The following is a 44,624-nucleotide window of genomic DNA, read 5'->3' as shown; positions in this document are numbered from 1 at the left end:
CCGGTGGCGACGATCTTGAACCCGGCCCGGTCGAGCGCCTTCGACACCGCAGCCAGCTGGGTGACGACGTCTTTGCAGTCACGGCCACTTTCGATCATGGCGATCACGCCTGACAGCTGGCCCTGTGCACGCCGTAGGCGGTTCAATACCAATGCGATGCTTTCGGTATCACCGGTCATGTCCATCAATCCTTCGTTCGAGTAACCCCAGGTTACCCCCTGGGGTAACGGACGGTGAAGGCTCGAGCACACCACGCTCGCCCACCACCGTCCGAGTCTCAGCCGTCCGAGTGTCAGCTGTCCGAGTCTCAGCCGTCCGAGTCTCAGCTGTCCGAGTGTCAGCCGTGCGAGAAGCCGATCTTCGGCAACACCGCACGCAACCACGCGGGGGACCACCACGCGGCGTGACCGGTCAGGCGCAGGAGTACCGGCAGCAGGACCAATCTGATCAAAATCGCGTCCAACAGTACGGCCACACCCAGAATGATTCCCATCTCCTTGGGAGGCAGCGGCTGGGCGAGCGCGAACGAGAAGAACACCGCGACCATCACCGCTGCCGCAGCAAAGATCACCCGCCCCGAATGCGCCATCCCGTCGACCTGCGACCCGTGCGGATCATCGGTGTTCTCGTAGTGCTCCTTGACGCTCGACAACAGAAACACCGTGTAGTCCATCGCAATCGCGAAAATCATCGCGAAGAAGAACACCGGGCCCCAGCCGTTCAGGAAGCCCTGCGGGGTGAAACCGAGCAACGACGCGCCATGCCCGTCCTGGAAGATCAGCTTCGCGACACCGAACGCCGCACCGGTCGACAGCAAACTCACCACAGTGCCCAGCAACGCGATCAGCGGTGCCTGCAGCGCGATCAGCAGCAACAGGAATCCGAGCACCAGAATGACCGACACCACGATGGGCAGATAGTCGTTCAACGCCGTCTGCAGGTCCAGGTTCTCCGCGGGTGCACCGCCGACGATCGCGCCCTCGGGCAGCTCGGCACGCAGTGTGTCGAGAGTGGCCGCGAGTGCCGGATCAGACGGGTCGACGTCCGGAATGGCTTGCAACATGACGTAATCGGAGCCGTCCATCGCGGGCATCGGCGGCGTCACCATCGACACGCCGTCCACGCTCGCGGCGATCTGCGCGGTCTGCTCCGCTTCCGAAGCCGGAGCGATGATCTGCAGCATGCCCGGGGCACCCTCACCCATCTGCGCCTGCACCAGTTCGTAGCCCTGCCGCACCGGAGCGTCCTCGGGCACCACCGAAATCGACGGCATGGCGACCTTGAGGCCGAACACCGGAAGCGTCAGTGCCACCAGAATCAGCAGCGAGCCGATGGCGAACGGCCACGGATACTTGTGCAGCACCTGACCCCAGGAGGCGAATCGAGGCGAGCGGTGCTCCTGCCGCTTCGCGAAAGGCAGGGAAGCAGCATTGACCTTGGGGCCGAGCTTGCCCAGCACCGCGGGCAGCAACGTGAGGGTGGCAGCAAGCACGAAGATCACCGCGAGCATGATGCCCACGGCCATGGTGCGAACCGCGGGGGCCGGTACCAGCAGGACGGCGGACAGGCTGATGAGCACCGTGAGACCGGACAAGGCAACGGCTTTGCCTGCGGTGTCCATGGTTTCGGCCACCGCCCGCCGAGCATCCATCTGGCCGGCGTCGATGGTCTTGCGGAGCGCGTCGCGGAACCGCACGACGAGGAACAGTGCGTAGTCGATACCCAGAGCCAGCGCGAACATCAGCGCAAAGTTCATCGCCCACACCGAGATCGGTGTGATCTCGTTCAGCAGAACCAGGGCACCCGCCGATGCGACCAGGCCCGCCAGGGTCAGCAGCAGCGGTAGTCCGGCGGCGACGAGTGAACCGAAAGCGAGCACCATGATCGCCAATGTGACCGGCCAGGAAATGATTTCGGCCTTGATCATCGCATCATGATTGGCCTTGTTGAAATCACTCCACAGCGCCGACGCTCCGGTCGGGTAGACCTCGATCGAGTCCGTGGAGGCGCCGGTCAGCTCGCCCTTGAGATCGTCGACCGCCTTGACCATCTCGTCGGTGGTCCCGTTCGCCCCACCGATGATGATTCCGGTGCGTCCGTCGGGACTGATCGACATTCCCGGCTGCGGGGCGATCACCTCGGAAATCCGCGAGTCGCCGGCCAGAATGTCGGTGACCTCGGAGACGACGGCCTGGACGGCTGGATCCGACACCTGCTCGGTGTCCGAATGCACGACCACCTGGATCGCCGCCGAGGAGTTCCCGCCGAAATGCTCCTGAGCCAGCTCGCGAACCTGGACCGACTCCGATCCGTTGGCCTGCCAACCAGCACCGGCGAGAGACCCGAACACCGACGGCGCGAAGGCACCCAGTCCGATGATCACCACCAGCCACGCGGTCACCACCCACGTGAAATTGCCGGCCATGCGCGCACCGAACCGCGCCAACGGCCCGCCGGTGATGTCCGGCGGCGAACTGTCGGCCGAACTCTCGTCGGTTCGAACGTCCGTAGAACTCACTGTGTGTCCTTACTGGTCGGGAAGATGAAGGAACCGTAGCACGGTACCCCATGGGGTATAGTGGGTGATAATTACTACCCCCTGGGGTATACATGTGGTGCCGCACCACACTCACAGAATTGAGACTCGACCTCATGTCATGCACCGACACCCTCATCGGTCCGGGCGGACCGAGTATCGAACGCGCAGTCCCCGCGCTGGCGGGCACCATGATCCTCGCCAGCCTCGCCGCCGGTTCCGTGCACAACCGCCGCTGGCATGCCCTGACAGCATTCGTCGGCGGGAATCTACTGCTGTACTCGGCAGTCGGATGGTGCCCGAGCAGCTTGGCAATGAGGCGGCTGGGGATGCGCCAGAGCACAGTGACCCCGGCCCGATGAACCGCCACAGGGCCCGCCCGACACCGTGGCAGTGGGTCGGCTACGCCTTCGGCCGCACTCTTCCCTCGACCATGACGGACTGGGTGGCCCACGATCTGACGGGTGATCACGCCGTCGTTCGGCACCTGATTCGCGGCCAGGTTCCGTTTCTTCCCATCTACGCCGTGTTCATGTTCTTTCCGGGTGAGCTGTGGTTGCGTGGTTCCATGGTGCTCCTGGCGGTCCTGCTCTCGATGTTCTTCACCGCCTCGTACATGGAAGAGAATCGGCAACGCCGCCTCGTGCGGCACATGCTGCCCCGTGACCTGACGAACCCCCGCAAAGCGGAGAAATCGGAACTGGTCAAGAAGCGTTATCTCGCGGCTCACCCCGGGTCCGAAGCCTCCCGCACCGACGCGGCACCCATCGCGCCTGCCCGGGAGCACTGAGCGATGGTTGTCGATCCAACGCACCGCCTCGCCCGGTGGCAGCGATTTTGGGACAAGCAAGCGGCCGGCTATGACAAGCACATGACCATCCTCGACCGAGTCCTCTTCCGCGACACAAGGTCTTGGATCTGCAGTCGCGCCCGAGGCCAGGTTCTCGAGGTCGCAGTGGGAACGGGACTCAATCTCGAGCACTACCCGGCAGGGACATCGTTGACCGGAATCGAGCTGAGCCCGGACATGCTCGCGCAGGCGCATACTCGCGCCGCCGACGTCAGACCCGACGCTTACCTGACTCTCGGGGACGCTCACGCACTGGACTTTCCCGATGCATCCTTCGACACCGTGGTGTGCACGTTCTCGCTCTGCGCCATCCCCGCCACGGACATTGCGCTCGCGGAAATGTCGCGAGTGCTGCGTCCAGGTGGAACGTTGCTCCTCGCCGATCACGTCGCCTCATCGATCCGGCCGGTTCGCTGGATCCAACGCGGCCTGGAACTGGTGAGCATCCCGGTCGGTGGAGAGCATTTTCTGCGCCGACCCTCGCTCACGATCTCTGGTGACGAGACCTTCTCCATCGAGGACATCGATCGGTTCACCCTCGGTCTCGTCGAGCGTCTTCACGCCCGAAAGGTGTCCTGAACAGGCGAGGACGATAGCCGCGGCACGAACGGCCGACCACACTCCGGCACTTCTGCCTCGACGAACTCGTCAAGCCGCTTCAACAGCGCATCCGCACGATCTTCGACATCGTCGAGAGTCGAGCCGACGCCACCCGAGTAGCTCGTGTTTCTCCCGGCGTGCCCGAGTCCTGTGTTCGCAATAGCCGGTGCGGTCGGTCAGTGCGGCCGAAATCCGCACAGCATGGTTGCCGACGGCGGCATCTGCTCATGGGCCAGTCCCGTCCACGACGTTCGAGGTCTCGCTCTGGGCGTCCTGACCAACTCGCAGACGGCGTACCTCATTCATCCCGAACACGGAGCCACCGGAATCGTGCCGGGTCGATACGTCATCGGCCGTCAGCGTGAAGGTGGACGGGGTGACTGGTTCCATTCCACTCAGCTGGTAGCAGCCTGACAAGGCGTGACACACATCACACTTCGACCGAAGTGCTAGGTCCATCTCACAAACCGATCTTCGGTAGTAAGTGTGACGCTGTGTACCACTAAGGTTCGCGGCATGGCTGTTGTCGTCGTCTCGACTCTGCAATGACCGGCTCCCCCTCGCCGGTGCAGAACCGACTCCTCGGAATCACTCTCGTCGTGCTCATCGTCGTCTTCGTCGGGTGGTCCATCACCTCGTACAACAAGACGTTCGCGAACGTGGTGACCGTCTCGCTCGAGACCGATTCCGTCGGCAACGCACTTCCCCGCAACGCTGATGTCAAAGTTCGCGGCCTGATCGTCGGTGAAGTGCGATCGGCGACGACGGCCGGGGGCGTGGTCACCTCGGAGTTGGCCATCGAACCGGACATGGCCGAGATGATTCCGTCGAACGCCACCGCGCGACTGCTACCGAAAACGCTGTTCGGCGAGCGGTACGTCGCCTTGGTGTTACCGGAGGGCAGACCCGGGGCACCGATCACCGAGGGCACGGTATTGAAGCAGGATCGCAGCGGCAACGCCATCGAGGTCGGACAGGTACTCGACGGCCTGTTGCCGCTGCTCCAGGCCGTGCCGCCGGAGAACCTGGCCAACACTCTCGGCGCGCTGGCGCAGGGTCTGAGCGGTCGCGGCGAGCAACTCGGCCTCACGATCGACAGACTCGAGAGCATCTTCGCCGGGCTCGACACCGAGTTGCCCGCAATCCAGGAGGACCTGCGCGGACTCGCCGACTTCTCGCAGACCTACTCCGATGCGGCTCCCGAGCTGATCAATGCCTTGGACAACCTGCGGACCACCGGCAACACCATCGTCCAGAAGCGGCCTGCCCTCGAGACGCTGTACTCCTCGCTGACGTCGGCCTCGGGCACGACCGCCGACTTCCTCGACGCCAACTCGGCGGATGTCATCGGGCTGGCCGCGAACTCTCGCGAAGCACTCGAGGTCCTCGCCCAGTTCTCTCCGGCCGTCGGCTGCACCGTCGCCCAGTTCGCGGAGGGTGCCCGGCGCGGCAGAATCGTCACCGGCGTCGGCGACGAGTACCCCGGCATCAATGTCTCGATGCCGTTGGTCAACCCGAAGGGTCGGTACCTGCCGAACCAGGACGAACCGCGATTGTTCGAGCAGGAGCGCGGGCCGACCTGCTACTCCTCCCTCGACCGCTCGGCGGGCGAGTACTTCCCGCAGTACCCCGGCGGCTCCCCCAACGACGGCTCGTACCAGGTGCCGTCGAGAAACCCCGGGGAACAGGACACTTCGGCACTTCCGGTTCCGCAGTTTTCCCCCGTGCCCGCCTCCTACGCGGGGTCGGTCACCGAGCAGCAGACCTTGGCCGTCGTCTACGGTGGGGCCACCGGAATCGATCCCGCCGCGGTGCCGTCCTGGACGACGACGCTCGGCGCACCCGCACTCAGGGGAACGCAGGTCACCTTCCGGTAGTAACTACTGATTGAATGGTTCGCAACCCCGCCGACGAGCGCGACGGGTACAGATTCAGGAGTACAGATGCCAGCCGACAGCAACACCGCCGGATTCTCGATTCAGTCCAGCAACGATGGCCATGTGGCCGTCGTCGCGGTCGCCGGCGAACTCGATGTCACGACCGCACCGGCCCTCGCCACCGCGATCGACCAACAGGTCGCATCGACGCCCTCGGCATTGATCGTAGATCTCTCGGCCGTGTCGTTCCTGGCCTCGGCCGCGATGACGGTGCTGGCCACGACGCAGAAGGACCACGGGGACACACTTGCGTACTCCGTCGTCGCCGACGGTCCCACCACCAGTCGTCCGATCAAGCTGATGGGGCTGGATCAGGAATTCGCCCTGCACGCGGACCTGGAGTCAGCTCTCGCCGCCCTGGACTGAGGGAGCTGTCGACGCAGAGGGCACTGCCGACGCAGGGGGAACGCCCAGCGCCATCAGCGCGACATCGTCGACGAGACCGTCGCCGAAGCTGTTCAACAGCGTTTGCAAGTTGTCGATCAGTGCGGCCGGAGCAGTGGGGGCATGCTCGGTTGCGAACTCCAGCAGCGCGCCCTCGTCGTCGAAGCGTCCTCGGCCCACCCTCGCCTCGGTGAGACCATCGGTGTACAGCATCAACGTATCTCCCGCATTCAACGTCACGGTGGTCGATACGAACCGCGCGTTGCGGAGCAGTCCCACCAGCTGACCGCCGGTCATGTGGACGTAGTGCGCGGTGCCGTCGGCGCGGATCACCAACGGAGGCGGATGGCCGCCGTTGGCCATGCACACCTCGAATCCGCCGGCCGACCGGCACAGCACTCCGAACACCGCAGTGCAGAACTGTGCGTTGTTGTCACGAAACTCTTGACGCAGAACCGAATCCAGATTGTGCAGCACTGCCACTGGGTCGTTGTCGTAGACCGCGGCCGCACGCAGCGTGTACCGCGTCAACGAGGTCACCGCTGCAGCGGCCGCGCCCTTGCCGCACACGTCCCCGAGGAAAAAACCCCATCGGTCCTCGGACAACGGGAACAGATCGTAGAAGTCGCCGCCCAGCTCGTCACTGGAGGCCGCGTGATAGTGCGCAGCGGCCGTCATCCCCGACGGAGGCAGCAGCGCGGGCGGCAACAGCGACCGCTGCAGCGTCCTGGCCAGTAGCTCCGCTCGCGTGCGGGACTCGAGCAACTCGCGTTCGTAGGTGCGGCGATCCCTCGCATCGAGGGCGGTGATCCGGATCAACAGCGGAACTCCCGCGTCGTCGGCCTTGACATTGGCGGTCATGAAGACCGGTATCCGCCGGCGATCCGAGGTCACGAAATCCAGTGCGATGCCGTCGAGCTGGCCGTTCATCTGCAGGATCGGACCGAAATGCGTCTCGTAATGAATACGTCCGCCCGCAGTGAGCAATCGGGTGAAGTCGGTCCCGATCAACGCGTCGACCTCGAAGCCGAGCCAACCGGCCAGTGTCGCGTTCAGCCTCGCGATGGTCATATCAGGCAGGACCGACAGGTAGCCGCAGGGAGCGTTCTCGTACAGATCCTCGATGTCGAGGTCGTTGATCACGAGGATCTCACGAACGTCGCAATCGCCTCGGCGGTCCGCTCGGGTTCGGTGATGTGCGGGCAGTGCCCGCTTGCGTCGATGGTCGTCAACGTGGCACCGGCGATGTGGTCGCGTACGTACCTACCGACCTGAGGCGGAGCCAGCGAATCCCGCGCGCAATCGACGATCAGAGTTGGCAGAGCAACCGACGCCAGATCCGCTCGGTTGTCGGCCAAGAAGGTGGCACGGGCGAACACCCGGGCGCATGCCGGATCGGTTCGGCAGAAGCTGGCGGTCCACATGTTCTCCAGATCCGGACGTTCCGGTGCGTTCACGACGACCGGAGCCATCGACGCCGACCAGCCCAGATAATTGCTGTCCAATGATTCGAGCAGTTCGTCGATGTCCTCGGCGCTGAAACCGCCGCGATAGTCGCCGTCGTCGATGTACCGGGGAGAAGGCGTCAGCAACACCAGTTTGGAAAATCGCTCGGGGGCCTTCGGGACCGCGAGAACGCCCATCATCGACGCCACCGAGTGGCCGACGAACGTGGCCCCGCGCAGGTCGAGATCTGCGGCGATATCGATGATGTCGTCGGAGTAGGCATCGAGGCCGGCGTACTTCTCGGCGTCCCAGGCTGCCGGGTCCGATGCCCCCGAACCCACATGGTCGAACAGGACGACCAGGAATTCGGGAGCCAAGAGCTCGGTCACCGACCGCCACAGCGTCTGGTCACATCCGAACCCGTGCGCCAGCATGACGACGGGCCCGTCGGCAGCCCCGACGACCCTGACGTTGTTCCTGGTTCGCGCGTTCACCGGGACAGTCTGTCATCTCGCCACGACAGCGGGGAGTGAGACCGCCCCGACCGGGTATGGACACTGTCTACAGAAACGAGAGATGCCATGCGAGTACTGGTCACCGGCGCAACGGGATACATCGGGTCTCGGTTGATCCCGGTGCTTGTCGAACAGGGCCACGACGTCCATGCCGCGATGCGTGACCCGAACAAGAAGCCGCGGTTCGCCTGGGGGGCAAGCGTCACCGCGGTGCATTTCGACCTCGACGAGCACGACAGCTTCGATACTGCGACGGCGAACGTCGATGCCGTCGTCTATCTCGTGCACTCGATGGACGAGGGAGACTTCGTCGAGAAGGATCGACACGCTGCACAGTCCATGGCCGCGGCGGCCGAACGCAACGGTGTCGGCCGGATCGTCTACCTGTCCGGCCTCATCTCCGACGACGGCGCGCCGCTGTCGGACCACCTGCGCTCGCGCCTCCAGGTCGAGGAGGTGTTTCTGGACAGTTCCGTCGACGCGACCGTGCTCCGCGCCGCGATCATCCTCGGTTCCGGATCGACGTCGTTCGAGTTGGTTCGGCGAATGACCGAGCGCATACCGGTGACCCCGATTCCGACGTGGATGCGTAAGCAGGTCCAGCCGATTGCTGTCGGCGATGTGGTGGCCATCATCGGCCGAGCGCTCGGCGGCCAAGCGCATCCGGGTTCGTTCGACATCGGCGGAACCGAAACGATGAGTTACCCGGATCTGCTCAGGGCCTACGGCAGCGTCGCAGGGCTGCGGCGAGCCCAGATTCCCGTTCCGCTGTTGCCGACCGGATTGGTGGGCCGCGCTGTTGCCGCTATCACCGCGATGCCTCCCGGAACGGTGATCTCGTTGGTGGACAGCCTCACTCACGATATGGTGGTGCGCCGCGGCAACGCGGCCACCGATGTGTTCGCCGATTCCGATACGACGCTGATGAGCGTGCGAGAGGCCTTGCAGCGTGCGATCACCGTGACCGCCGAGGAAGGCACCGATACGCACGCCGATCCCCAGGCGGCCGCCGACACCGATCCGAAGTGGGCAGGCGGGGTGATCGACATCGTGGATGGTCAACTGCGACAACGACCGTCGGGAATCCTGGGCAAAGCCCAGCTCGGCGCGACGCACTAGCCGATTTCCTCATAGCGGTGCGACCAGGGCGCTGCTCGTTCCAACTGTGCTGCAAGTTGGACGAGCAGACCCTCGCCGCCCAGCGGTGCCGTGAACTGCGCGCCCATCGGCAGGCCGTCCGGGGTCCAGTGAAGCGGTAACGACAGCGCCGGACGTCCGGTGACGTTGGCCAACTGGGTGTAGGGAATCCACGAAATATTGTCGTCGATCATTTGATCGACGATGCCCGTGTGTCGAAGCATCCCCGCAGTTCTACTGCGCAACAACAGCTCCGATGCCAGCTCCAGCGGCCTCGCTAGATCGAATGCGCCGACCTTCGGCGGCAGCTCGGCAATCGTGGGCGTCAGCAGCAGGTCGTACGTCTCGAAATACGTGGCCAGCGCGCGCACATGCACATGCCGCCCCTCCACCGCCTCGAGGTAATCGACCCCACTTGCAGATCTTCCCAGCGCCGCCATGATCCGGGTGTCGCGCTCGAATTTGTCGTCACCACAACCGGTTCGACGCTTCACCTCGTCCATTTCGTAAGCCAGGTAGGTGAACCAGGCCAGCAGGAATTCGCGATTGAGGCTTGCGTCGTCGTACGGCGGAGCGTCGAGTAGCTCGACGGTGTGACCGAGGTCGGTCAGTGTGCTCGCTGCCGCTTCCATTGCGGCGACTGCCTGCGGGGCAGGACTGGGATTAATGGTCGTGGCCGCGTACATCCCGATGCGTAGCGGCCTCGGGTCGGCGTCCATTCGAGACAGGAAGCTACCGTCTGGATGTGCGGACAGGTACCCGGACGTGGGTTCACCGCCCGCCAACACGTCGAGCATCGCAGCGGTGTCCCGTACCGACCGGGAGACCACACCCTGCACCGCTGCCCCGTGCATCGGTTCGCCGAAAGTGGGTCCCGACGGCACCAGGCCACGGCCCGGCTTGAGACCCACGAGACCGCAGCACGACGACGGAATGCGAATCGACCCGCCGCCATCACTCGCCCCCGCCACCGCCGCGATGCCGGCAGCAACCGCGGCGGCCGACCCACCCGAGGACCCGCCCGGAGTTCTACTGCGGTCCCACGGGTTTCGGGCAGGCCCGAACACCGTCGGCTCGGTGATTCCCTTGGCACCGAACTCCGGGGTGTTGGTCTTGCCGAAGATGACCAGGCCTGCGTCGAGCCAGCGTTGCACTACCGTGGCGTGCTCGGGCATCGGCAGCTGCGTCAAAGATCGGGAACCGCTCGCAGTGGGGAGCCCCGCGTAGTCCTGCGAGAGATCCTTGATCAGAAACGGCACGCCCGCGAACGGGCCGTCGAGCGTGTCCATCACACGCGCGTCGGCCTGCTCCGGCATGAGACGGACAATGGAGTTGAGCGACGGATCGATCGCCGCGGCGCGCGTCAGGGCGCAGTCGAGCAACTCACGCGGAGTGACCTCTCCTTCGGAGACCAGTTCGGCCAGGCCGAGTCCGTCATATTTCCGATACTCGTCTATACGCATGGGCTCACACTAGTGCGGCGGTCGTGGGCTGCCGAGAGATTCCACCGAACTCGAAGCCGTGGATGCCTTGTGAGCGCATTTCGTGGCCGACGGCGAGAGCGGGCAGTGCACGGGTCAGAACCCGATGGGCAAACCGGCGTAGTTCTCCGCCAACCCCATCGCACCCGCTTCACTCGATGCCACCCATTTCAGTTGCGAGAGCTGCAGTTGCGCATCGAAGGGGTCGGCTCCTGTGTGCAGCATGGTCGTCATCCACCAGGAGAAGTGAGTACAGCGCCACACGCGGCGCAGAGCGGTGTCGCTGTAGTGCTCCGCCAACTCGGTTCGCTTCCCCTGCAACAGTTGCGTCAACGCCGGTGCCAGGAGTGCGACGTCGGCAACCGCGAGGTTGAGGCCCTTCGCGCCCGTGGGCGGAACGATATGCGCGGCATCTCCTGCGAGAAAGAGATTGCCGTGCCGCATCGGGGTTTGCACATAGCTGCGCATCGGCAACACACTCTTGTCGGTGATCGGTCCCGGACGCAGCTCCCAGCCGTCCTGGCCGTGACCGAGCCTGACTGCCAACGCATCCCAGATTCGGTCGTCGGACCAGGCCCCGATATCGGTGTTGTTGGGAACTTGCAGATACAGCCTGCTGACCGTCGACGATCGCATCGAATGCATCGCGAATCCGTCCTGATGCCAGGCGTAGATCAACTCGTCCGTCGAGGGTGCGACGTCGGCAAGCACGCCCAGCCAGGAATACGGATAGACCCGCTCCCAGGTGTTACGGACGGCATCGGGCATGGCCGCCCGGCTCGGCCCGAAGGACCCGTCGCACCCGGCGATCACGGCGGCGTCGATGCGCGTCGGGGTTCCCGACGCGTCGGTGAAGGTGACGTACGGCGCGTCGGATTCGACGTCGTGCAACGCGGTGTCGGACACGTCGTAGTAGAACTGCTGGCCGGCCCGCTCGCGCGCCGCCACGAGATCCTTGGTGACCTCGGTTTGGCCGTAGACCCATACGCTGCGGTCCACGAGGCTGCGAAAGTCGATGTGGTGCCGCTCGTGCGGCCATTGGAGATAGATCCCGCGGTGCTCGTGGCCCTCGCGATGCAGCCGCTGACCGAGCCCGTGTTCGTCGAGCAATCGAACAGTGGAATGTTCGAGAATGCCGGCGCGGATTCGCGAGAGCACGTAGTCCTGTGTGCGTGATTCGATCACGATGGTGTCGATGCCCTGCTCGCCGAGTAGGTGTGAGAGCAGCAAGCCCGCGGGCCCTGCACCGATGATGGCGACCTGTGTACGCATGAGTCGAGTAGATCGCGCGAGTGGTGACCGAGCAAGAGTACGTTTCCACTCAGTGAAAACCACCTTTTCGAAGTGACCGCTCGATCCCCTGGGCGGCAACCTGGAGCGCTGCCACCAGTCTGGTTCGATCGCGGCCGAAGCTCGGCACCACTATTCCCAAGGCGGCCAACACATGTGCGTCGCCACCACGGATCGGAACGGCCACCGAACACGCCCCGAGGGTCATCTCCTCGACGGTCTGCGCATACCCCTCACGGTGAACCCGACGAAGTTCGTTCTCCAACTTCCCCGGATGGGTCACCGTGTACGGGGTGATACGAGTCAGGGATCGCAAGACCCGATCGTGCACCTCCCGCGGCGCGTACGCCAACAGGACCTTTCCAACTCCGGTGGCATGCAGCGGCAGGCGAGCACCGACGCGGCTGACCGCAGGCACCGAAGCGTGCCCGGCCAACCGATCGAGATAGAGCACCTCGTCGCCGTCCCGGATCGCAAGATGGACCGTTGCGAGCGTCGCACCGTAGATGTCGTGCAGAAAAGGCGACGCAACAGTGCGCAGATCGGACTGATCCGGCGCCAACAACCCCAGCTTCCACAGTCGGCGGCCCACCATGTACCGCCCGTCCTCGGCGCGAACCAACGCACCCCAGTCGACCAGTTCGCGAACCAGTCGATGGGCGGTGGCGATGGGCAGTCCCGCACCGTCGGCCAGTTGGGTCAACGTCAAGGCAGGTGCCTTCTCGTCGAACACACCGAGCAACGCCAGCAGCCGCGCAGCAACCGAGACTCCGGGATCGCGCGCATTACCAGCCATCGGAACGACGATAGTTGCCCCGCTCTGGTCGATGCGGGCCGTACGCGTCGAGACGGTCGATCACCCCGCAGTCGGGGCACCGCGCCTCCGGTTTCGAGGAGTACTCACCCCCGTTCGGCTCGGGCTACGCGCTCTCGTCCCCCACACTCGGGATGTCACTCATCGGCGGCAGCGGCCGCGAGCACAGGTCCTGGGCGTCGCTGTCGGACATTCCCAGTGCAAGCAGCACGGTGTACGCCATCCGGTCCACGGACTCGGCGTCGTCGCGATCGGGTTGCTCGAGTAGCAGCTTGCCCAGGCCGAGGAGCGCACCTGCCACGAGGGTGAGCGAGAGTTGAATGTCCTGGACTCGGAAGTATCCTGCTTTGACTCCGGCATGGATGTCTCTCGCCGCCCGGGGGCCGAGACCATGCTGCGAAGTGACCAGCTCGGGTCCGGAATGAATGAGCACCCGGCTCATCTCCGGTTGCAGACGGAAGAGTCGGCCGGAGATACGGAACGATCGAGTGAATGTCTCCGTTGGATCGGCCGCAGCGTCGGTGAGCGAATCCAGATAGTTTCCGAGCCGCTCCAGAGCACCGTCGACCGCAGCCTGAAACAACTGATCGCGACTGGCGAAGTGGTTGTAGAAGGAACCCATCCCGACATCGGCAGCCTGGGTGATCTCCGCGATCGGTGCATTCAGCTCGCCCCGAGCGATGAGGCCTTGCGCCGCGGCAATCAGCGCATTACGGGTGCGCGCCTTGCGCCGCTCGAGGCGATTCTGGGTCTCCATCATGGTGCCTATCTCTGTCTACGCTGGTCTACCCACTGACCTTTCCTCACAGCTGACGAATTTGTCAACGCCCGTGACTGACGCTGCAGTCATAGATGACGATATAGTCAACAACGAGGAGGGCTGATGGGACACGAGGTCGACGGCCACAAGAACATGCACGTGGATCAGGGTGCGCTTCCCGGCGAACACCCGGGGAAGGCCACCGACCCGATCATCAAGGTGCGCGACATCGCCTGGCTCGAGTTCCGCAAACCCGACCTGGCCAAGGCCGAGGCATTCGCCGTGGCGTTCGGATTCACCGTCTCACTGCGCACGTCCGAGGAAATCCACCTTCGCGGCACGCACATCGGCTCACCGTGCGTGATCATCCGACGCGGAAAGCGAACCCGTTTCGTCGGTGCAGCGTTCGCAGCTGCCGAGGATGCCGACGTCGTCCGGCTCGCCGAGGCCACCGACCAGCACGTGCACCGACTGCCGGACACTTTGGGCGGCATCGCCGTCACTCTGACCGATCCGAGCGGGCAGCCTGTTCAGATCGTCTCCGGATACACCGAACATCCCGAACTTCCGGGCCAGGACGCACACACCTACAACTTCGGCGATCCAGGCAACCGGATCAATGCCACTCAGCGTCCACCACATCAGCCTGCACTGATACAACGACTCGGGCATGTGGTGCTGCAGCGAGTGGACTACCTGGAGAACCTGAACTGGTACCTGCATCACCTGGGACTGATCGTCAGCGATTTCCTCTACTACGACGGGCAACGCGATCGAGGCCCGGTGATGAGCTTCATCCGCTGCGATCGCGGCAGCATCCCGTCCGATCATCACACGCTCGCCATGACTCTCGGCCCGTCGGATCGGTACGTGCACTCGGCTTATCAGGTGACCGATCTCGATGCCATCGCCGCCGGCGGCGAATTCCTCACCGAGCGCGGCTACAAGCATTCCTGGGGCATCGGCAGGCACATCCAGGGCAGCCAGCTCTTCGACTACTGGCGTGATCCCGACGGGTTCCTGGTAGAGCATTTCAGCGACGGCGACATGTTCGACAGTTCCCTCGAACCTGGATGGGCACCGATGACTGCGTCGGGTCTCGCGCAGTGGGGCCCGCCCGCGTCGAAGGACTTTCTCGGAATTGCGCCGAGCAGAGCCTCTCTGCACGAGCTGAAATCGATCCTCTCCTCGCTACGCAACGACAACGAATTCGACACCGAACGCCTTCGCGGCCTGATGAAAGTAGCTTCCTCATGAGCATCGCCGTATTACGCACCGCCGACGCCTGGTGGGTCGAGACCCCGGCCGGAGCGTCACGCATCGACACTTCGGCAACCACCACTGCCGAACTCCTCGCCGATCGCGCCGCCGTGGACGCAGCGCGCGCAGGCACCGATGTCGTTGCCGTGGAGACACTGTCGCTCGTCTCCCCCGTCACAGCACCGTGCCGCGTGATGGCGAACATGACCAATTACGTCTCACACGTCAAGGATTCGGGTATGAACCCCGAGACGGTGCCGCTGACGTTCTTCCGGAAGACCTCGGGTTCGATCAGCGGCCCCACCGACGATGTCGTCAAGCCGCCACACGTGAAACTTCTCGACTACGAGATCGAGATCGGTTTGGTGTTCGGCAAGACCCTGACCGTCGGCACGAAGATCGATGCGGGCGCTGTGGCCGAGTACGTCGCCGGGCTCGTGATCACCAATGATGTCTCGGCCCGCGATGTCCAGTTGCCGAAAACTCAATTCTACGAGGGCAAGTCATATCCCACGTTCACGCCCGTCGGACCACGACTGGTGCTGCTCGAACCCGGTGAGTTCGACCGGTTCGGCGAGCTGACTCTCACTCTGCGTGTCAACGGTGCTGTGCGACAGGACAGTACGGTCGAGGACATGATCTATCGGCCGGTCGAGTCGCTCGCGGCGCTGAGCAAGTTCCAGCGGATCGACCCGGGCGACCTGCTGCTCACCGGCACACCGGGCGGCACCGCGCTGAAGGCCCCGGCCAAGCCGATCGAAATGATCGGCGCGCTGGTTCCGCCGTCGGTCAAATGGAAGGTGTTCTTCAAGAAGCAGGCCAACAATCCCGCGTTTCTGCAGGACGGTGACGTGCTCGAATTGACCTGTTCGACTCCCGACGGTGCCCTCGATCTGGGGGTCCAACGCACTCGGGTCTCCTACCGATGACCGCACGCACGTCCGACGGTGCACACCATCGGGTGGTGATCGTCGGATCCGGACCCACGGGCATGACAGCCGCTCTGCTACTGGCGCAGTACGGCGTCCCCTGCTTGGTGCTCGATCGTTGGGACGAGGTCTATCCGCAGCCCCGCGCAGTACATCTCGACGACGAGGTGTATCGAGTTCTTCACGATATCGGTGTGGCAGAGGATTTCGCCGCCATCTCACGTCCGGGGCGCGGTTTGCGTTTGTGCGCAAAGGATCTGAGAACCCTTGCCGAGTTCGAGCGAGATCCCGACGACAGACCACACGGCTATCCCCAGGCGAACATGTTCGACCAGCCGGACCTCGAGCGACTCATGCGCACACACATCGCCCGGTACGACACGATCGAGATGCGGGGCGGATGCGAGATCACCGATGTGCAGAACCTGAAAGATTCTGTCCGGGTGCGGTACACCTCCACCGAGGACGGAACCCCCCATTGGGTGACTGCGGACTACGTGCTCGGGTGCGACGGTGCCAACAGCATCGTGCGCCGGTCCATCGGGTCGAAGATGGAGGATCTCGGTTTCGCGCAACGATGGTTGGTGATCGATATCGCCACCGACACAGACCTCGACCAGTGGGACGGCGTCCACCAGGTCTGCGACTCGGAGCGATCCGCCACGTATATGCGGATCGGCCGCAGTCGCTACCGTTGGGAATTTCGCCTCCTCGACGGCGAGATGCTCGACGAGTTCGAGGACCTCGAGTCCATCCGGCCGCTGATCGCACCCTGGTTGCGCTCTGCCGGCGAGCCGGACATGGAATTGATTCGCGCCGCCGAGTACACATTTCGAGCACAGGTCGCGAGTTCCTGGCGGGACCGACGTGTGTTCCTCCTCGGCGACGCGGCGCACCTGACTCCACCGTTCATCGGACAGGGCATGGGTGCGGGCCTGCGTGACGCGTGCAATCTCGTCTGGAAGATCGTCGGTGCCCTCGACGGCCATGTTTCCGATTTCTCGCTCGACAGCTACGAGATCGAGCGAAAGACGCACGCCAAAAACATGATTCGTATGGCCGTCGCGATGGGTTGGGCGATGACGGGAGGCAGCAGACTGACCGCGATCATGCGGAGCAACCTCGCACCTGCGCTCGGTCGTCTCCCGGTGGTCGGGTCCAAGGTGTCCGACAGCGCCACTCCGGCACTCACACGTTCGGACTTCGTTCAGCGATCCATCACCACGATCGGCTCGCTCGTCGGGGGAATGTGCCCGAACAGCATTCTGGACAACGGAACTCGCATCGACAGTGTCGCGCCGGGACAGTTCCTGTTCCTCTCGACCACGCCGCTGACCGTCGAACAACGGCGCGAGGTCGATCGCCGCGGCGCCTGCATCGTCGAGGTCGCGGCATCCTCCGAACTCGGCCTGTGGCTGCGACGTGGCCGGGCGGTGGCGGCGATCGTGCGGCCGGACCGCACCGTCATGGCGTCAGGCAGGTCGGTACCGGCCTTGCACACCCGGGTTCCGAGCACGACGCTCCGGCGCATCGACCGACCGAGGCCCACGGCTCCACACACTGCCCCGAAGACCGGAAACACACGAACGAAGAGGCGTAGATGAACACCGCACTTGTCACCGGTGCCACATCCGGTATCGGCCGGGCCGTGGCCGAATTGCTGCTCGCTCACGGCTATCACGTCATCGGAACGAGTCGCAGCCGTTCCACGGTGACCGACCCGATCCCCGGGGTCGAGTACCGAGATCTCGATCTGACCGATCCGGCGTCGATTCGCGCGTTCGTCGACGAGCTCGACGACGTGGAAGTCGATGTGCTGATCAACAACGCGGGCGAAAGTCAGTGCGGGCCGATCGAAGAACTGCCCATCGAGGCGATCACCCGACTGTTCCAGCTCAACGTGTTCGGTGCAGTCGAGCTCACGCAGGCCGTACTGCCGGGAATGCGGGAACGCCGTCGAGGCAAGATCATCAATATCGGCTCGATGCTGGCCAGCTTTCCACTGGCATATCGTTCGTCCTATGCCGCGACGAAGGCAGCGATCAAAGGGTTCTCGACAGCTGCCCGATACGAACTGAAGCCGTTCGGCATCGACGTCACCACCGTCGAACCCGGCTCGATCGACACCGGCCTCTCGGCTCGTCGCACCAAGTACTGCGGCCCGCACTCCCCCTACCGTCGCGATTTCACCACGGTGATCGCCACACTCGACGCCAAAGAAGCGCAGGGTATTTCGGCCGAGACCGTCGCCAAGACGGTATTGAGGGCGGTCGAGGACAGTAAGACTCTCCCGATCTACGCCGTCGGCAGCAATGCGTGTGCGGTCTTCCTCGCCCAGAGATTGCTGCCGCGTACCGTGCTGGAGAAGTTCACCGCCCGCGCATACGGACTACCCAGCGCGCGTCCAGTGGGCTAGCGCAGCAGCTGCTGCTCGACGAATGGGATGGTGTCGGCCACCGACGCGACGAGCGCTCCGCTGTGGTCGGCATCATAGGTCCGGAACGTCACCGGCTGGCCGTTCGCGGTGAGTCTGGCGACGTAGGCCGCGGTGGTCGGGAACGGAACATCGATGTCTCGCAGACCGTGGCCCATGAAGAATGGCTTGTCGAAACCGGCCTCGGGCATCGCCATGTAGTCGTCGAGTACAGCAGTGAAGTTCGGCAGGCTGGTCAGCGGTGCGGTGAAGAAATCGCCGACCGCCACGCCGTCGAGTTCTGCCTCGAAATCAGCGACGCAGGTCGTCTCGGCACGCGCCGCATACTTCTGGCCGATGGGGGTCAGAATACTGTCCAACCCCAGCTCCGGATGCGAATAGCGAAGCGCAGCAATGATGTACGCGACGTAGGAGGTCAACCCCGCAGGCAGCGCGACCGGTGGTACACCCGGCCCGCCGATCGAGATGAGCTTCTCGATGTATGCGGGAGTTCCGGTTCCGACGGCGCCGCGATAATCCAGATCCGGTCCACCGAATTCCGTCGCGTAGCGAGCGGTGTAGATCGCCGCGCCGCCGCCCTGCGACTGTCCCACTGCCACCCAGGATTTCGCGAGGTCCGGGGAGTAGTTGCGGCCCGCCTTGACCATGTCGACGACGTTGTGCGCTGTGGTCCGGCCGTCGAGATATGCCTGCAATCCGGGCGTACCGAGGCCGGCGTAGTCACTGGCCACGACGGCGAATCCCTGCGCGATCCAGTTCGCGAGATACGGCAGATCTCGCTCGGGCAGGGCTGGTCCCACGACCGACGGTGCGCACGAGTCGTCCAACCCGGACGTGCCGTGTGCCCACGAGACCACCGGCCAACCGCCCTCCGGCGCAGTGCCCTGGGGGAGAAAGACGGTGCCGGTGCTGAGCGCCTTGTCACCGAAGGTGTCGGTGGTGACGTAGGTGAGCACGGTGGCGGCGGACGAGCCTGGAATCCACAGTTCCGGTGGCAGGTCGCGAGTGGAGACGACGTCGCCGAGTTCGTGTGTGATCGCAGGTGCAGCCCCCGCTGGGGCGGCGAGCAAGATCGAGCACGACGCGAGTGCGGCGGCCACGACGAGGGCACCTGTTCGACGACGTGTCTTCATCTGCGCTCCTGTGTTTCGGTCGACTGCGCCTCCACGTTCGTGGGTGCGCGCCACTTCGTAGTACACGATCACGCCGAAGCAGACAACGAGGCAGGTACCGACGGCGAGTCGACCGGCGAGGCGAATTGTGGACACTCAGGTCAGTGGTTCACGAGGAGAAACCCAACGCCCCCAGCGCCATTGCCCGCAGCACCGGACGAGCACTTCGTGACGGACTGCGCCCGGCGCTGTACGGGGTGGAGTTGATCAGCCCGAATACCGCGTGCGCTGTGGTGCGGGCATCGGACTCGGTCAGTTCCGAATCGACGGCACAGAGCACCTGGACCCATAGTTCCACGTACTCGCGTTGCATTCGGCGCACCTTGCGCTGCGCCGCCTCGGGCAGACTCTGCAGATCGCGATCTTGAATGCGAATGAATGCCGGAGTCTCGAAGGCGAAGTCGAGATGGAAATCCACCAGGGCACGCACCGTATGCACATCCACCGCTGCGGATCCGACGACCTCGCGACCGCCGTCGAGGAGATACTCCGAGATCCCGACCATCAGTTCCACGAGCACCGCGTCCTTGTTCGGGAAGTGGCGATAGACGGCCGGACCGCTGACGCCGACGGCCGCGCCCAGATCCTCTAGCCGCACCGCGGCGAACCCGCGTTCTGCGAACAATGTCGCAGCGGCGTCGAGCAACTGCTGTCGACGCTGCGCCTTGCGTTGTTCACGCACGGTGACCGGCTTGGCTTCCAACTCCTGCACCCCCTCGAACCCTGGACACTCAGTTAATCGTAGTTTACTATCTTGTCAGTTATCAATCATTAACTGAACTCGGGTGACACCGGCGTCCGACCCCCTAAGGCGTGCATCTCATGGCGATCGATACAGCTGCCAATCGTGCAGATCACGAGCTTCTCACCGGCGAACTTGCCGAACGGCTCGCTGCCGCCGCCCTCGGCGGTAGCGCGAAGTCACGCGAACGGCACATCGCCCGCGGCAAGCTACTTCCCCGCGACCGCGTCGACGAGTTGCTCGATCCCGGTAGCCCGTTCCTCGAGATTGCACCCCTGGCCGCCAACGGTCTCTACGACGACGAATGCCCCGGTGCCGGCGTCATTGCCGGCATCGGCCGGGTCTCGGGCCGCGAGTGTGTGATCATCGCCAACGACGCCACCGTCAAGGGCGGCACCTACTACCCGATGACGGTCAAGAAGCATCTCCGGGCTCAGGAAATCGCCCTGCAGAACACGCTGCCGTGCATCTATCTGGTCGACTCCGGCGGCGCCTTCCTCCCGCGTCAGGACGAGGTGTTTCCCGACCGCGATCACTTCGGTCGCATCTTCTTCAACCAAGCGACCATGAGCGCCAAGGGGATTGCGCAGATCGCCGCAGTCATGGGCTCGTGCACCGCGGGCGGCGCCTACGTGCCCGCGATGAGCGATGAGGCAATCATCGTCAAGAACCAGGGCACCATCTTCCTCGGCGGCCCGCCGCTGGTGAAGGCCGCCACCGGAGAGGTCGTCACCGCCGAAGAACTCGGCGGCGGCGATCTGCACTCGAAGATCTCCGGCGTGACCGACCATCTGGCGGACGACGATCGAGACGCCCTGCAGCGTGTGCGCCGCATCGTCACCACCCTCGGGCCCCGCACCCCACGGCCGTGGGATGTCGTCACCACCCGAGCGCCCATCGCCGACCAGTCCGAGATCTACGACGTCGTACCCACCGACCCTCGCACCCCGTACGACGTGCGCGAAGTGATCACCCGGATAGTCGATGCAGGCGAATTCGACGAGTTCAAGGCCGAATACGGCAAGACACTCGTCACCGGCTTCGGCCACCTCCACGGCCACCCCGTCGGGATCATCGCCAACAACGGCGTTTTGTTCGCCGAATCTGCCATGAAGGGCGCACATTTCATCGAACTGTGCGACAAACGCAGCATCCCGCTGGTGTTCCTGCAGAACATCACCGGCTTCATGGTCGGTCGCGACTACGAGGCCGGTGGCATCGCAAAGCACGGCGCGAAAATGGTCACGGCAGTGGCGTGCGCACGCGTCCCCAAGATCACCGTCGTCATCGGTGGTTCCTACGGCGCGGGCAACTACTCGATGTGCGGCAGGGCCTACTCGCCGCGCTTTCTGTTCATGTGGCCCAACGCCCGTATCTCGGTGATGGGCGGCGAGCAGGCAGCATCGGTGCTCGCCACGGTGCGTAGCGACCAACTCGACGCTGCGGGGCAGCCGTGGAGCGACGAGGACCAGGAATCGTTCAAGGACCCGATCCGCGATCAGTACGAGAGCCAGGGCAACCCCTACTATTCGACGGCCCGGCTGTGGGACGACGGCATCATCGACCCGGCCGACACCAGGCACGTTCTGGGGCTGGCACTGTCGGCGTGCGCCAATGCGCCGCTCGAGCCGGTCTCCTACGGCGTCTTCCGGATGTGAGAGGCATGACCACGATGATCGACACCATTCTGATCGCCAACCGCGGAGAGATCGCCGTACGCGTGACACGAACTTTGCGTCGCATGGGAATTCGTACCGTCGCCGTCTACAGCGACGCGGATGTCGACGCCAGGCACGTGCGAGAAGCCGACACCGCAGTGCGGCTCGGACCTGCCAATGCTCTCGAGAGCTACCTCGACATCGGCAAGGTGATCGCCGCCGCGAAAGCCACCGGAGCACAGGCCGTTCATCCCGGTTATGGATTCCTGTCCGAGAACGCCGAGTTCGCAACAGCCTGTGCTGCGGCGGGTATCGCATTCCTCGGCCCTCCGGCCAAGGCCATCGAGGTGATGGGCGACAAGATCGCCGCCAAAGCCGCCGTCAGCGCGTTCGGCGTCCCCGTCGTACCCGGAATTTCCAGGCCGGGACTCTCCGACGACGACTTGATCTCCGGCGCACCGGAAGTCGGATTCCCCGTACTGGTCAAACCGTCGGCTGGCGGCGGCGGTAAAGGGATGCGGTTGGTCGAACGTGCCGAGGATCTTCCCGCGGCGCTGACCAGCGCCCGCCGGGAAGCCGCATCGTCGTTCGGCGACGACACTCTGTTCCTGGAACGATTCGTGTTGCGACCCCGTCACATCGAGGTTCAGATCCTCGCCGACGGGCACGGCAACGTCATCCACCTGGGCGAGCGTGAATGCAGTCTGCAGCGGCGGCATCAGAAGGTCATCGAAGAAGCACCGTCGCCGCTGCTCGATGCGCAGACGCGGGCACGCATCGGCGAAGCCGCCTGTGACACCGCTCGAAGCGTGGACTACTCCGGTGCGGGCACAGTCGAATTCATCGTCTCGGCCGATCAACCCGATGAATTCTTCTTCATGGAGATGAACACTCGCCTGCAGGTCGAGCATCCGGTGACCGAGATGGTCACCGGACTCGACCTCGTCGAATGGCAGGTCCGGGTGGCAGCAGGCGAGATGTTGACGATCACCCAGGACGACATCACCCTCACCGGTCACGCCATCGAGGCGCGGATCTACGCAGAGGATCCTGGCCGCGGCTTTCTCCCTACCGGTGGCACCGTCGTGGGGCTTCGGGAACCCACCGGCACCGGCATCCGCGTCGATTCCGGACTGGCCGTCGGAAGCGAGGTGGGCAGCAACTACGACCCGATGCTCGCCAAGGTGATCGCGCACGGACCCGATCGCGCGACCGCACTGCGCAGCCTCGATCGGGCGCTGGCCGACACCGCGGTGCTCGGCGTCGTCACCAACATCGAATTCGCTCGCTTCCTGCTCGCCGACAACGACGTTCGTGCCGGCAAACTCGACACCGGCCTGCTCGACCGCCGCGTCGAGGATTTCGAAGCCGCCGAGACGAGCGACGAGGCGCTCGTCGCCGCGACGGCCATTGCCTGGCTCGACGCATGGCAGGCTGCGGGACAAGATATTTGGAGCGCACCCTCGGGCTGGCGAGTGGGAACGCACGCCCCGTTCCAGCGTCGCCTCGCCTCCGGAGGCCGGACGGCTCACGTGGCCATCACCGGCCGCCTCGATGCGGCCACCGTCGTCGTCGACGATGGGACGCCGCGCACGCTCCGAGCCGTGGCCACCGACGACTCGGTGGATCTGGTGCTCGACGATCGACGCGAGGCGATGACCTTCGCCCGGAGCGGCTCGGCCACCTGGGTTTCCAGCGCCGAGGGCACCTGGCGTATCGACCGGATCGCCGAAGCCGGTGTCCGCGAGGACGACGCGCACTCCGGTGACGCCGAAATAGTCTCGCCGATGCCGGGTTCGATCATCGCGATCGGAGCCACCACAGGTAGCGCCGTCACCGCAGGCACGGCCATCGTCGTCGTCGAGGCGATGAAGATGGAACACACCTTGACCACCCCGATCGACGGCACCGTCGAACTGTGTGTCGCAGTGGGGGATCAGGTCCGCGTCGACCAGGTCCTCGCCCGAATCGTTCCCACCGATACCGAACAGGATCACTCATGACCGATCATCTGTCATCCGCGAATCTCCCCGACGAGTACCAGCAGTTGGTCGAGTCCGTAGCCGATTTCACCCGCACGGTCGTCGCACCGGTCTCGGCGAAACACGATGCCGAACATTCCTTTCCGTACGAGGTCGTGAAGGGGATGGCCGAGATGGGCCTGTTCGGTCTGCCGTTCCCCGAGGAGTACGGCGGCATGGGCGGCGACTACTTCACGCTGTGCCTGGCGCTCGAGGAGCTCGGCAAAGTCGATCAGAGCGTCGCGATGACGCTCGAAGCCGGCGTCTCCCTCGGAGCCATGCCGGTGTACCGCTTCGGCAACGACGCCCAGAAGCAGCAGTGGTTGCCCAAGCTGACGGCAGGTAAAGCCCTGGCCGCGTTCGGCCTGACCGAGCCCGGTGCCGGTAGCGATGCGGGTGGCACGAAAACCACCGCTACGCGCGACGGCGGCGACTGGATCATCAACGGCAGCAAGCAGTTCATCACCAACTCCGGTACCGATATCACCGAACTCGTCACCGTCACCGCGGTGACAGGCGTCGACGAAGCGACCGGACGCAAGCAGATCTCGTCGATTCTCGTTCCCACGAACACCCCAGGCTTCGTCGCGGAACCGGCGTACAACAAGGTCGGCTGGAACGCATCCGATACCCACCCACTCAGCTTCACCGATGTACGTGTGCCACAGGAGAATTTGCTCGGAGAGCAGGGCCGCGGGTACGCGAACTTCCTGCACATCCTCGACGAGGGCCGGATCGCAATCGCTGCCGTGTCGGTCGGGGCCGCGCAGGGCTGCGTCGACGAAAGCGTGAAGTACGCCAAGGAGCGCGAGGCCTTCGGTGCCCCGATTGCCCGCAATCAGGCCATCGCGTTCAAGATCGCCCGCATGGAAGCCCGCGCACACACTGCTCGAACCGCCTACTACGACGCGGCGGCACTGATGTTGGCGGGCAAACCGTTCAAGAAGGCAGCCTCGATCGCCAAGCTCATCGCCTCCGAGGCGGCGATGGACAACGCGCGCGATGCCACGCAGATCCACGGTGGATACGGGTTCATCAACGACTACGTCGTCGCTCGGCACTACCGAGACAGCAAGATCCTCGAGATCGGCGAGGGCACCACCGAAGTTCAGCTGATGCTGATCGCGAGGAGCCTGGGACTATGAGCGACAAACGAATTCGCCAACGCGGCCTGTGGTTCGAGGAGATGGAACTCGGCACGGTGTACGAGCACCGCCCCGGGCGCACCATCACCGAGGCCGACAACACCCTGTTCACCACCCAGACGATGAACACCCAGGCCCTTCACCTCGACGCGGCCTACAGTGAGACAACGCCTTTCGGTCAACGACTGGTCAATTCCATGTTCACGGTCTCCACGCTCGTCGGGCTGTCGGTGACGCAGTTGACCCAGGGCACCATCGTCGCCAATCTCGGCTTCTCCGAGGTGTCGTTCCCCAAGCCGCTGTTCCACGGCGACACGCTGTACGCCGAGACCGTGATCTCGGACAAGCGCGAGTCGAAATCCCGGCCCGGCGAGGGAATCGTGACGTTTACCCACACTGGACGCAACCAGCACGGCGACGTCGTCGCGATCGCCGTCCGCAAGACGCTCGTCCGGATGCAACCACCGGAGGATGCGTCGTGAATTGGGTTCCGCCGGGACCGGCGTGGCTGTTCTGCCCGGCCGACCGCCCCGGGCGGTACGAGAAGGCCGCAGCCCGAGCCGATGTGGTCATCCTCGATCTCGAAGACGCGGTGGGGGCCGCGGACAAAGCCGCTGCCCGCGGGTCCATGGTTGCAACTGCGCTGGACCCGTCGCGCACCATCGTTCGGGTCAATGCGCACGGCACCGACGATCAGGCGGCAGACCTCGAGGCCCTGGAGCAGACCGAGTACACGACCGTCATGCTGCCCAAATGCGAATCGGCCGAACAGATTACCGCTCTGGCCCGATGGAACGTCGTCGCTCTGATCGAGTCCCCGCTCGGGGCGATGACGGTGTTCGAGGCACTCGCCGCCGACAACGCCATCGGTGCCATGTGGGGTGCCGAGGACCTCGTTGCTGCCATGGGCGGCAATTCGAGCAGGCATGCCAGTGGCGAGTACCGCGCTGTGGCGCAGCATGTTCGGTCACAAACGCTGCTCGCAGCCAAAGCACGCGGACTGTTCGCGCTGGATTCGGTATTCCTCGACATCCCCGATCTCGACGGGGTGCGCACCGAAGCCGAGGACGCGGTGGCCGTCGGCTTCGACGGTAAGGTGTCCATCCACCCGAGCCACATCCCGGTCATCCGTGACGCGTACGCCCCGAGCGGCGAGGACCTCGAGTGGGCAACGGCGGTACTCGACGCCGTCGCCCACAATCGTGGCGTCTTCACCTTCCGCGGACAGATGGTCGACGCTCCGGTCCTCGCCCACGCTCGACGGATCGTTGCCCGCCGACCGGCCTAGTTGCACACGCTGACTAAGGGCAGGCGCGGTACGGTGGGTGGTCACCACTGACGATATCGAGAGGTAAAGGCCATGTCGGCACACGACCCCGCCATGACTGCATTGGCGCAGAACTGGCTGGCACTGGCGGTGCTGCACGGCCGCATCGAGGGTCGGATCGAGCGCGCTCTGCAGGCCGACCACAACCTCAGCGCACGTGAGTACTGGCTGCTCGACGTCCTGGGCAGGCAACACGACGGGGAGGGCGGGCACCTTCAGATGAAACAGGTGGCCGACGCCGTGGTCCTGAGCCAGAGCGCGACGACGCGGCTGGTCACCCGACTCGAAGACCGAGGACTGCTCACCCGGTACCTGTGCCCCACCGATCGGCGAGGCATCTACACCGACGTCAGCGAGGAAGGGCTTGCGCTGCTCGAGGAGGCGCGACCGACGAACGACGCCGCTCTGAGCGAGGCACTCGACGAGGCGTCGACCGAGCCGGATCTGATCCCACTGGTCGACGCCCTTCGGCGCGCCGAGTCCTGATTCACTCCACCTGTTCCATGGCTACTCGTCCGAATCTCTGGCGAGACTCGACGAGCGCACCTTCTCCGACTCGGTAGTGATCGACTCGCCGTTGTGTTCGCGGAATTCTTCCCGCGTGAGCGGTTGCACCTTGACCCGCTCGGCTCGCAATCCCATCACCAGAGCGATGATCATCACCGACACCAGAAGGAAGATCGGTAGCCCGATCACGGTGATGACCTGTTGTAGCGCTTGCAGTCCTGCCTCACCGCCGAGCACGATCAGGGTGGCCGCCACGGCACCTTCGGTAATGCCCCAGAACACGCGCTGCCGTACCGGACCGGCCTCCCCGTCACCGGAACACAACATGTCGATCACCAGTGATGCCGAGTCCGAGGACGTAGCGAAGAACAGCGCCACGACGACCACCGCGATCCCCTGAATCAGGGTCGCGGCCGGGAAGTTGTCGAAGAACGTGAACATCGCCAACGGAACGCTCTCGGCGACCGCGTCCGAGATCGAACCGCCGGTGCCACCGATCCCGTCGATTCTCATTGCAGACCAACCGAACACGACGAACCACACCAGGGTGAACAACGAGGGGGCAGCCAGGACGCCGATGACGAACTGCCGAATCGTTCGACCTCGCGAGATGCGGGCGAGGAAGACGCCCATGAACGGGGCCCACGTCACCGTCCACGCCCAGTAGAAGACGGTCCAACCGCCCTGCCATCCCCACCCGCCGTCAGAGGTGAACTCGGCCATGGCGTCGTTCCAGAACGACAACGGAACGATTTCCTGTGCATAGTTTCCGAAGCTCTCGAAAATCTGCCGCAGCAGAAACACGGTGTCCGAGGCGATCAGAACGAAGATCATCAAACCGACTGCCACGAGGATGTTCACGTTCGACAGTCGACGAACACCCTTGTCCAAGCCAACGGCGATCGAGACCGTTGCAACCACGGTGAGCAGTCCGATGATCAGTACCTTCGCCCACACCGTATCGGGAAGTCCGACGAGCGCGCTCAATCCCGCATTGATCTGGGAGGTGCCGAGCCCCAGTGACACAGCCAAGCCGAAGATCGTGCCCAACACTGCGAATACATCGATCGTCTTTCCGATCGGACCTGAAATACGTTCCTTCAGAATCGGATAGAACACCGAGGACACGCGCATCGGCAGCTTGTATCGGTAGATGAAGAAGCCGAACGCCAACCCGGGCAGGGTGAAGATCGCCCAGGTGTGCAGGCTCAGATGATAGAGGGAAATGCTCATCGCATCCTGGGACGCTTCGACACTGTAGGGCTCGACACCGTCGAACGGCGGCGCAGAGAAATGCGAAATCGGTTCTGCCACGCCCCAGAACATCAGTACCGTGCCGATGCCGCCCGCGAACAGCATGGCGAACCAGGACAGGTTCGAGTACGCAGGTCTGTCGTCGTCCTCGCCCAGACGCAGGCGGCCGTACTTGCTGATGGCGACCCAGATCAGGAACACCAACCACAATGTGACGCCGATGATGAACAACCACCCGAGATTGGTGACGATCCATTCCCTACCGACACCGAACGCGTTCCCCACCCAGTCCTGGAAGATGAGGAACAGAACCAGTAGCGCGATCGTGAGCCCGGCCGAAACGAAGAAGATGTGATTGTCGGTTCTGAGGCCCAGTTTGCGAGCAAGTGTGTCCACGGTTGCCGTCACCATCCTCGACGGCACGGTTCGTCGGATTCGGTTCTTGCGCGGTCGTTGGGGCGTGCCGTCGCCAACCTTTAACCCTTCTTTACCGGGGCTTGCCTGTCCACCTGTGCGGCAGATTCGTTACCTGCCTGTATCGCGAACGCATCCGCGAATCCTTCGACGACGCCCCTGAGCAGCCGTGACTGTTGATGGTCGGCGGAGTTCTCGATCGAGTCCTTCGGTGTGATTCGACCCGAGTCATCTACATCGCCTCGCGTGCGCGGCGTCAGTACACCCCGGCCACGTACGCCATCGCGACCGCGCTACGCGGCGCGGCGGCACGAATATCTGCCGCCCCTACAGCAGTTCCCTGATGGCGTTCTCGAACCCGGTGACATGCTCGAGGGTCAGCTCGGCTGCGGTGTCGGCGTCGCCGTCGATGATGGCCTGCAGCAACGCAACGTGTTCACGAACATGGCCTGCGACGTTCGGCAGCCGGTCGAGGAACAGGCACCAGATCCGTGTGGCATGCGCGTCGAGGCTGACGAGAATGTCCTCGAGGTGGGGATTTCCCGACGCTCGATAGATTTCCCTATGTACCGCAACGTCTTTGCGTAGCACCTCGCGTGGGTCATCGGTGTCGTCGATGCTTGCGATGGACGTCGCGAGCTCCGAGAGCCGATCTCGCGCCGCTGGCCGAGCCGTGCGCGCGGCACGGGCGGAGGCCGCGGGTTCCAGTTGCTTGCGGATCTCTGAGATGTTGGCCAGATCTGTCATATCGACGGCAGTGGCGAACGTTCCACGCCGGGGGTACGCGACGACGAGCCGCTCGCGCTCGAGTCGTTTGAGACCTTCCCGGATCGGCGTGCGTCCGAGCCCCAATTGCTCGGCCAAACGATCGTCGTTGATCGGCTCCCCTGGCCGGATCTCGAGCATGATCAGCTGCTCACGGACGATTTCGTAGGCTCGATCGGCGTTGGTTCCGACGGACGTCCCTGCATCGATCTCCGGTGTAATCCCGATTGTCATCTTCTCAACTCACTCCCGGTCGATGCCTGCCCTTGACGGCTCTGCGTTGTGATCTTACTCTATTGGCATCTTGATATATCAGTTACAGACCATTGATCTTCCAGAAGGGCGGCCATCTTGACGCAGGACTTCGCACCGACGGCGACGGCAACGCACCCGGCAGGCGTGACGAACCGAGTACTCGCCGATCTCGACCCCGAGGTGCACCGCGCGATCAGTGCCGAGCTCGGACGTCAGCAGAACACCCTCGAGATGATCGCGAGCGAGAACTTCGCCCCGCTGGCGGTGATGCAGGCACAGGGTTCGGTGCTGACGAACAAGTACGCCGAGGGCTACCCCGGCCGCCGCTACTACGGCGGCTGCGAGAACGTCGACGTCATCGAACAACTCGCCATCGACCGGCTCAACACGCTGTTCGGATCGCAGTTCGCCAACGTACAGCCGCACTCCGGTGCGCAGGCCAATGCCGCTGCGATGGCGGCACTCCTGCAACCGGGCGATTCGATCCTGGGCCTCGCGCTGGCCCACGGCGGGCACCTCACCCACGGTATGAAACTCAACTTCTCGGGCAAGCTCTACGACGTCTCGGCCTACCACGTCGGAGAACACGACCATCGCGTCGACATGGAGGAAGTGGAGCGCCTCGCGCGCGAGCACCGCCCGAAGCTGATCATGGCCGGCTGGTCGGCCTACCCGCGCCACCTCGACTTCGCCGAATTCCGCCGTATCGCAGACGAAGTCGGTGCCTACCTGATGGTGGACATGGCGCACTTCGCCGGACTCGTCGCCGCCGGACTGCACCCATCACCGGTACCGCACGCACACGTGGTCACCTCGACGACACACAAGACGCTCGGTGGCCCTCGCGGCGGCGTGATCATCACCAACGACGCCGCACTGGCGAAGAAGTTCAATTCCTCCGTGTTTCCGGGCCAGCAAGGCGGCCCCCTCGAACACGTCATCGCAGGCAAGGCGGTCTCGTTCAAACTCGCTGCCGAAGAGGACTTTCGGGAGCGGCAGCAGCGCACGCTCGAGGGTGCGAAGATCCTGGCCGATCGACTGCTCACCGATGACGCAGCAGCGGCTGGCATCGACGTGGTGTCGGGCGGCACCGACGTCCACCTCGTACTGGTGGACCTGCGCAAGTCAGAACTGGACGGCAAGCAGGCCGAGGACAGACTGCACCACGTCGGAATCACCGTGAACCGCAATGCAGTTCCGTTCGATCCACGGCCGCCCATGGTGAGCTCGGGGGTCCGTATCGGTACCCCGGCTCTCGCGACCCGAGGCCTCGACGCCACGGCGTTCGCCGAGGTCGCCGACGTCATCGCACAGGCGTTGCGTCCCGACACCGATGACCGCGGACTCGATGCCCTGCGGACCAGGGTCGAGTTCGTCGCCGCGCAGTTCCCCCTCTACCCCGATCTGACGGAAGGCTACCGATGACCGCCCCCGCACGCCCACCGGGCGCACATCTACCCGATCATCCCGACTTCCTCTGGCGTAACCCCGAACCGAAGAAGTCGTACGACGTCGTGATCATCGGCGGCGGCGGACACGGCCTGGCCACCGCGCACTACCTCGCCAAGAACCACGGCATCACCAATGTCGCGGTGCTGGAGAAGGGCTGGCTCGCCGGCGGCAACATGGCGCGCAACACCACCCTCATCCGCTCGAACTACCTGTGGGACGAGAGCGCACGCATCTACGAGCACTCCCTCAAGCTGTGGGAAGGACTCGCTGACGACCTCGACTACCCCATCCTGTTCAGCCAACGCGGCGTACTCAACCTCGCGCACAGCCTGCAGGACGTACGAGACAGCGTGCGACGCGTCGAGGCCAATCGCCTCAACGGCATCGACGCCCAGTGGGTCGACCCCGACGAGGTCAAGAAGCTGTGCCCGATCGTCAACATCTCCAGCGACATTCGCTACCCGGTACTCGGTGCCACGTATCAGCCGCGCGCCGGCATCGCCAAGCACGACTACGTCGCCTGGGGATTTGCCCGACGCGCCGACGCAGCCGGTATCGACATCATCCAGAACTGCGAGGTCACCGGGTTCACCACCGACGGCAATCGCGTCACCGGGGTCAAGACCACACGCGGCGACATCGCCACCGGCCAGGTCGCACTGTGCGCGGCCGGACACACCTCGACACTGACCGACATGTTGGGCATCAAGACTCCTCTGCAGAGTCACCCCCTCCAGGCCCTCGTCTCGGAGTTGCTCGAACCGGTGCACCCCACGGTCGTGATGTCGAACGCGGTGCACGTGTACGTCTCCCAGGCGCACAAGGGAGAACTGGTGATGGGTGCCGGCGTCGATTCGTACAACGGCTACGGCCAACGCGGTGCTTTCCACATCATCGAACGACAGATGGCCGCCGCGGTGGAGCTGTTCCCCGTCTTCGCTCGCGCGCATCTGCTGCGTACCTGGGCCGGCATCGTGGACGTGTGCCCCGACGCCTCCCCCATCGTCGGACGCACACCGTTCGACAACGTGTTCCTCAATTGCGGTTGGGGTACAGGTGGATTCAAGGCCACCCCCGGTGCCGGATGGTGCCTGGCCGACACCATCGCCAACGACGAGGTACACGACTACATCGCACCGTTCAGCCTGGACCGATTCGTCACCGGCGCACTGGTGGACGAGCACGGCGCAGCCGGCGTGGCGCACTGACACCTCGCCGTCCCGGCACACGCATCACCCGAACGAGAATCTTGGAGTGGCAATGCAATTGATCGAATGCCCGTGGTGCGGGAGTCGCGAAGAAACCGAGTTCCACTACGGCGGGCAGGCGCACATCGCTTACCCCGAGGAACCGTCGGCCCTCACCGACGAACAGTGGGCGCACTTCGTGTTCTTCCGCGACAACCCCAAGGGGCTCTTCGCCGAACGGTGGAGTCACAGCGCAGGCTGCCGGCGTTGGTTCAACGCCGTACGCGACACCGCCACATACCGAATCCACAGTGTCTATCGCCTCGACGACCCGAAGCCGGTGAACCCATGACCGCATTCCGCACCACCTCCTGCGGCCGCATCGACCGCACGAGCACCCTCGACTTCACCTTCGGCGGCGCTGCGCTACAGGGACACCCGGGCGATACGTTGGCCTCGGCGTTGCTCGCCAACGGCATTCATCAGGTCACCACCAGCATCAAGCTCGGCAGACCCCGCGGATTCACCGCCGCCTGGGCAGAGGACACCGGTGGACTCGTACAGATCGAGGAGCCGTTCCCCGAGCCCATGCTGCTCGCGACCACGATCGAGCTGTACGACGGGCTGGTTGCCCGCGGCATCCCCGGGCAGGGCCGTCTCGCCGAGATCTCCGACTCGGCCAAGTACGACGCCATGCACGCACACACCGACCTGTTGGTCGTCGGCGCGGGACCGGCGGGCCTGACGGCGGCACTGCTCGCCGCACGAAGTGGCGCGCGAGTGATCCTCGTCGACGACCAGAGCGAGTTCGGCGGTTCGCTGCTCGGCTCCGATGAACAGATCGACGGTCGTCCGGCGCTGGAGTGGGTTGCCGACACGATCACCGAGCTGTCGAGCTTCCCCGATGTCACACTGCTGCAGCGCACCACGGCTTTCGGTTCCTATGACGACGGCTTCGTGCTCGCACTCGAACGCCGCACCGATCATCTCGGGTTGGAAGCACCGGCTGCACTCAGCCGTCAGCGCGTCTGGCGTATCCGCTCGCGGCACATCCTGGTGGCCACCGGCGCACACGAGCGCCCGGTCGTCTTCACCGACAACGACCGGCCCGGAATCATGTTGGCGCACAGCGCCCGTACGTTCCTGCATCGCTACGGCGTCACCGTCGGCACCGAGGCCGTCGTCTTCACCACCAACGACAGCGCCTACCGGGCCGCCGTCGATCTGCACGACGCAGGGGTCCGCATCGCAAGCATCGTCGATGCCCGCGCAACTGCACCCGAACACTGGCTCGGCCTGTGCCGGGATCGCGGCATCGAGGTACGCACCGGCAGTGTCGTTTCCGGCACCCGCGGCGACACCCGCGTCACCCATGCGCTGGTCACCGGTGCCGACGGCACGACCGACACGGTCGGCTGCGATGTCCTTCTGGTCAGCGGCGGCTGGAACCCTGCCGTGCATCTGTTCAGTCAGGCCCGCGGAAAGCTCCGCTACGACGGCGGACTCGGCGCATTCGTGCCTGCAGACGACATCGAGGGAATCAGTGTCGCTGGATCGGCATCGGGAGTGTTCGATCTGGACGGATGTCTGCGCGATGGCGGCGCGGCCACCGCAGCTGTACTGACTCGCCTCGGATTCGACACCCCCGAAAGCTCGGTACCCGTGGTCGATTCCGTTCCGAGCAGCGATTCACTGGTGCTGTGGCGAGTGCGCGACGATGCCGGTGCCGACAGCCAATTCGTCGACGTGCAGCGTGACGCCACCGTCGCCGATCTGGTCCGCGCGGTCGGTGCAGGCATGTCCTCGATGGAACACATCAAGCGGTACACCACGATCGGAACGGCCCACGACCAGGGCAAGACCTCCGGCGTGGTGTCCTCGGGCATCGTGGCGGAATTGCTCGACAAGCCCGTCGAGAACCTCGGCACCACCACGTTCCGGCCGCCGTACACCCCGGTGGCGTTCGCAGCACTGGCCGGCCGCAACCGCGGCATGGCCTTCGACCCGGAACGGGTTACTGCAGTTCATGATTGGCACGTCGAACGCGGCGCCGTCTTCGAGGATGTCGGCCAGTGGAAGCGGCCCAGGTACTACCCACTTCCGGGCGAGGACATGCACGACGCAGTACTGCGTGAATGCGCGGCCGTGCGATCGTCCGTCGGCATGCTCGACGGTTCCACTCTCGGCAAGATCGACGTCCAGGGGCCGGATGCGGGCGTGGTGCTGGACATGTTCTACACGAACATGATGAGCACGTTGAAAGTCGGCATGGTTCGGTACGGCGTGATGTGCGGTACCGACGGCATGGTCATCGACGACGGTACCGTCATGCGCTTGGCGGACGACCGCTTCCAGGTGTTCACCACCACCGGCGGCGCTGCCGCCATGCTGGACTGGATGGAGGAATGGCTGCAGACCGAATGGCCGCACCTGGCAGTTCGATTGACGTCGGTGACCGAACAATGGGCCACGTTCCCCGTGGTGGGTCCGCGTTCCCGTGACCTGGTCGGCGAGGTCTTTCCCGAACTGGACGTGTCCAACGAGGCGTTCCCGTTCATGGCATGGCGGAACGCGTCGATCGACGGCATTCCCGCCCGGGTGGCGCGGATCAGCTTCTCCGGTGAGCTCGCCTTCGAGGTGAACATCGATTCCTGGCACGCCCACGCGCTGTGGTCGAGATTGATCGCCGCAGGCGAGAAGTACGGGATCACCCCGTACGGCACCGAAACCATGCACGTTCTGCGCGCCGAGAAGGGATACCCGATCGTCGGCCAGGACACCGATGGCACCGTCACCCCGCAGGATCTCGGGATGAGCTGGGCAGTATCGAAGAAGAAGCTCGACTTCATCGGAAAGCGCTCGTTCGATCGTGCCGAGAACCGGAACCCGCTGCGCAAACAGTTCGTCGGACTCCTTCCGGTCGACCGCGAGACCGTGCTTCCCGAGGGCTCGCAGATCATCGAACATTCCGACAGCGGAGTCCTGCCAGAGCTTCCGGTCCCGATGCTCGGCCACGTCACGTCGAGCTACGCCAGTGCCGAACTGGGCAGGCCTTTCGGGTTGGCCCTCCTCGAAGCCGGTCGTGATCGACTCGGCGACATCCTGCACGTCCCTGTGGGTGACACCTTGATCGCCGTGGAAGTCACCGGCTCCGTACTCGTCGACCCGGAAGGAAATCGCCGTGATGGCTGATCGTCTCGCCTCCAGAAGTCCACTCGCAGAGACAGTTCTGTCCGACAACCTCTCGATACGCATCGTGGAGGAGCCGTTCCTGGCCGGAGTCGATCTATGGGTCGACCCGAACGGGCCGGGCGGAGCGGCCGCCGCGGCCGAGCTCGGCACCGACCTTCCCGGCCCAGGACGGGTGGCCGAGGGAACGAACACCACAGCCATCTGGCTCGGTCCCGAGGAGTGGCTGGTGATCGGAGCCGACGTCGATTCCGTCGAACTCGAACACCGTCTCGGCTCGGCGGTTCGAGAGCACGGTGGTGCGGCAACCGATGTATCCGCTCAACGAACGAGTCTGCGGCTGAGCGGTCGCCGTGCCCGCGACGTGTTGGCGAAGGGCTGCTCGATCGACTTGCACACCCGCGCCTTTCCGGCAGGTTCGACGGTTCAGACGATGCTCGCGATGGCAGGCATGATCCTCATCGCCTGCGACGACACGGGAACGGACTACCGCATCCTCGTACGGTCGTCGTTCGCGCGGTATCTCGCCGCCTGGCTGATCGACGCATCCGAGGAATACACCGACCTCGACTGACCCGCTCTGCTGGACCCCGCGAGAGAAAACAGGTGATCGCAGTGCTCACGACCGTCTCCACAGTGACACGGGCAGCCGATGCCCGTGATCGGCTACTGACCCGGCTGACGACCGCACACCCCGTCGTCTGCGGGATCGTCAACGTCACCCCCGATTCGTTCTCGGACGGGGGGCGGTTTCTGGACACCGATCATGCTGTGGCGCATGCACTGTCGATGGTCGAGGACGGGGCGGAACTGCTCGACATCGGCGGTGAATCGACTCGGCCCGGTGCCACACCGCCCACCGTCCGGGAGGAAATCGAACGCGTCGTTCCGGTGATCGAGGCGTTGTCCAGACTCACGGCGGTACCGCTGTCGGTCGATACCTCGCGCCCGGAGGTGATGCGCGAGGCGGTGGGCGTGGGAGCGAGCGTGATCAACGACGTTCGCGCTCTTCGAGTTCCCGGTGCGCTCGCCGCTGCGGCCGACTTGGACGCCGCAGTGTGCCTGACGCACATGCAAGGCGAGCCGTCGACGATGCAATGCGCTCCTCGCTACGTCGACGTCACGGCGGAGGTGTGCGCGTTTCTCGACGAGCGGGCTGCCGAGTGCACTCGCGCCGGTATCCCGGCCTACCGTATTCTGGTCGATCCAGGCTTCGGGTTCGGTAAGACCCTCGAGCACAATCTGCAACTGTTCCAGGGGCTTCGGGTGCTCAGCTCGGCCGGTAGACCGATCATGGCGGGGGTATCGCGGAAGGGAATGATCGGTGCCGTCACCGGCCGCGATGTCGACGGCCGACTGGCCGGGTCACTCGCTGCTGCGATCCTCGCGGCCCAGAACGGGGCCTCGCTCCTCCGGGTCCACGATGTCGCCGCCACCATCGATGCGCTGGCCGTGGTTCGGGCGGTGCGATCTGCGGACGACGCCGGCCCATCCATTCGTGCAGCATCTTCCCTTTGTCCGCCACCCGTAGGTCAACCCATGATGAATGCCGAGGCCACCTCATGACTGCATCCCTCACTTCTGCCCATCGACTCTTCGACGCGGGTCATGGTTGGATGGCCGTCGACCCGTTCGGTTCACCCGCCCAGACCCCGAGCCGAGTGGGAGTCACGCCTGCTGCACTCGAGGGTTCTGCGGACATCCTCGGAGTCGACCTACCGCCGGTGCGCACCGTGGTCACTGCGGGAGAAGCCTGCGGCACCATCGCTACCTCCGCTGGGCCGGTGACGGTATACGCACCGGCAGGCGGCATGGTGACGATCGTCAATCCTGCAGTGCGCGAGGACCCTTCGATCATCGCCACCGACCCGCTCGGAGACGGCTGGCTGTTCGCCGTACTCACACCCCAGACCACCCACGACGTTCGAGGCGATTCATGACTATCAGTGTGTTCGACCTCTTCTCCGTGGGAGTCGGCCCCTCGAGTTCGCACACGGTCGGTCCGATGCGTGCGGCCGCTCGATTCGTCGACGACCTACGTACCATCTCCGCATTCGAAGACGTCCGGGAAGTGGCGGTGGACCTGTACGGCTCACTGGCGGCCACCGGCGCTGGACACGGCACCATGACGGCAGTCCTGCTCGGACTGGAAGGCCTTGTTCCCGAGACCATCTTGACCGAGTACATGGAGCAGCGGCAGCAATCGATGGCGGCGACCGGACGGATCCTGTTCGGCGGCGTTCGCGAAATCGACCTGGCTGTGGACGACATCGTGCTCCGGCCGTTGACGGTGTTGCCGTTCCACCCCAACGGAATGAGACTCACTGCTCGCGCAGCGGACTCGACCGAATTGCACACCGAGACGTACTTCTCGGTGGGTGGCGGTTTCGTGGTCACCGAGGCCGAAAGCGTCGAGGCGGTGACGCCGCTCGCCACCCCGAACGGCTTCGCATCGGCCAAGGAGCTACTGCAGCTCTGCGAACGACGGCGCTGCAGCATCAGTGAGGTCATGACCGAGGTGGAACTCGAACGCCGCACGCTCGACGAGATCCGGGACGGCTTGCTGCACATCCGCGATGTGATGGTCGAGTGCGAGGTTCGTGGTATCTCTCGCGACGGCCACCTTCCGGGTGCGCTCGGCGTGCGGCGTCGAGCACGAGACTGGTTCCTGCGCCTCGAAGCCGAGGATCCGCACCGCTCGAGTGAATTCGCCGAAGACTGGGTCAATCTCGTCGCTCTCGCAGTCAACGAGGAGAATGCGTCGGGCGGAAGAATCGTGACCGCACCCACCAACGGTGCTGCGGGCATCATCCCGGCGGTGCTCCACTACGCCACGCGGTACACCGCAGCCGGCATCGCCGACCCCGACGGCAGCACGGTGCGTTTTCTGCTCACCGCCGGGGCGATCGGGTCGCTGTACAAGGAGATGGCCTCGATCTCCGGTGCCGAGGTGGGCTGCCAGGGCGAGGTCGGTTCGGCAGCATCGATGGCCGCGGCCGGTCTGGCCGAGGTACTGGGCGGCACACCGGAACAGGTGGAGAACGCCGCCGAGATCGCGATGGAGCACAGCCTCGGCCTCACGTGCGACCCGATCGGCGGCTTGGTGCAGATCCCGTGTATCGAGCGCAATGCCATCTCGGCGGGGAAGGCCATCAATGCAGCGCGTATGGCGTTGCGCGGCAACGGCACCCATCGTGTCAGCCTGGATCAGGTGATCGAGACCATGCGATCGACCGGTGCCGATATGCACTCGAAGTACAAGGAGACCTCCAGCGGCGGTCTGGCCATCAACGTGCCGGTCAACTTCGTGGAGTGCTAGAGGCAGAACCTCACACCCTTTTTCGGGGGTGCGCGCCGATTCTCGGTGACTGGAACTAGCGCGCACTCTGCAGAAAGGGTGTGCGGTTCTCCCATTTCCCACCGCACAGACGACCAGGGCCCGTACCGATTCGGTACGGGCCCTGGTCGTGTGTGCGACTCAGCTGAAGATCACTGTCCGGTGTCCGTGCAGCAGAACGCGGTTCTCGCAGTGCCAGCGGACCGCCCGCGACAGTGCCAGCGCTTCCGCGTCCTGTCCGACGGTGGCCAGACGAGACGGGTCGTGCGTGTGGTCGATACGAATGACCTGCTGTTCGATGATCGGGCCCTCGTCCAGATCGGGGGTGACATAGTGCGCCGTCGCACCGACCTGCTTGACGCCCCGATCGAACGCCTGGTGGTACGGCTTCGCGCCCTTGAAGCCGGGCAGGAACGAGTGGTGGATGTTGATCGCCCTGCCGTGCAGCGCTCGGCACGTCTCGTCGGAGAGCACCTGCATGTACCGCGCCAGCACCACCAGGTCCACCGCGTACTCGTCGACGAGATCGAGCAGGCGCTGCTCGGCCTCGGCCTTGGTACCGGGGGTGACGGGAACGTGGACGAACGGCAGCCCCGCAGCCTCGGCCATCGGCCGCAGTACCTCGTGGTTGCTCACCACGGCCACCAGCTCCCCGCCGAGGTTCTGCGAGCGCCACCGGAAGATGAGGTCGTTGAGGCAGTGCCCCATCTTGGAGACCATGACGAGCACTCGGGGCTGACTGCACCCGTTGAAGGTGTACGTCATCGCGAATCTGTCGGCCACCTCCCGGAAACTGTCGGTCAGCTTGTCGATGTCGGTGGTGCCGCTGGCCACGAACGACGTTCGAAGGAAGAACGAGCCGTCCGTGGAATCGTCGAACTGTTGATGTTCGGCGATGTCGCAGTCGTTGTCGAAGAGGAATGCACTGACGGCCCGGACGATGCCCGGCCGCTGGCCGCAGCTGAGCGTGAGGGTGAAGTTCTCGGTCATCGAATCTCCTGGTACTGGTGGGTCGTCAGCTACGGATTTTGGCCATTTCAGGATCGACGAGCGGCTCGGCCACGACGGTGGCGGACACGAGTCGGTCGAAGTACTGAATCTGAACTGCTGCACCGGGTTCTGCGCTACTGGCCGGGACCCAGGCATAGGCGATAGGGGCGCCGACGGTGTGTCCGAACGCTGCGCTGGTGACGTAGCCGGCCGGCTCGCCGTCCACCAAGACCGGCTCATGGCCGAGGACCACCGAGGTACCGTCGTCGATCTTCAGGCAGACCAACTTCTTCGAGACGGTGTCGTCGGACATCTCGAGGACTGCGTCGCGGCCACGGAACTCGCCCTTCTGCGGGCGCACCGCGAAGCCGAGTCCGGCTTCGTAGGGGTTGTGTTCGGTGGTCATGTCCGAACCCCAGGACCGGTAGCCCTTCTCCATGCGCAGGCTGTTGAACGCCGCGCGCCCGCCGGCGATGATGCCGTACTCGGAGCCGCTCTGCCACAACATGTCCCACAGTCGCTGGCCGTAGTCTGCTGTGGTGTACAGCTCCCAACCGAGCTCGCCCACGTACGACAGCCTCATCGCGGTGACGGGCACTCCACCGATGCGAACCTGCTTGCAACGGAAGTACTTGAAGTTCTCGTTGGAGAAGTCGTCCTGGGTCAGCTTCTCCACGACGTCGCGGGCATGTGGACCCCATAGCCCGATGCAGCATGTGGAGCCGGTGATGTCGTCTACGGTGACGCTGCCGTCGCTGGGTGCTTCGCGGCGAAGGTAGTCGAAGTCGAGGTTGCCGTTGGCACCGACCTGAAATTCGTCTGCGGACAACCGCGCAACGGTGAGGTCGCTTCGGACGCCGCCGTTCTCGTCGAGAGCCAGCGCATACGTGACGGCCCCGACCGTCTTGTCCATCTTGCCGGTCGTCAATCCTTCCAGGAACGCAAGTGCTCCCGAGCCGCGTACGCGAAGTCGCTTGAGCGGGGTCATGTCGTACATGGCGACGGACGTTCGGGTCTTCCACGCCTCGGCCGCAGCGATGGGTGAGTGGAACATCGATGCCCACTCGTCCCGCTTGGGCGGCTGCCATTCGGCTGGGAGCTGCTGCACCAGGTCGGCATTGGCCTCGTACCAGTGCGGGCGTTCCCAGCCGCCACCTTCGAGGAACATCGCACCGAGCTGCTGCTGGCGCGCATGGAAGGGACTGACTCGAACATCGCGGGGGGACAACCGCGGCTGCAAGGGATGCATCACGTCGTAGATCTCGACGAAGTTCTGCTGCGAGGTTTCGCTGACGTAGGAGGGATCGAGCTGGAAATCTTCGAATCGGTTGACGTCGCACCCGTGCAGTTCCACTTCGGAGCGTCCGTCGACCAGCAACTGAGCAATTGCCCTGCCGACGCCTGCCGAATGGGTGACCCACACGGCCTCCGCGATCCAGAACCCCTTGACGTCCGGGGACTCACCGAGCAGCGGCCCACCGTCCGGGGTGAACGAGAACACTCCATTGAAGCCGTGGTCGATCTCGGCCGTCTCGAGACACGGCAGCAGCAGCTTGGACTGCTCCCAGGACGGGGCGAAATCCTGCTGCGTGAAGTCGAGCATCGATGGCATCGCCTCGTCGGACACACCGTCGCCGCCGGGCAAGGATGCGGTGTCGACGGGCATCGGACGGTGGGCGTAGGTGCCGATTCCGAGACGATCGACGTGTTCGCGGAAGTACAGATCCTGATCTTGGTGACGGAGGATGGGCAGGCCCGCCTCGGCAGCTTCGGTGTTGCGTCCCACCAGTTCCGGAATCTGGCCGGTCTTGGCGTACTGGTGCGCCAGGGGCAGCAGCGGCACCTTCACGCCGACCAACTCGCCCACGTCCGGGCCCCAGAAGCCGGCGCAGGAGACCACGATGTCGGCCTCGATCACGCCCTGGTCGGTTGCGACGCCGGTGACTCGCCCGCCGACCTGCTCGATACCGATGACCTTGGTCGAACCCCGGAAGACAGCACCACGCGATTCGGCGCGTCGGGTCAGTGCCACGACGGCGCGGGAGGCCTTGGCCAGGCCGTCGGTCTCGACGTACAGGCCACCGAGAACGCGCGAACGGTCCAGCAGGGGGTGCAGTTTGGCGCATTCGGACGGGTCGATGACCGATCCTTCGATGCCCCAGGAGGTGGCCCATCCCTGCTTGCGATGCAGGTCGGCCAACCGCTCCTCGGTGGTTGCCACTTCGAGGCCGCCCAGCTGGTTGAAGCACCACTGACCATCTACCTCGAGGCCCATGAACTTCTCGACCGTGTACCGGGCGAGTTCGGTCATCGTCTTGGACGCGTTGGTCTGGAATACCAGCCCCGGTGCGTGCGATGTGGATCCACCCGTGAGCGGGAGTGGCCCCTGATCGAGCACGGTGATGCGATCCCAGCCGCGTGCGGTGAGCTCGTCGGCCACGTTGGTGCCGACGATGCCGGCGCCGATGATGACAACTCTCGGTGAACCCATGATGGTCCTTCCGTATCGGGGTGGAGAGATGGAGCTCGGCCGCGATGACTGACGGCCTGCACGACAACTAACCATAGATTGATATATCAAGAGTATGGCCAGAGGTGGTTGCGGTCAACCCCTCACAACCGACGATGCGGGACGCATCTGCGCGCGTCCCGCACCGTCGGCTCGATTCACTTGTCGGACTTGACTTTCACCGGACTCTTGACGATGAACGGATCACTGGTCACGTCCTTGTACAGCGATACACACGTACCGATCATCACCAGCACGAAGGGTGCGGCCACGATGATCGTCATGGTCTGCAACCCGTTGAGGGCATCGGACCCTCCGGTCCACAACATGAGGATCGCGACGCCACCGGTGACCACGCCCCAGAAAGCCACCACACCCCTCGAAGGATCGAGGGTTCCTCGTTGCGACAAGGTGCCCATCACGATGGAGGCGGCATCGGCACCACTGACGAAGAAGATTCCGACCAGCACCATCACCAGTACCGAGGAGACCCCGGCCCACGGGAACTGGTCCAGCACCGCGAACAACTGCGATTCCGGCTTACCGAGAGCCACCAAATCCTCGGTACCCTTCTGCTGCTCGCCAATTGCTGCACCGCCGAAGATCGAGAACCACACCAGGCTCACCGACGTCGGGACGAGGATGACACCGATGACGAACTGACGGATGGTGCGGCCGCGGCTGATGCGAGCGAGGAACATTCCGACGAAGGGGGTCCACGAGATCCACCAGGCCCAGTAGAAGATCGTCCAGGACGAAAGCCACGACTCCGTCTCGGGACCGCCCGATGCCGCCGAACGCGCCGACATGCCCGCGATGTGCGCGGCATAGTCACCGAGAGTGGTGGGCAGCAGGTTCAGTATCAACACCGTGGGCCCGGCAACGAACACGAAGAGGGCAAGCACGAGGGCGAGCACCATGTTGATGTTCGAGAGCCACTGAATTCCCTTGGACACTCCGGACACTGCCGAGGCCACGAACGCCAGAGTCAGGATGGCCACGACGGCGACCAGGAGCAGCGTTCCTGCCTGATTCACCCAGCCCAGAACCTCTATGCCCGAACCGATCTGGAGCGCTCCGAGACCGAGAGAGGCCGCGGTGCCGAACATGGTGGCGAAGATCGCCAGGATGTCGATGACCTTGCCGATGGGCCCTTCGGCGCGTCGGCCGATCAGCGGAATGAAGGAGGCGCTGATCAGCTGCTTGCGGCCCATTCGATACGTACCGTAGGCGATGGACAACCCGACCACCGCGTACATCGACCAGGGGTGCAGCCCCCAGTGGAAGATTGCCGTCGAAAGAGCTGTTCCCACAGTCGAATCGGTGATTCCGGGCGGCGGGGTGACGAAGTGGGTGAGCGGCTCGGCCACTCCCCAGAAGATCAGGCCGATTCCCATGCCGGCGCTGAACATCATCGCGATCCAACTGACGGTGTTGAATTCCGGCTTCTCGCCGTCCTGACCGAGTGGGATCTTGCCGTACCGGCTCAGCGCCAGCCACAGCGCGAAGATGACGAATGCAGTGGCCGAGAAGATGAACAGCCAGCCGATGTTGGTCACGACCCAGTCGAGTACGGACGCATTGACGGTTTTCATGTTCTCGGTACCGAGAATGCCCCAGGCAAGGATTGCGATCACGATGACCGCGGTGATGCCGAACACCACCTTGTCGGTGCGCGGCTTGGCCCCGTCACCGGGGTGGTAGACCTCGAGCGGACCGTAGTCGTGGTGGTCAGGTTTGTCGGGTGTCGCGGTCGGCTTCATGCCGAGCCGGGGTTTGTCGGCTCGGGGTTTGCTGTTCGTTGTCACATCGTTCTCCCTCCGGCTCTCGCCGAATAGGTGTGTCGCCCGTGTACGCAGCGTGGATGGTCGAAAATTGATTTGCGCGACGCGTTGCTCTATGCGCAACGGTGGCAGTTCGACTCGGACAAGAGTGAGCCGACTGAGAGGATGTGTCAAGAGATGACCAGCCGGTTCGAAGCAATCAGACGGGAGCATCATCGCCGATCGATAGCCCTGAACTGGGCAGTAGCGGTTCGATGTCCGCAAATCGGACATATTTGGATATCAGCATTTAACATTCACTACTGTTCGGTAATTGATATATTACATTGATTCCAATTCGGTCAGCTGTCTCGTCGACGGCGACCTCCCCTACCCCAAGGAGTACTCACCATGTCGCAGCAAGTCCGGGCAGTCGTTGCCAAGAGCAAGGGCGAGCCCGTGTCGATCGAGACGATTACGATCCCGGATCCGGGTCCGAACGATGTGGTGGTCGCGGTTGCGGCGTGCGGGGTGTGTCATACGGATCTGCATTATCGCGAGGGT

At 64.3% G+C, this 44,624-nt stretch carries 39 protein-coding genes and 2 pseudogenes; 26 read left to right on the top strand and 15 right to left on the bottom strand.

The annotated features are described in order from the left end of the window. Positions 1–179: metal-sensitive transcriptional regulator (locus ACOQFP_RS01010; RefSeq protein ID WP_421583173.1), on the bottom strand; the 179-nt coding region annotated here is incomplete at its 3' end. Positions 180–337: 158 nt separating this feature from the next. Beyond that, the gene (locus tag ACOQFP_RS01005) at positions 338–2,518 is read right to left on the bottom strand and encodes an MMPL family transporter (RefSeq protein ID WP_421583170.1); all 2,181 of its coding nucleotides are present in this window, start codon (positions 2,516–2,518) and stop codon (positions 338–340) included. Positions 2,519–2,652: 134 nt separating this feature from the next. On the opposite strand from ACOQFP_RS01005, the gene ACOQFP_RS01000 reads away from it, so the two are divergent. The 6 genes and pseudogenes from ACOQFP_RS01000 (at position 2,653) to ACOQFP_RS00975 (ending at position 6,289) form a co-directional block, all read left to right on the top strand. Then, on the top strand, positions 2,653–2,898 hold the full coding sequence (locus ACOQFP_RS01000) for a YgaP family membrane protein (RefSeq protein WP_206491144.1): 246 nt from the start codon (positions 2,653–2,655) through the stop codon (positions 2,896–2,898). Then, complete coding sequence (locus ACOQFP_RS00995; protein WP_206491145.1) at positions 2,895–3,326, top strand: DUF5313 family protein; 432 nt, start codon at positions 2,895–2,897, stop codon at positions 3,324–3,326. The genes ACOQFP_RS01000 and ACOQFP_RS00995 overlap by 4 nt, the downstream gene beginning before the upstream one ends. Positions 3,327–3,407: 81 nt before the next feature. After that, complete coding sequence (locus ACOQFP_RS00990; RefSeq protein WP_241257132.1) at positions 3,408–3,965, top strand: class I SAM-dependent methyltransferase; 558 nt, start codon at positions 3,408–3,410, stop codon at positions 3,963–3,965. A gap of 204 nt (positions 3,966–4,169) precedes the next feature. Next, positions 4,170–4,400: pseudogene (locus ACOQFP_RS00985) on the top strand (hypothetical protein); the annotation flags it as partial. A 131-nt stretch (positions 4,401–4,531) separates the two neighbouring features. Further along, positions 4,532–5,863 (top strand): MCE family protein, encoded by a 1,332-nt coding sequence (locus tag ACOQFP_RS00980; RefSeq protein WP_206491147.1) that lies wholly within the window; start codon positions 4,532–4,534, stop codon positions 5,861–5,863. 66 nt (positions 5,864–5,929) lie between these two features. Further along, on the top strand, positions 5,930–6,289 hold the full coding sequence (locus tag ACOQFP_RS00975; protein WP_206491148.1) for an STAS domain-containing protein: 360 nt from the start codon (positions 5,930–5,932) through the stop codon (positions 6,287–6,289). Here ACOQFP_RS00975 and ACOQFP_RS00970 read toward each other — a convergent pair. Continuing rightward, positions 6,266–7,450, bottom strand: coding sequence for a SpoIIE family protein phosphatase (locus tag ACOQFP_RS00970; RefSeq protein WP_341243527.1), 1,185 nt, complete (start codon positions 7,448–7,450; stop codon positions 6,266–6,268). The two genes, ACOQFP_RS00975 and ACOQFP_RS00970, sit on opposite strands and share 24 nt — an antisense overlap. Beyond that, positions 7,447–8,247, bottom strand: a complete 801-nt coding sequence (locus ACOQFP_RS00965) for an alpha/beta fold hydrolase (protein ID WP_421583169.1) — start codon at positions 8,245–8,247, stop codon at positions 7,447–7,449. The genes ACOQFP_RS00970 and ACOQFP_RS00965 overlap by 4 nt, the downstream gene beginning before the upstream one ends. A gap of 87 nt (positions 8,248–8,334) precedes the next feature. Here ACOQFP_RS00965 and ACOQFP_RS00960 point away from each other — a divergent pair, with 87 nt between their 5' ends. Further along, positions 8,335–9,387, top strand: a complete 1,053-nt coding sequence (locus ACOQFP_RS00960; RefSeq protein WP_421583168.1) for an NAD(P)H-binding protein — start codon at positions 8,335–8,337, stop codon at positions 9,385–9,387. Here the strand turns inward: ACOQFP_RS00960 and ACOQFP_RS00955 are convergent. The 4 genes from ACOQFP_RS00955 to ACOQFP_RS00940 form a co-directional block, all read right to left on the bottom strand. Next, entirely contained in the window at positions 9,384–10,868 is a 1,485-nt protein-coding gene (locus ACOQFP_RS00955; protein ID WP_421583167.1) for an amidase, read from the bottom strand. The genes ACOQFP_RS00960 and ACOQFP_RS00955 overlap by 4 nt on opposite strands. 114 nt (positions 10,869–10,982) lie before the next feature. Further along, positions 10,983–12,158 carry a 4-hydroxybenzoate 3-monooxygenase gene (locus tag ACOQFP_RS00950; protein ID WP_421583166.1) on the bottom strand — a complete coding sequence of 392 codons (1,176 nt, stop codon included), beginning with the start codon at positions 12,156–12,158 and terminating at the stop codon, positions 10,983–10,985. Positions 12,159–12,207: 49 nt separating this feature from the next. After that, entirely contained in the window at positions 12,208–12,972 is a 765-nt protein-coding gene (locus ACOQFP_RS00945) for an IclR family transcriptional regulator (RefSeq protein WP_421583165.1), read from the bottom strand. A 124-nt stretch (positions 12,973–13,096) separates the two neighbouring features. Further along, entirely contained in the window at positions 13,097–13,750 is a 654-nt protein-coding gene (locus tag ACOQFP_RS00940; RefSeq protein ID WP_206490679.1) for a TetR/AcrR family transcriptional regulator, read from the bottom strand. Between the two features lie 123 nt (positions 13,751–13,873). On the opposite strand from ACOQFP_RS00940, the gene ACOQFP_RS00935 reads away from it, so the two are divergent. Genes ACOQFP_RS00935 through ACOQFP_RS00920 form a run of 4 tightly spaced genes read left to right on the top strand, consistent with a single transcriptional unit; the run spans position 13,874 to position 18,355 of the window. Continuing rightward, entirely contained in the window at positions 13,874–15,007 is a 1,134-nt protein-coding gene (locus ACOQFP_RS00935; RefSeq protein ID WP_421583164.1) for a VOC family protein, read from the top strand. Beyond that, positions 15,004–15,939, top strand: coding sequence for a fumarylacetoacetate hydrolase family protein (locus ACOQFP_RS00930; RefSeq protein ID WP_421583163.1), 936 nt, complete (start codon positions 15,004–15,006; stop codon positions 15,937–15,939). The genes ACOQFP_RS00935 and ACOQFP_RS00930 overlap by 4 nt, the downstream gene beginning before the upstream one ends. Beyond that, positions 15,936–17,543: a bifunctional 3-(3-hydroxy-phenyl)propionate/3-hydroxycinnamic acid hydroxylase gene (locus ACOQFP_RS00925; RefSeq protein WP_421583162.1), complete on the top strand. Its 1,608-nt coding sequence runs from the start codon at positions 15,936–15,938 to the stop codon at positions 17,541–17,543. The genes ACOQFP_RS00930 and ACOQFP_RS00925 overlap by 4 nt, the downstream gene beginning before the upstream one ends. Next, entirely contained in the window at positions 17,540–18,355 is an 816-nt protein-coding gene (locus ACOQFP_RS00920; protein WP_421583161.1) for an SDR family oxidoreductase, read from the top strand. The genes ACOQFP_RS00925 and ACOQFP_RS00920 overlap by 4 nt, the downstream gene beginning before the upstream one ends. Here ACOQFP_RS00920 and ACOQFP_RS00915 read toward each other — a convergent pair. Together ACOQFP_RS00915 and ACOQFP_RS00910 are read right to left on the bottom strand one after the other, a co-directional pair. Next, complete coding sequence (locus tag ACOQFP_RS00915; protein WP_421583172.1) at positions 18,352–19,506, bottom strand: alpha/beta hydrolase family protein; 1,155 nt, start codon at positions 19,504–19,506, stop codon at positions 18,352–18,354. The two genes, ACOQFP_RS00920 and ACOQFP_RS00915, sit on opposite strands and share 4 nt — an antisense overlap. Before the next feature lie 148 nt (positions 19,507–19,654). Continuing rightward, complete coding sequence (locus ACOQFP_RS00910; protein ID WP_421583160.1) at positions 19,655–20,257, bottom strand: TetR/AcrR family transcriptional regulator; 603 nt, start codon at positions 20,255–20,257, stop codon at positions 19,655–19,657. Between the two features lie 110 nt (positions 20,258–20,367). Between ACOQFP_RS00910 and ACOQFP_RS00905 the strand changes: the two genes are divergently transcribed. The 6 genes from ACOQFP_RS00905 (at position 20,368) to ACOQFP_RS00880 (ending at position 26,924) form a co-directional block, all read left to right on the top strand. Next, positions 20,368–21,945: a carboxyl transferase domain-containing protein gene (locus tag ACOQFP_RS00905; protein ID WP_421583159.1), complete on the top strand. Its 1,578-nt coding sequence runs from the start codon at positions 20,368–20,370 to the stop codon at positions 21,943–21,945. 5 nt (positions 21,946–21,950) lie between these two features. Then, complete coding sequence (locus ACOQFP_RS00900; protein WP_421583158.1) at positions 21,951–23,948, top strand: acetyl/propionyl/methylcrotonyl-CoA carboxylase subunit alpha; 1,998 nt, start codon at positions 21,951–21,953, stop codon at positions 23,946–23,948. Next, positions 23,945–25,111: an acyl-CoA dehydrogenase family protein gene (locus tag ACOQFP_RS00895; protein ID WP_421583157.1), complete on the top strand. Its 1,167-nt coding sequence runs from the start codon at positions 23,945–23,947 to the stop codon at positions 25,109–25,111. The genes ACOQFP_RS00900 and ACOQFP_RS00895 overlap by 4 nt, the downstream gene beginning before the upstream one ends. After that, on the top strand, positions 25,108–25,593 hold the full coding sequence (locus tag ACOQFP_RS00890) for a MaoC family dehydratase (protein ID WP_421583156.1): 486 nt from the start codon (positions 25,108–25,110) through the stop codon (positions 25,591–25,593). The genes ACOQFP_RS00895 and ACOQFP_RS00890 overlap by 4 nt, the downstream gene beginning before the upstream one ends. Then, positions 25,590–26,399 (top strand): HpcH/HpaI aldolase/citrate lyase family protein, encoded by an 810-nt coding sequence (locus ACOQFP_RS00885; RefSeq protein WP_421583155.1) that lies wholly within the window; start codon positions 25,590–25,592, stop codon positions 26,397–26,399. The genes ACOQFP_RS00890 and ACOQFP_RS00885 overlap by 4 nt, the downstream gene beginning before the upstream one ends. Before the next feature lie 72 nt (positions 26,400–26,471). Further along, positions 26,472–26,924, top strand: coding sequence for a MarR family winged helix-turn-helix transcriptional regulator (locus ACOQFP_RS00880; protein WP_206490689.1), 453 nt, complete (start codon positions 26,472–26,474; stop codon positions 26,922–26,924). A gap of 21 nt (positions 26,925–26,945) precedes the next feature. Here ACOQFP_RS00880 and ACOQFP_RS00875 read toward each other — a convergent pair whose 3' ends face one another. Both ACOQFP_RS00875 and ACOQFP_RS00870 read right to left on the bottom strand, forming a co-directional pair. After that, the gene (locus tag ACOQFP_RS00875) at positions 26,946–28,595 is read right to left on the bottom strand and encodes a BCCT family transporter (RefSeq protein WP_421583154.1); all 1,650 of its coding nucleotides are present in this window, start codon (positions 28,593–28,595) and stop codon (positions 26,946–26,948) included. A 345-nt stretch (positions 28,596–28,940) separates the two neighbouring features. Continuing rightward, positions 28,941–29,612 (bottom strand): GntR family transcriptional regulator, encoded by a 672-nt coding sequence (locus ACOQFP_RS00870; protein WP_206490691.1) that lies wholly within the window; start codon positions 29,610–29,612, stop codon positions 28,941–28,943. Positions 29,613–29,777: 165 nt separating this feature from the next. Here ACOQFP_RS00870 and glyA point away from each other — a divergent pair, with 165 nt between their 5' ends. From glyA to ACOQFP_RS00830, 8 genes are all read left to right on the top strand, one after another. Further along, positions 29,778–31,058, top strand: coding sequence for a serine hydroxymethyltransferase (gene glyA, locus ACOQFP_RS00865; RefSeq protein WP_341243546.1), 1,281 nt, complete (start codon positions 29,778–29,780; stop codon positions 31,056–31,058). Then, on the top strand, positions 31,055–32,293 hold the full coding sequence (locus tag ACOQFP_RS00860) for a sarcosine oxidase subunit beta family protein (RefSeq protein ID WP_206490692.1): 1,239 nt from the start codon (positions 31,055–31,057) through the stop codon (positions 32,291–32,293). The genes glyA and ACOQFP_RS00860 overlap by 4 nt, the downstream gene beginning before the upstream one ends. Positions 32,294–32,345: 52 nt before the next feature. Further along, complete coding sequence (locus ACOQFP_RS00855; protein WP_032377699.1) at positions 32,346–32,624, top strand: sarcosine oxidase subunit delta; 279 nt, start codon at positions 32,346–32,348, stop codon at positions 32,622–32,624. After that, positions 32,621–35,464: a 2Fe-2S iron-sulfur cluster-binding protein gene (locus tag ACOQFP_RS00850; protein ID WP_421583153.1), complete on the top strand. Its 2,844-nt coding sequence runs from the start codon at positions 32,621–32,623 to the stop codon at positions 35,462–35,464. Before ACOQFP_RS00855 ends, ACOQFP_RS00850 begins: the two co-directional genes overlap by 4 nt. Further along, positions 35,457–36,035, top strand: a complete 579-nt coding sequence (locus ACOQFP_RS00845; RefSeq protein WP_421583152.1) for a sarcosine oxidase subunit gamma — start codon at positions 35,457–35,459, stop codon at positions 36,033–36,035. The genes ACOQFP_RS00850 and ACOQFP_RS00845 overlap by 8 nt, the downstream gene beginning before the upstream one ends. Positions 36,036–36,097: 62 nt before the next feature. After that, entirely contained in the window at positions 36,098–37,027 is a 930-nt protein-coding gene (folP, locus tag ACOQFP_RS00840) for a dihydropteroate synthase (RefSeq protein ID WP_421583151.1), read from the top strand. Beyond that, positions 37,024–37,401 carry a glycine cleavage system protein H gene (locus ACOQFP_RS00835; RefSeq protein WP_421583150.1) on the top strand — a complete coding sequence of 126 codons (378 nt, stop codon included), beginning with the start codon at positions 37,024–37,026 and terminating at the stop codon, positions 37,399–37,401. Before folP ends, ACOQFP_RS00835 begins: the two co-directional genes overlap by 4 nt. Then, on the top strand, positions 37,398–38,780 hold the full coding sequence (locus tag ACOQFP_RS00830) for an L-serine ammonia-lyase (protein ID WP_421583149.1): 1,383 nt from the start codon (positions 37,398–37,400) through the stop codon (positions 38,778–38,780). Before ACOQFP_RS00835 ends, ACOQFP_RS00830 begins: the two co-directional genes overlap by 4 nt. Before the next feature lie 159 nt (positions 38,781–38,939). Here ACOQFP_RS00830 and purU read toward each other — a convergent pair whose 3' ends face one another. From purU to ACOQFP_RS00815, 3 genes are all read right to left on the bottom strand, one after another. After that, on the bottom strand, positions 38,940–39,788 hold the full coding sequence (gene purU, locus ACOQFP_RS00825; RefSeq protein ID WP_206490698.1) for a formyltetrahydrofolate deformylase: 849 nt from the start codon (positions 39,786–39,788) through the stop codon (positions 38,940–38,942). Positions 39,789–39,813: 25 nt separating this feature from the next. Further along, positions 39,814–42,279, bottom strand: coding sequence for a GcvT family protein (locus ACOQFP_RS00820; RefSeq protein WP_421583148.1), 2,466 nt, complete (start codon positions 42,277–42,279; stop codon positions 39,814–39,816). A gap of 176 nt (positions 42,280–42,455) precedes the next feature. Further along, positions 42,456–44,060 carry a BCCT family transporter gene (locus ACOQFP_RS00815; RefSeq protein ID WP_421583171.1) on the bottom strand — a complete coding sequence of 535 codons (1,605 nt, stop codon included), beginning with the start codon at positions 44,058–44,060 and terminating at the stop codon, positions 42,456–42,458. A gap of 411 nt (positions 44,061–44,471) precedes the next feature. Between ACOQFP_RS00815 and ACOQFP_RS00810 the strand changes: the two are divergent. After that, positions 44,472–44,624, top strand: a pseudogene (locus ACOQFP_RS00810) (S-(hydroxymethyl)mycothiol dehydrogenase); the annotation flags it as partial.

The sequence above is a fragment of the Rhodococcus sp. MALMAid1271 genome (assembly GCF_049195265.1).
GTDB lineage: Bacteria > Actinomycetota > Actinomycetes > Mycobacteriales > Mycobacteriaceae > Rhodococcoides.
This window is presented reverse-complemented; position numbering and strand designations above follow the sequence as displayed.

Excerpts from the sequence above, each read along its gene's own strand:
- ACOQFP_RS01000 (WP_206491144.1), top strand. The coding sequence starts at position 2,653 with ATGTCATGCACCGACACCCTCATCGGTCCGGGCGGACCGAGTATCGAA.
- ACOQFP_RS00995 (WP_206491145.1), top strand. The coding sequence starts at position 2,895 with ATGAACCGCCACAGGGCCCGCCCGACACCGTGGCAGTGGGTCGGCTAC.
- ACOQFP_RS00990 (WP_241257132.1), top strand. The coding sequence starts at position 3,408 with ATGACCATCCTCGACCGAGTCCTCTTCCGCGACACAAGGTCTTGGATC.
- ACOQFP_RS00980 (WP_206491147.1), top strand. The coding sequence starts at position 4,532 with ATGACCGGCTCCCCCTCGCCGGTGCAGAACCGACTCCTCGGAATCACT.
- ACOQFP_RS00975 (WP_206491148.1), top strand. The coding sequence starts at position 5,930 with ATGCCAGCCGACAGCAACACCGCCGGATTCTCGATTCAGTCCAGCAAC.
- ACOQFP_RS00960 (WP_421583168.1), top strand. The coding sequence starts at position 8,335 with ATGCGAGTACTGGTCACCGGCGCAACGGGATACATCGGGTCTCGGTTG.
- ACOQFP_RS00955 (WP_421583167.1), bottom strand. The coding sequence starts at position 10,868 with ATGCGTATAGACGAGTATCGGAAATATGACGGACTCGGCCTGGCCGAA.
- ACOQFP_RS00950 (WP_421583166.1), bottom strand. The coding sequence starts at position 12,158 with ATGCGTACACAGGTCGCCATCATCGGTGCAGGGCCCGCGGGCTTGCTG.
- ACOQFP_RS00945 (WP_421583165.1), bottom strand. The coding sequence starts at position 12,972 with ATGGCTGGTAATGCGCGCGATCCCGGAGTCTCGGTTGCTGCGCGGCTG.
- ACOQFP_RS00940 (WP_206490679.1), bottom strand. The coding sequence starts at position 13,750 with ATGATGGAGACCCAGAATCGCCTCGAGCGGCGCAAGGCGCGCACCCGT.
- ACOQFP_RS00935 (WP_421583164.1), top strand. The coding sequence starts at position 13,874 with ATGGGACACGAGGTCGACGGCCACAAGAACATGCACGTGGATCAGGGT.
- ACOQFP_RS00930 (WP_421583163.1), top strand. The coding sequence starts at position 15,004 with ATGAGCATCGCCGTATTACGCACCGCCGACGCCTGGTGGGTCGAGACC.
- ACOQFP_RS00925 (WP_421583162.1), top strand. The coding sequence starts at position 15,936 with ATGACCGCACGCACGTCCGACGGTGCACACCATCGGGTGGTGATCGTC.
- ACOQFP_RS00920 (WP_421583161.1), top strand. The coding sequence starts at position 17,540 with ATGAACACCGCACTTGTCACCGGTGCCACATCCGGTATCGGCCGGGCC.
- ACOQFP_RS00915 (WP_421583172.1), bottom strand. The coding sequence starts at position 19,506 with ATGAAGACACGTCGTCGAACAGGTGCCCTCGTCGTGGCCGCCGCACTC.
- ACOQFP_RS00905 (WP_421583159.1), top strand. The coding sequence starts at position 20,368 with ATGGCGATCGATACAGCTGCCAATCGTGCAGATCACGAGCTTCTCACC.
- ACOQFP_RS00900 (WP_421583158.1), top strand. The coding sequence starts at position 21,951 with ATGACCACGATGATCGACACCATTCTGATCGCCAACCGCGGAGAGATC.
- ACOQFP_RS00895 (WP_421583157.1), top strand. The coding sequence starts at position 23,945 with ATGACCGATCATCTGTCATCCGCGAATCTCCCCGACGAGTACCAGCAG.
- ACOQFP_RS00890 (WP_421583156.1), top strand. The coding sequence starts at position 25,108 with ATGAGCGACAAACGAATTCGCCAACGCGGCCTGTGGTTCGAGGAGATG.
- ACOQFP_RS00880 (WP_206490689.1), top strand. The coding sequence starts at position 26,472 with ATGTCGGCACACGACCCCGCCATGACTGCATTGGCGCAGAACTGGCTG.
- ACOQFP_RS00870 (WP_206490691.1), bottom strand. The coding sequence starts at position 29,612 with ATGACAATCGGGATTACACCGGAGATCGATGCAGGGACGTCCGTCGGA.
- ACOQFP_RS00860 (WP_206490692.1), top strand. The coding sequence starts at position 31,055 with ATGACCGCCCCCGCACGCCCACCGGGCGCACATCTACCCGATCATCCC.
- ACOQFP_RS00855 (WP_032377699.1), top strand. The coding sequence starts at position 32,346 with ATGCAATTGATCGAATGCCCGTGGTGCGGGAGTCGCGAAGAAACCGAG.
- ACOQFP_RS00850 (WP_421583153.1), top strand. The coding sequence starts at position 32,621 with ATGACCGCATTCCGCACCACCTCCTGCGGCCGCATCGACCGCACGAGC.
- ACOQFP_RS00845 (WP_421583152.1), top strand. The coding sequence starts at position 35,457 with ATGGCTGATCGTCTCGCCTCCAGAAGTCCACTCGCAGAGACAGTTCTG.
- ACOQFP_RS00835 (WP_421583150.1), top strand. The coding sequence starts at position 37,024 with ATGACTGCATCCCTCACTTCTGCCCATCGACTCTTCGACGCGGGTCAT.
- ACOQFP_RS00830 (WP_421583149.1), top strand. The coding sequence starts at position 37,398 with ATGACTATCAGTGTGTTCGACCTCTTCTCCGTGGGAGTCGGCCCCTCG.
- purU (WP_206490698.1), bottom strand. The coding sequence starts at position 39,788 with ATGACCGAGAACTTCACCCTCACGCTCAGCTGCGGCCAGCGGCCGGGC.
- ACOQFP_RS00820 (WP_421583148.1), bottom strand. The coding sequence starts at position 42,279 with ATGGGTTCACCGAGAGTTGTCATCATCGGCGCCGGCATCGTCGGCACC.
- ACOQFP_RS00815 (WP_421583171.1), bottom strand. The coding sequence starts at position 44,060 with ATGAAGCCGACCGCGACACCCGACAAACCTGACCACCACGACTACGGT.